We start from the raw sequence: 57,671 nt of genomic DNA, 5'->3' as shown, positions 1-57,671 counted from the left end.
CTTTTCCATCGTGGTCTCCTTGGGCGGAAGGAACTTGTGTCGGAGAGCGCACCGGATGGGTAAGAAGCTCGTCTGCCATTTCGTTGGCCATCAGAAGAAAACGGAAAAATCCTGATGTTCTCCAGCGCCATCATGTCCGTTTGACACGGTGGCTCTCCTGCCAAATGAACGTGCCCTTTGGAGAATGGTTCCTAAAAAAATCTGGAGATGTGGGAGGAAGCCGATTAGCTGCCCAGGGCTTCGATCTGCAATATGAGGCGCTCGGCCGACAGAAGCGCGCTACCCGTAGCGGCCACCATTTGCGGAAGGACCAACCATTCCAGCATCCACGCCGCACCGGATCTTTCCTGCTCGTGGACCATGGCTTGATGTATTGCAGAAACCTGCACCGCGTTGAAGCGAGCAAGCGCCACCAGGGTTTCGGCCACAACGGGATTTTGCTTGTGCGGCATGGCCGACGAACCACCACCGCCCGAAAGGCGAATGCCGGAGCCGGTTTGAGCAAGAAGCGCAATGTCCTGACCGAACTTGCCAAGCGTGCCGGTAACAAGCGTCAGAAAATGGGCGAAATCAGCGATGCCATCGCGCTGGCTATGCCACTGGACGCTTTCTGCCAGGTCAAGCCTTCTGGCGAGTTCCGCGCGAACATCTGCGGCTTTATCACCCAGGGAATCCAGTGTTCCTGCAGCGCCACCCAGCTGGATTGCGAAGTTCTTTTCCAGGAGCAGATGCAGCCGCTCTTCATGTCGGCACAGCGGCGCCTGCCAGCTGACGACCCTGTCCGCAACCGTAATCGGTATTGCTGCCTGCATTCTTGTATAGCCCATCAAGGGCTTGGAGCCGTCGCGTTTGATCAGCCCCTCCATGCCGGCGATGCAGGACGACAGCCGTGTGCCGAGGATGAACGCGGCAGCCTTGAGGCGCAGCATCAGGCTCGTATCGATGACATCCTGACTGGTTGCGCCGAAATGCACCTTTGGTGCGACAGTTTTTTCGACGGCTGCCCGCAATTGGCGAACAAGCTCGGGAATGACGACACCATCTTTCGCTACGCCGTTTCGCAACGCGGCGTAATCGATATCAACCTTGGCCAGTCCTTGAGAAATACTGGCCGCCTCCCCTTCTGAAATGATGCCGGCTGACGCCTGCGCGGCGGCAAGTGCGGTTTCAAACCGCAGCATTGCCGCAACGTCGGCCTCTGCAGAGAACAGTTCTGCGATCTCCACATCACCGAAAAGGCCGCCCAGCACCGGATGTTCAAAAGGGGAAAAGCTCATTTTGATCTCAAATATCGAAGAAGACTGTCTCGGCATCACCCTGAAGATGGATGTCGAAGCGATAGATGTTTCCTTCTTCCTTCTTCGCGATCAAGGTTGCAAGCCTTGGTTTATGCTCCACCCGGGCCAGAACCGGATCGACAGCATTTGCGTCCGCCTCTTCCGGAAAATACATGCGGGTCTGAAGGCCGATATTGATGCCACGTGCCACGACCCAGAAGGTGATGTGCGGAGCCATCCACTCGCCATTATTGAACGGCACTTTTCCAGGCTTGATCGTCTCGAAGATGAACTCACCGGTATCCATGTTGCCCGGCGAGCGGCCCCAGCCCCTGAAATTTGGATCGGCAGCGCCACGCGTTTCGCTAGGGCTGTTATAGAGACCCTGCGCGTCCGCTTGCCAGATTTCGATCAAAGCGTCCTTGAGAGGATTGCCGCCCCCATCGTAAACGGTGCCACGGATGGAGATCCGCTCGCCCTTTGCATTGGCATTGTAGAGCGCGCCGGAACCCAGATCCTCCGAGAAGATGCCTTCGATACCCACAAAATTCGGCGTGCAACCGATGTGGACATAGGGACCAGCGGTCTGGGAAGCGCTTTCCTTAAGGTAGTGAAGCGGTTGAACCATCTCAGTTGCCCTCCATGCGATTTTCAAACAGGGTGGAACGGCGTCCCCTCAGAACAATGTCGAATTTGTAGGCGCGCATGTCCATCGGAAGGGCCGCGTTCATGTCAAGAGCAGCGACCAGCCGCTCAATGGCCGCCTTGTCCGGGATCGTTTTCACAATTAGACACTGCCAGATCATCGGGTCACCCTCGAAATACATCTGCGTGATCAAACGCTGGGCAAAACCGTGACCGAAAATGGAAAAGTGAATATGCGCCGGGCGCCAGTCATTGACACCATTGGGCCATGGATAGGCACCAGGCAAAATCGTCTTGAACCAGTAATTGCCATCGGCATCGGTGATCGTTCGACCTACGCCACCGAAATTCGGATCGACGGCAGCCAGATAGGTTTCCTTTTTGTGACGGTAGCGTCCGCCGGCATTCGCCTGCCAGAACTCAACCAGCGCCCCATCGACACCCCTGCCCCGTTCGTCCAGAACACGTCCGTGTACGAGGATTCTGGGTCCGATAGGCATTTCACCCGGACGGGCGTAATTGAGGATAAGGTCGTTATCCAAGGGATTGAGCATATTGTGGCCGAAGACTGGGCCGGTAATTTCGCTCTTCGTTCCTTCCAGCGAGATCAGCGCCCGCTGCGGCGACCGCAGGATCGAGGTTTTATACGCCGGGGCATAGGCTGGCGGGTGAATGCTGCGATCTCTGGCAAAAAATGGTCCGGTTTCTGGCGGTCTGTTGGTCATTTCTTCTCCTCCTCACGCGGAGAGGCGGCTCGCATCTCGGCGAGTGCGTTCTTCGCAATCTTGAAAGCGTGGTTGGCTGCGGGAACACCCGCATATATCGCGACATGCATCAAAGCTTCGCGAATATCTTCTTCGGTCGCGCCGGTGTTTGCGGTGGCACGAACATGCATGGCCACCTCCTCATCATGTCCGAGCGCGGCAAGCAGTGCGATGGTGACCATCGAACGCTCTCGCTTGGTCCAGTGGCTCCCTGCCCAGACTGTACCCCATGCGGACTCGGTGATCAGCGTTTGAAACGGTTGGTCGAAGGGTGTCGAGGCAGCCTGCGCGCGATCCACATGGGCATTTCCAAGGACCTCACGACGGGTCTTCATCCCGCCCTCGAACCTGTTTGTCTTGTTGGCATCGGCCATGGGTCAAAGCTCCGGCAATGATTTCAGGAATGTATGGACGGCAGCCGCATAGGCGCAAGGCTGCTCGACACAGGGAATGTGACCGCAGCCCTCGATGATCTCCAACCGACTGCCGGGAATGAGCGAGGAAAGCGTTGCAACAAGCTCCGGGGGCGTAGACCCGTCGCCATCACCGGCAACGCAAAGGGTCGGCACATCGAATGCCGCGACGACCTGAGTATAATCGGCGTCGCGAATGGCAGCACAGCTTCCCGCATAGCCCCGGGCATCCTGACGGGCGAGCATGTTTTTCGCGCCCAGATAGGCGGCATTGTCTGGCGAGCGGAAAGCCGGAGTGAACCACCGCTCCATGACACCGTCGACCATGGCGAAGAGTCCGTCCTGCTCAACCTTGGCGATACGGTCATTCCACATCGCAGGAGTGCCAATCTTGTGCGCGGTATTGCTGAGCACGAGCGCGCTTACCAGGTCGGATCGACGGTCGCATAGCCGCTGCGCGATCAACCCTCCGATGGACAGGCCCCATATAATGGCACGTCGCACGGACAGATGCGCCAGCAAGGCTTCGATATCATCAACGTAATCATCGATGCTGTAAGGCGTATTTCCGGTATCCGACAGGCCATGCCCGCGCTTGTCGTGCAGGACATAGGCGTATGAATCGCCAAGTTCCGCCATCACCTGCTCCCAGATGCGGAAATCCGTACCGAGAGAATTGATGAAGACAATGACGGGTCTTTTGCCATCAAGGCCGACTGTCTTGTAATGAATAGTCTGAGAGCCAGACATCAGAAATTGCATGGCGCTTCCTCCTGACAACGATATTGCAATGTCGATCCGGTTAAGTAAAATGAGATTATTGCAATCATCCATAACTCACAGATTATAAAATATGGTCGATACCCGGGTCAAATTTCGTCATATCCAGACTTTCGTCGAGATCGCGCGACAGAAAAGCGTCGTCAGGGCCGCTGCATCCTTGCATATAAGCCAACCGGCTGTGACGAAGACCATCAGGGAACTGGAAGACGTGCTTGGAGTGGCACTTTTCGAGCGCGACGGCCGGAGTATCAAGCTGAGCCGTTACGGCGAAATCTTTCTCAAGCACGCCGGTGCGACGATGACCGCCTTGAGACAGGCGGTCGATTCCGTGTCGCAAGATGCTGCAAATACCGGGACACCCGTCCGGATAGGCGCGCTCCCGACCGTATCCGTCAGGATCATGCCTGACGTGATGAGCACTTTCCTGCGGGAAGATACGGGCAGCACGGTCAAGATTGTCACGGGCGAAAACGCGGTTTTGCTCGAACAATTGCGGGTGGGAGAACTCGACCTCGTTGTTGGACGTCTGGCCGCGCCTGAAAAAATGACCGGCTTTTCCTTCGAACATCTCTATTCCGAAAAAGTACGCTTCGTCGTCCGCGCCAACCATCCACTGTTGCGCGAAGGAACAGCTATCTACGAAAGGCTGAGCGAGTTTCCGATTTTGACGCCGACGCGCAACTCCGTCATCGGCCCGGTCGTCGAGCAATTTCTGATCGCCCGCGGGGTGGGCGCCTTGCCGAAACGCATTGAAACCGTATCCGATGCGTTTGGCAGGGCGTTCTTGCGAAACAGCGACGCCATCTGGATTATTTCAGAAGGCGTCGTGGCTGCAGATATTGCCGATGGCACGCTCGTGGTTCTACCGCTCGACACGGGCGACACAAGCGGCCCAGTCGGCCTGACCATGCGCGCCGATACGCAACCATCGCTTCCGCTTCTTCTGTTGATGCAAACGATCCGCGAAACCGCGGAATCGCTTGCATCCGCAAAAACCTAGTAGGGCAGACCCACATAGTTTTCGGCCAGCGACGTCGCTGCGGCACGGGAATGCACGAGGTAATCGAGTTCGGCTTCCTGGATCTTCTGGCCGAAGTCGCCCGTATCCGGGAAACGGTGCATCATCGTCGTCATCCACCAGGAGAAGCGAACCGCTTTCCACACTCTGTCCAATGCCCGTCCCGAATAGGCATCAAGTCCGGCCTGCGAGCCTTCATTGTAATATTCGATCAAGCCCTGGCTGAGATAGTGAACGTCACTGGCGGCGAGGTTGAGACCCTTTGCACCGGTGGGCGGTACGATATGCGCTGCATCTCCGGCAAGGAACAGGCTTCCGAACCGCATGGGTTCTGCAACGAAGGAACGCAGAGGCGCGATCGACTTTTCGAAGGATGGCGCGGTCTTCATTGCCTCTGCATGATGCGCTGGCAGGCGACGCCGGATCTCGTCCCAGAAGCGGTCGTCGCTCCAGTCCTCGATCTTGTCATCCAGAGGGCACTGCACGTAATAGCGGCTGCGCGTGTTGGAGCGCATGGAACACAGAGCAAATCCGCGCGGATGGTTCGCATAGATCAGTTCATGATTGACCGGCGGCACCTCTGCCAGAATACCCAGCCAACCGAAGGGATAGACACGCTCATATTCACGAATGGCACCCTGTGGGACAGCTTTCCGGCTGACACCGTGGAAGCCATCGCAACCCGCGATGAAATCACAATCGATGCGATGCGTTACGCCGTCCTTCTGATAGGTGACATAGGACTTCTTGCCGGAAAAATCATGCGGCTGAACGTTTTCCGCATCATAAATGGTCAATGAGCCATCACGCTCACGGGCGTCCATCAGGTCGTGGGTCACTTCCGTCTGGCCGTACACCATGACACGCTGTCCGCCTGTCAGATCAAAGAGATCAATGCGGTGATCGCGACCGTCAAAGGCCAGCGAGAAGCCGTCATGCGGCAGGCCTTCCTTATGGAGCCTGTCTGCGACGCCGGCATTTTCAAGAAGCTTGACCAGCCCCTCTTCCAGCACCCCGGCGCGAACTCTCCCGAGAATGTATTCCTTGCCGACGCGATCAATGATGACGTTGCTGACTCCAGCGCGGGTCAGGATCTGACCCAACAGCAGACCCGACGGGCCGGAACCGATGATAACGACTTTCGTGCGCATTAAACCCTCCTGCACAACACTCCCGGGAGCAGAAATGACGGCCACGGAGCGTGGTTTCAATGGACATTTCAGAGCAGAAATTGCACTATCCGACCATGATTTGAAGTGCAGGGTAGCGCAAATGTCCAGAGACAAGCTCTATGGTGAGAGTACCGGACCACAGAGCCTGTTCCGTTTTCACTGCGAAACCCTGTTCTCACGCAGCAGTCTGCACCGCTTCGAAATTGGCCTGCACAGGCATGAGAGCTTCCTCCAGATACTCTATATTTCGGGTGGAGATGGTGATGCCACTCTGGAAGGCGCAGTAACGCCCATTCAGCCGCCAGCCGTCATCATCGTGCCGCCGGGCTTCGAACATGGGTTCCGCTTTTCCCGGGACATAGCGGGCCTCATCATCACGCTTATCCCCTCTGCGCTATCGACCCTGTTGCAGACGGTCACGCGCCAGCATCTGGCGCGCCCGGTTCTCATCCCGCTTGAAGGCCATGATGCACTTGGAGATGTCGTCAAGGCTTGTGAACTGATCTCCCAGGAATTTGCGGGCAATCGTCTGGCCCGGGACGCCATGATTGAGGGACAGATTGCAAGCCTCATCGCGCATCTCTGTCGGATCGACAGGGCGTCCGCTCAACAAACGGGAACGGACCGAAACGGCAATCGGTTCGAGATGCTGCTCAACCTCATCGAGCGTCATATTCGGGACCACAAGAGTGCTGCCTTTTACGCGCAGCAACTCGGCATGTCTCAGACGCACCTCAACCGCCTCGTCAGGCAGCAATGCGGAACAAGCCTCCAACGCCTCATCGCCCGAAGACAGCTGGAAATCGCCCAGCAAGAGCTGCTTTTCACGGTCTCGACGGTGCAGATGGTGGCAACAGGTCTGGGATTTGTCGACCCGTCCTATTTCTCAAGGTTTTTTGTCAGGGAAACAGGCATGACGCCGGGTGCATGGCGCAGCGCGGAGCAATCGAAGTTCGCTGCCACGCCTTCGCCCGAGGCTTAAACCAGCATTCTGCGCAGATCCGCCTGAACGGCCAGAAGCGGCGGCAGATAGGTGTTCACCAGATCTTCCATGCTGGCCGAGGTCACCGACAGACCAACATTCAACGCTGCAACGGTTTGCCCACGCAGGTTTTGCAACGGCACGGCGATCGAACGCAGGCCGATCTCGACTTCCTGATCGATAATGGCGTAGCCCCGTGCGCTCGTCGCCTCAAGCTCGGCCATCAGCGCATCGATGTCCGTGATCGTTCTTTCCGTTCGCGCTTCCAGATGAGACTTTTCCAGCAAGGCTCTGCGTTTTTCAGCATCCAGCGCGGCAAGCGCCACACGGCCCATGGAGGTACAATAGGCAGGAAGGCGGGAGCCGGGCATGAGGGCAATGGACATGACCCTGCGCTGCGCCGCTCGGGCGACATAGACTATTTCCGTTTCGTCTAGGATGGATACCGAGGTGCTTTGTTCGATCCGTATCGACAAATCGTCCAGCAGGGGCTGGACGATGCGCGGCAGTGGCATGGTTGCCAGGCAGCCTGTTCCAAGCCGCAGCACCTTGGGCGTGACGGTGAAATATTTGCCGTCGTAAGCGGCATAGCCAAGCTCCGCCAAGGTTAAAAGACATCGGCGGGTGGTGGCCCGATCAAGGCCTGCAATCTCTGCAGCCTGTGAAATCGAAAGGCGCGGATGTTCGGCACTGAACGCTTCGATCACTTTCAGCCCCTTGGCAAGTCCACCCATCAGGTCGCGTTCACTCACCATTTCAGCCTCTCAGATGTGCGATATACGAACAAAGTTTATATAACGCACAAACCAGTTGCAGTCGAGCGCTGTTCCGCTTTACCTCTTTGCCAATGCTGAGCAGACAGAGGGCCGTCGAGGAGGGCTTCATGGACAAGACAATCAAGAGCGCAGCGGATGCTGTCTCTGCGATCGGTGACGGCGCAACGGTGATGATTGGTGGCTTCGGGGGCTCCGGTGCACCAATCGAACTCATTCATGCGCTGATCGACAAGGGATCAAAGAACCTCACCGTCATCAACAACAATGCAGGCAACGGTCGTATCGGCATTGCCGCGATGATCGATGCCGGCATGGTCGCCAAGATGATTTGCTCCTTCCCGCGTTCATCCGATCCACGTGCCTTTACCGACCGCTATCTCGCTGGCCAGATCGAACTGGAACTGGTGCCGCAGGGCACTCTGGCAGAGCGGATCCGTGCAGGCGGCGCTGGAATTCCCGCTTTCTACACGCCAACCGCCTATGGTACCGAGCTTGCCGAAGGCAAGCCGATTGCCGAATTCGATGGTCGGCCTTACGTGCAGGAGCGCTGGCTCAAAGCGGATTTTGCGATCGTGAAGGCGCATTTGGGCGACACTCACGGCAACCTGACCTACCGAAAGGCCGGTCGCAACTTCAATCCGCTGATGTGCATGGCCGCCAAGACCACGATAGCGCAGGTTTCCCGGCTTCAGCCCGCCGGCGAAATCGATCCGGAACAGGTGGTTACGCCCGGCATATTCGTCGATGGCGTCGTCGAGATAGCAGATCCACAGCAGGAAGAAGTCCTGATCCGCGCAGGAGTGGCCTACGTATGACCGATACAATCGCTCTCAACACCTTTGAAGACATCAAGCTTTCCAACGCACAGATCGCATGGCGTGCAGCGCAGGACATTGCCGATGGTGCCTATGTCAATCTGGGGATCGGCTTTCCGGAAATGGTTGCCCGCTATCAGCCACCCGGCCGCGAAGCGATTTTCCATACCGAAAACGGCGTTCTGAATTTTGGAGAAGCGCCGCCGGAAGGCGAGGAAGACTGGGACCTCATCAATGCCGGCAAGAAAGCCGTTACCCTGAAACCCGGTGCAGCTTTCTTCCATCATGCCGACAGTTTCGCGATGGTTCGCGGCGGTCATCTGGATGTTGCCATCCTCGGCGCCTATCAGGTTGCGCAGAATGGCGATCTCGCCAATTGGCGCGTCGGATCGAAAGGAGTGCCCGCCGTTGGCGGCGCAATGGATCTGGTTCACGGCGCCAAGCAGGTCTTCGTCATTACCGAGCATGTGACGAAGAAGGGCGAGCCGAAGCTGGTTGAAAAATGCGCCTTCCCTCTGACCGGTGTTGCCTGCATCACGCGGATCTACACCAGCCATGCCGTGGTTGATGTAAAAGACGGACACTTCGTGCTGAGGGAGAAATTGCCGGGCATGACATTTGAGGATTTGCAGGCAATGACGGGTGCAAAGCTCCGCACCGATGGCGCTGTCGCCGATCTTATCGCTCCCGAACTCTGAGGCGTAAATACATGACCGACGTTTTTATCTGCGACTATATTCGCACTCCCATCGGCCGTTTCGGCGGTGCCCTCTCCTCCGTTCGGGCGGATGACCTGGGCGCTGTTCCGCTAAAGGCGCTGATGGAACGCAACGCCTCCATCGACTGGGACGCCATCGACGATGTCATCTTCGGTTGCGCCAACCAGGCGGGAGAGGACAATCGAAATGTGGCCCGCATGTCCCTTCTGCTCGCCGGGCTTCCCGTCGGCATCACCGGCACAACGATGAACCGGCTTTGCGGCTCTGGAATGGACGCCGTCATCACCGCCGCCCGCGCCATCAAGTCCGGCGAAGCCGAGCTTATGATTGCCGGGGGCGTGGAAAGCATGAGCCGGGCACCCTTCGTCATGCCGAAGGCAGAAACGGCCTTTTCCCGGAATGCCGAAATTTACGACACCACGATCGGTTGGCGCTTCGTCAATCCGGCCATGAAGGCCCTCTACGGCGTAGATTCCATGCCGGAAACGGGTGACAATGTTGCAATTGACTACGCAGTCTCCCGTGAAGATCAGGATGCCTTTGCGGTCAGGAGTCAGCAGAAGGCAGCCGCAGCGCAGGCCAATGGACGACTGGCAAAGGAAATCACCACTGTCACCATTCCGCAGCGCAAGGGCGAGCCGGTCATTGTTTCAAAGGATGAGCATCCGCGCGAAACCAGCGTCGAGGCGTTGGCCAAATTGAAACCCGTGAACCGCATGGATGGAGCCACCGTTACGGCGGGTAATGCATCCGGTGTAAACGACGGCGCCGCCGCCCTGATCATTGCGTCCGCAGCAGCGGTGAAGAAATATGGCCTAACGCCGCTTGCCAGAATTTCCGGCGGCGCGACGGCTGGCGTACCACCGCGCGTCATGGGCATCGGTCCTGCTCCGGCTTCACAGAAACTTCTGGACCGTCTGGGTTGGACCGCAGACGCACTCGACATCATCGAGTTGAACGAAGCTTTTGCCTCGCAAGGGTTGGCGACGCTTCGCCAGCTCGGTATTGCCGACGACGACGCACGCGCCAACATCAATGGCGGTGCGATCGCGCTTGGTCATCCGCTTGGCATGAGCGGGGCCCGCATAGCAGGCACCGCAGCTCTGGAGCTGTCTTTGACCGGCAAAAGCAAGGCTCTGGCCACCATGTGCATTGGCGTTGGTCAAGGCATCGCCATTGCACTTGAAAAGGCCTGAGTTTCACACCGCCGCATTTGGGAGGCCGCTTCGGCTGCTTCCCAAATGCATCACCATGTAAAACCCGCCCTTACTCAATTGGCTTTGGATCTGCCAATGCCTGCTTGAGAACGTCGCTCATTGGAATTCCAAGCTTTACTCCGAGCGCTGGAACAGGTTGCTCGAACCACTTGTTGTAGATATCGACCATCTCCGGGCTTCTGTAGATCTCACCGAGGGCTTCGTTTACCGCGGCCGCAAATTCGGTATCACCCAGCCGCATCATAAAACCAATGGGCTGCAGCTCTGTCACGAATTCATCCGAGATAGCGTAGTCGTCCGGATGTGCTGATCGCGCGATCATTGTGCTCAGCAGGACTTCATCCATCGCAAAGGCAGACACCTGCCCATCAGCCACCATGTCAAAGGCCGCCTGTAGCGATTCTACCGGCACGACCGAGATATTGAGCCTTTTGGAACGATTTGCTTCGTTGATCTCACTGACATTGACAGTTCCAAGAGCCACACTGACAGAACGGCCCTTCAAGTCTGCAAGCGTTTTGAGATTGTTCTTCGCAAGCGAGACATAGCGGGTGGCACCGTAGAAGTGGCTGACGGCAAAGATGACGCTTTTGCGCCGCTCGGCAGTATTTGTGCTGGAATTGCACTCGATGTCGATCGTGCCCTCTTTCAACAATTGTATGCGATTGCTGGGGGTTCTTGGTAGAAACTCGATCTCGATCGAATCCATGTTCAACCGCGCACGCAGTTTCTCCGCAACGCGACGACACAGATCAATCGAATAACCCATCACCTCGCCATTGCCTGAGGGAAAGGAGAATGGCGCGGTCTGTCCATATCCGATCCTGATTTTCCCCGTTTCCTTGATGCGTTGCAAGGTTGGCGTCGTGAAATCCGCAGCGATGGCCTCAACTGAGACAGCCAGGCCCAAGGCGCAGACCATAAGAAATATGGAGAGTGCCTGTCTCATTGTAGATACTCCGCAGGCTCGCGAAAGGCAGCCTTGAGTTCTGCCGACATCGGCAAATTGAAGTTGCGACCATCCTGCGGCAAGGGCGACATGAACCATTTTTCATAGATCTGATCGATCTGCCCGCTCACGAATATGGTCTTCAATGCGTCATTGACGATTGATTTGAACGCAGCATCGTCCTTGCGCATCAGAATTCCATATGGCTCTGGAGGCCCGAATGTATCTGCTGAAATGACGTAAGCATCCGGTGCTTTGGAGAAGGCCACCTGTGCCGCCAGGAGGACGCCGTCCATCACGAATGCAGATGCCTTGTCATTCTCCACGAAAGCAAAACCATCCGAATTCTGGCGTGCAAGCAAAACGGAAATATTGAGCTTGTCCGCCCGATTGAGATCCTGCAGTTGCTCGACATTAACAGTGCCTGTCGTTGATGCCACGGTTCTGCCTGCAAGATCCTTGATGCTTTGCAGGCCGCTTGCCTTTTTCGCGACGAAACGTGTGGCCGTGATGAAATGTGGGTAGGAAAAGGACACCTGCTCACGTCGCTCGGCGTTGTTGGTGGTAGCGCTGCATTCCAGATCGATCTTTCCGGACTTCACAAGCAGAAAACGGGTCGCTGGCGTGGCGACGGCATAGTTGATGTTCAACGTATCGAGCTTGAGTTGCGCGCGCACGTGCTCCGCTATCAGATTGCACAGGTCTACCGAGTAGCCGACAGCCGAACCGTCAGACGATTTGTAAGCGAAGGGAACTTCGTCTTCCCGATATCCAATGGTTATCGTTTTGGTGCGGGCGATCTTGGCCAACGTGTCCGTATCTTGGGCAGATGAGGCCGTCGTAAAAGCGGTGAGAAAAAAAGCGGACAGCAAGCTGCCATATGCGAGACTTGAACAAATCGATTTAAGACGCCTAAGTGGAAGATAATGCACGTTAAATGCTCCTCGTTATGACACCTTCCGGGGATAAAGATTGCTATAAGTATTCTGAATGTCTTCTATTTTGGACGGACGACCGAGGAGATAACCCTGAGCCAACCCGCAACCTGATTCCTTCAGGAATTCGAGCTGGTTTTCAGTTTCGATACCCTCAGCAGTGGTCTTCAGGCCTAGACCGTTCGCAAGCCTCAGAAGATTTTGGATCACGATCCGGCTGTCGGCTCGATATTCCACATCCATGACGAAGCTGCGATCAATCTTGATTTTGGTAACGGGCAGTGAAAGCAGGTAACTGATGCCCGAATAGCCCGTCCCGAAATCATCCAGTGCGAAGCCGACACCCATGGAATAAAGCGCTTCAAGGGTTTCTTCGCATTCGCCAGCGCAAATTCTCTCGCTTTCGGTCAGTTCCAGTTCAAGGCGGCTTGGCGGCACCCCATGAGTGGCCAAAAGGGATTTTAATTTCCTGGGAAAATCGCCCTGCTGCAGTTGGAGGGGGGAAACATTGACCGCCAGAAACGTATCTGTCGGTAGCCGCGCAATATCTGAGCAGGCTTTGTTCAAAACCCATTCGCCAATCTGAACGATCTGTCCGGTTTTTTCGGCGACAGGAACGAAGTCTGCCGGAGAAACCCAGCCAAGTTGCGGGTGACGCCATCTCAACAGCGCTTCAAAACCCGCAGGTTCGAGGCTATCAACCGAGAAGATCGGTTGATAGTGCAGTTCGAATTGCCCATCTCGCAAGGCTGCGTCCAGATCATGCTGCAAAACATGGCCGCGCTCGCCGGACATCTCCATGCCCTGTTTGAAAAACCGGAATGTTCCCCGCCCTTCGGACTTTGCCGCGTAAAGCGCAATATCCGCCCGTTTCAACGGTTCCGAAATATCCAGATCAAATGATGTTTCCGTGCAGATGCCAAGACTTGTTCCGACAGTGACCTCGCGTCCCAGCAAGATGAAAGGTCTGCCGACGGATCGGATAATCGCCGAAGCAAGCTTGCTTGCTTCAACCAGCGAATCCTTGCGAACGATCTGCAGAATCGCGAATTCATCCCCGCCCAATCGCGCCGCGATATCGCCCGGCTTCATCAGCAAAAGCAGACGTTCCGCAAAGGAAACGAGCAGTGCATCTCCACTCGCGTGCCCTAGGCCATCATTGATGGATTTGAAACGGTCTAGATCCAGGACCATGAGATTGAAGCGAAAGCTGGTTTCCCGAGATTTCGCTATCATTTCCTCAAGCTTCTTGTTGAAGAAGGTCCTGTTTGGCAATCCGGTCAGGGCATCGTGATGCGCCAGGTGTTCCATATGCTTTGCAACGTCCCGCACCTGACGCAGATGCTCGCGCTCCACAACAGCCTCTCGCAGCGTCTCAATGGCGACTGCAAAATGACCGATTTCATCATGGCGATCCTGAAATGGCGTGACCGAGCGCGTATCATCACGCGCAATACGGCTCAACGCACCAATGAGATCGGGAACCGGCCTGAAGACCTTGCGCATGATGAGCGTGACCGTAACACCCGTGAGGATGAGGATTGTCAGCAGCAGCAAAAAGGAATTCCGCAGAAGCTTGTTTTGGCTCTCCTGCAAGGCATCCGCCTCACCAATTGTCGTGACCAAGGCCCCTTGCAGTTCACCGATAAGATTGATCACCGGAACATAGGCGACGAAATGTGTGACGTCACCGACATCAGCAAATCCAACGAAGAAGAGAGACGGATCTGCGCTGGCGGGAAGCGACAGTGCAAGTCCATTGCTTGAACCGAACGCTTCTGCAGAGCTTGTGAAGGCCTCAGGGCCGGGCGTTTTCTGGAACAGCCAGATGTTGTTCTTGGTCTGCGAAGCCGCAAGGCCCAGCACATCAGATGGGTTGAAACCCGTGTCCAGAATAGACGCATCGTCGCCGATGGGCCTCTCGCTGATGATCTTGGTGATCTGGCCATCATCGGCGCTGTCGATCGCTATGAAGGTGTAAATGGAACGAATGGCAGAGCTGGTGACCTGAGCATTCTGTGCCGCCTGCCTGCGCCACTGCTCAAGAGAATCGCGCTCGACCATGACCCAGCCGATCGTTGCGCCCACGACATAGGCAAGCACGACACTGGAAACGAGAAAGACATTTATTTTCCAGAAAAGGGAATGATACCAAACAAGACGACCCTGACCGGCAATTTGCTCGCCAGCCTCCCTCTCAAACCTGTCCGCATCATCGACCATCTTTGGCCTGCAACCTTTTTCCGTAGTTGCAAGACCATAGAAGTCGATGCCTTAACTGACACTTTAAAAGCTTCAGTTAAAGCGCACAGCGGCCCAACCAATAGTCGACATAGAAAACAAAGTCTAAAACATCCCGAATTTGACCAAGTGCAAAAAACAAATTGGGAGCTGCACAACCTAAAAGGCCGAACAACTCCCAAAGTCATCTTTTCACTTCAGCAAATCTTTTCAGGCGACCTGCAACCGGGCAGACGATGAATTGGCGCCTTCTGCCGGCATGTCTGCATGGGCGCTGTTGAGACAACGCGCGACAACGTCATGGTTGAGCCATTGCACCGGAGTCTGAGGATTGGACGAGGCACCGAAGATAAGCCGACCTGTCGCCTCAACCACCAACGCACTCAAATGGTCGCTGATCATGGCCTTGTTGTCGCGATGCATGGCTGTGATCTCATTGGACGTGCCAATGGTGAGATCAGCCTGCGCCTGGCTGTTCGGCATTGGCCATGCTGAGAAATCATAGAACGGAACCATGACATCGCTGGCCTGCAGCGTGCTGATCTTCTTCATGACCTCATCCAGCGTATGGCCTTCGCCAAGCAAAGCCTCGCAAGACTTCCACTGAGCATCGGCCCAGGCACCGCCGCCTTCCTTTTTCAAGGCAAGCAGGAGTGGGATGAGTGGAAGCTCGATGCCTGTGAAGACATCGGAAGAGTTCGTACGGATTTCAGGGCAGTTATAGACGCTCGCCTTCACGCCCTTCGACCATGCGTCCTCGGCAATCCCCTCCAGCCGCATCTTGGCATAGCCCTGCGTATAGTTGGTGTAAGTCTGCCAGCGGTATTCACCGCCAATGAGGATGCCCGTGCCGTGGTAGCCATAGGCCGTATAGCGCACCTGACCACCAGCGGCTTCCACGCGTTCACGAATACCGGCACTCAAATCGATGAGGTGGCGGAACGTGTTTGCAGAGACCTCATCGAAGTTGCGAAGAATGAGTTTCCCCATATCGCTATCGATGAGCGCCTGTGATGACATGTGGCGTGCGCCGGTGCCCTTGTAGATGCGATTTGCAACGACGAGGAAAACCTTCGCTTTGGGAATGCCACCCGCCATCGTGTGGGCGAAGAAGACATTGCGACCGCCTTCAATCATCCCGTCCAGAACGGACACGACCTTGGTGACAGAGGAAGTGAACCGGTCCGTTGCGACAGCCTGACACTGATCGATGTAATCCCAATCGAACTTCTCGCGTTCCCAGCTTTCCAGCGTCAGACCTGCAAGAAGATCCGTCGGCGTGGGTCCACCGGCTGGCGCATCGAGATCAAAGCCGGCCATCACGGGAATATTGATGATGGTTCCGCCCAGTCTCTGCTCTGCCTCGGAGAGTTCATCGGCAGTCAGCGGACGAAGCGCGTTGTTTTCATCACGACGTCCGACCGTGATTCCCACGATCTGCATTCCGGCTTTCCGTGCCTGGTCGAGAAGACCGGTTGCGTAGCCGCGACCGAACAATTCGCCAAACAGAACAAAGACATCGCCTTTTCGAAACACTGTGTTTTCGGAGATATTCTCCAGCGCGATCGGTTTTTTCATGTGCTCAGTTCTTCAGATAAGTTGGCATCGGGCAGGTACCCGACATTTGCTGAGTACTTCATGAACGCTGGAGCGACGAATGGAAAGTCATTTAAAATGACGAAATATATCGAAACGTGAAGAGAAGGCCATTTGCGGCGCTTGGCGTTGCAGCGCAAGCCGCCCAGTCATTCAAACGGTCGCGATTGGGCGTGAGCGCCTGAGAGCACTGACGCGTCGGCATCATGGCTGATGACAAATGCCGTTCACCCGGCATTTGCCGTTCCAAGGTAGCTTTCCATGAGTGCCGGATTATTGGCCAAATCGGACGCGGTGCCCGACAGCTTTACTTCACCCAACTCCATGAGGTAGCCGAAGTCGGCAATCTCCAGTGCAGCGCGGGCATTCTGCTCCACGAGCAAGATTGAAACGCCGCTGTCGCGCAATTCGGAGACAATCCTGAGGATATCGGCAACGATCCTCGGCGCGAGTCCTAGGCTAGGCTCATCCAGCAGGAGCAATCTCGGCCTGCTCATCAGGGCACGGGCCAGCGCCAGCATCTGCCGCTCCCCGCCAGAAAGCGTTCCGGCGAGCTGTTTGCGGCGTTCGGCAAGCCTTGGAAAACGCTCGTAAAGTTCGGCACTCGTCTCGGCACGCTCGGCCCGGCTGCGCAGAAAGCCGCCCAGTTCGATATTGTCCTCCACAGTCATTGTGGAAAAAAGTTCGCGACGCTCCGGCACCAGACAAAAACCCGATGCGACGCGTGCCTCGACCGACCCAGGAACCGGCTTTCCGTCATAAAGGATGGTGCCGCTGCTGGGGATTACGCCCATGGCGGCGTTGAGCAGGGTCGTCTTTCCTGCGCCATTGGCGCCGATCACCGTGACGATACTCCCGCTCGTCATCGTCAGTGAAACGCCCTGTACAACCTCGGCGTGACCATAGGATACGCGGATGTCTTTCATGTCCAACAGAGAACTGGTCATGCCGAACCTCCAAGATAGGCAGCGATGACGGCCGGGTGATTTCTCACGTCCTGCGGTTTTCCATCTGCAATCAGTGTGCCGAAATCCAGAACCACAAGTTGATCGACCAGTCCCATCACAAAACCCATATCGTGTTCAACGAGCAAGACGCTTACGCCCTCCTCGCGCAGTTTCGACAGCAGTGCGGAAAGCTCCTGTTTTTCAGCGTGTCGCAAGCCGGCTGCGGGCTCGTCGAGCAGAACCAGAGCCGGATCGGCAGCAAGCGCTCTCGCAATTTCCAGAATGCGTATCTGACCAAGGGCAAGATCCCCGGCGGGTCTGTGCAGCAGCGGGCCTAAACCCACCCGCTCGACCTGTCTTGCGGCCTCGGCAAGCAGCGTGGCCTCTTCAGCCCGCTCCAGCCGCAGCATGCTGCGCACCACGCCTGCCGACCCACGCAGATGCGCGCCGAGAGCCACGTTTTCCAGCACGGACATGTCAGGCAGGATTTTCGCATGCTGGAAGGTACGGGCAATGCCGAAACGTGCGATGTCGCGCGGGTTCAACCCCGAAATCGCCTGCCCCTGATAGGTCACAGCGCCCTTCGTCAAGCCGAGAAGTCCGGTGATCAGGTTGAATGTCGTGCTTTTCCCGGCTCCGTTGGGGCCGATCAGGCCGACGACCTCACCCGCCCTGACACGAAAACTGACATCATTGACGGCGACCAATCCGCCAAATTCTTTCCTTGCAGTCTCGACGGAAAGCAGAGGACCTCCTCGCTGCGGCAAGGCGCGGCGATCCAGAGCACGCGCGTTTTTCGATATTTGACGCTCGCGAACCTTGACGCCGACCCAGCGGGTCAAAAGCGGCCACAAACCCTCACGCGCCACCTGGAGGATGACGACAAGCAGGATGCCGAAAACGACCATCTCGACATTGGTTGTCGTACCGACGAGATCGGGCAGGAAACGCTGCAAAACTTCCTTTAGAACAAGCAGCACCGCTGAGCCAAAGACAGCGCCCCAGACGTGACCCGCGCCGCCGACAACGGCCATCAGCAGATATTCGATGCCCATGCTCAAGCCGAATGGTGTTGGATTGACGGATCGCTGCATGTGAGCATAGAGCCAACCGGAGAGGGCTGCGAGAACACCGGCAAAAACGAAAACGGTCAGTTTTGCACGGACAATATTGACGCCGAAGGCTTCTGCCGCCTGGGCACCGCCTCGCAGCGCCCGGATGGCGCGTCCCACGCGAGAGTCCAGGAGGTTCGTCGCGCCGATGGCTGTGAGAATGACAAAGCCCCAGATGACGTAAAATATGGATTGGCTGCTGATAAAGGCATATCCGGCCACCGACAGTGGCGGGATGGCGGTGATGCCGTCATACTGTCCCAGAATTTCGATCTTTCCGAACAGGTAGTATAGCGCCAAACCCCAGGCGATGGTGCCGAGCGGCAGGAAATGGCCTGAAAGGCGCACGGTGATGAAGCCAAGCAGCAGCGCCATGACCGCGCCCATGAGAAGGGACAGCGGCAGGGTAAGCCACGGAGACACGCCATAGGCCGTCGTCAAGACCGCAGTTGTATAGGCCCCGAAACCGCAAAATGCGGCCTGACCGAAAGAGGTGAGCCCGCCGACACCGGTCAGCAGCACAAGGCCGATAGCCACCAGCGACGCAAGCCCGATGTTGTTGACCAGGGTGAGCCAGAACGGTGGCACCGGCAAAAGCGGAAAGGCTGCCACGACAAGCAGGCCAATGATTGGGAGTATAGGGAGGCGGTTGCTCATTGATCAATCCTCCTCATGGTGGCTGGCACCGAATGAAAGCCACACCAGAACAGGTATAATCAGCCCAAACACGATGACCTCCTTGTAGGCGCTGGCAAAAAACGAGGCGAATGCCTCGACCAACCCCACGCCGATCGCGGCGATGGCAGTGACAGGAAAATTGCCCAGTCCGCCCAGTATTGCCGCGACAAAGCCTTTGAGCCCGATCAGGAACCCTGTGTCGTAATAAATCGTGGTGACCGGTGCGATCAGGACGCCGGAAACAGCGCCGATGATTGCCGCAAGGACAAGTGCGGTGACCCCGGTCAATTGCGTTCGCACTCCAACAAGCCTTGCCCCCAACCGGTTTACGGCGGTTGCCCGCAACGCCTTACCGAGCAGGGTTTTCTCGAAGAAAAGGTAGAGCCCGACAATGATGATGATGGTAACGGCGTAAATCCACAGGCTTTGTATCGTTACGTTCAACGGGCCCAGCATGAAGCTGTCTTCCGACAGCGGGCGCGCGCGCAGTCCCTCCGGTCCGAAGAACACAAGTCCAAGCCCCATCATCACGAGATGGACACCCAGCGAGGCAATCAAAAGAACCAGCACAGACGCGTCGACGAGAGGACGGTAGACGATGCGGTAGATATAATAACCCATGGGCGCAATAAGCAGAACGGCAAGCGCGGCACGAAGCAGGGATGGCAATTCCAACGGCGCAGTCAGCGCCAAAAGTGCATAGATCGCAACGGGGACAGCGACATTGGCCGCTAGAGCCCGAACCAGCGATGACAGTTGGAAATCACGACGCATCTGCCACAGGTCAAGCAACAACGCTGCCGCGCCGAAGGCCACCAACATTGGCGCGGTTCCCGGGACCTTGCCCTCGTCCAGAAGCGCCAGAGAGAGAGCGCCATAGGCAACAAATTCTCCCTGCGGGATGAAAATGATGCGCGTCACCGCAAAAACCAGAACAAGCGCCAGTCCCAAAAGCGCATAGATCGCGCCGTTGGTCACGCCGTCCTGAATTAGAAAAGTTGCAATCGTGGCGTCCACACCATTTCCCCGGTTGAATGCATGATCTGGCAAGACAAGAAAAAGGCCGCGTTTCTTGCGCGAAACGCAGCCTTTTTGTCAGCTCGACTATTTAATCAAATTGAACTTGCCGTCCTTGGCGGTCAGAAGCACAATGCCCCTGTCGTCAAGGCCGTAGTGATCGGATGGTGAGAATTGGAAAACGCCATGGGTTGCCGGGAACGGTCCGCCATTCTCGATGGCATCGCGCAGCGCATCCCTGAACTCCTTGGTGCCAGGTTTTGCCTTTGCCAGTGCCACGGGAACAGACTTCTTGAGGATGATCATAGCATCCTGCATGTGTGAGCCGAACTGTGTCCGGGTGCCGGCGCCATATTTGCCTTCATAGGCGGTTACATAGGCAAGGCCCTCAGCCTTGGTTTCCGATGTGTCCGGCTGGTCTTCTGCCACCATTACCGGGCCCGAAGCAAAAACGGTGTTGTTGGCGCTTTTTCCGGCGATGCGCAGGAAATCGAAGGTGACGGCGCCGATGGTCTGATAGATGGGGCCTGTAAAGCCACGCTCGCGCAGACCCAGTTGCGGCAGCGCTGCACCTGTGCCGGAAGCACCGATGAATACCGCGTCCGGCCTGGCAGCAACCACTTTCAGCACCTGCCCGGCAACGGATGTATCAGGCCGCGCAAATCGCTCCTCGGCCACCATTTTCAGGCCGTATTCGGCCCCCAGCTTCTTGAACTGATCGACCCATTGATTGCCGTAGGAGTCAGAAAAGCCGATATAGCCCAGCGTTCTAACGCCATCTGCCTGCATCTTCGCAAACAGATGGCGAGACACGAGTTCGGCATTTTGCGGCAAGACAAAGCTCCAGCCCTTGGCCACAGGTGGCGGCAGCGGCGATGGGGCAAGGTGCGGAACACCCACCTCGGCCGCGACGCCAGCAACCGCGATGGCCCCGGGCACGAGTGCGGTACCGACAATCACATCCGCCTTGTCGTCATTGGCGAACCGTCGCGCATTCGTGGTGGCCAAAGAAGGATCACCCGCATCATCAAGCACGATGACCTTCACTTTTTCGCCGGCAATTTCAGTCGGCCAGAGGTCTACCGAGTTTTTCAATGGGATACCCAGCGCGGCACCCGGTCCGGTGGTGGGTATCGTCACACCAATCGTGATATCGGCGAAGGCAGGAAAAGCGGCAAGCGTGAGCGCCACACTGGCAAGCGCACCGAGCCTAATCATTGAATTCTTCATGTCGTCCTCCCGTTAATTTGCAAAGCATGCCATCCGGGGCGCTGCAGCCGCGCCCTCGAACTGGCCATGTTCCGTTTCGGCGTCGCCCCTCGGCAAACGCAGTGAAAGCCACGCTGCAACCGCCTCCCAGCCGCAGCGCATGTAATCGTCTGCCTTGAACAAGGCCGCCTCAGTCTGGGCTGACAAAAGGCGCATTTGCTCACTTGCATCCTGAAAGGATCTGAGTGCGCTCAACGCCCGCTCATTCTCAGCTGCGTTTTGAGAGGCGGCAATGTCGCGCATCACAAGTGTTTCGAACGCCGCCAGACCACGACCTTCGTCTCGCCAAAGCCGTCGCGTCAGAAAGTCCAGCGCCTGCATTCCAGTCGTGCCTTCATAGATCGACATCACCCGGCTATCGCGCAGATATTGCTCAAGAGGCCATTCGCGCGTGTAACCGGCACCGCCGAGCACCTGGATCGCCCGGTTTGCCGTATCGAAACCGATTTCTGCTCCGAAGTTCTTGACCAGTGGCAGCATCCAGGCCGCTAAATCCTGATGGAAGGAACGGTCGTCCTCATCGGTGGAGAGGGACGCCAGATCAAGCGTTGCCGCCAGTTCCAGCGTGGCGGCACGCAGAACTTCCGTCTGCCGCCGCAAGATGCGTAGCTGTCGCTTCACATCGGGATGCGTAGAGATCGGCACGGGTCTCGCGCTGGGTGAGCCACCCTGTCGCCTGTCCTGCGCATAGGCTTCGGCCACATCTGCAGACGCAGAGGCAACCCCAAGCCCCTGGCAACCCGTCACAAGCCGCATCCGCTCTATCATTGTAAACAGGTGCTGGAGCCCTCGCCCCTCCTGCCCAAGCAGAATTGCCCGCGACTTTTCAAAACGCAGAACGCATGTCGGCGAGCCGTGCAGTCCAAGCTTTTCTTCGATGCGCTCAACCAAGACACCATTTCGATGTCCGTCAATGTGATCCGGCACAAGAAACAGGCTAAGCCCTCTGGTCCCTGCTTCGTCGCTGGTCCGGGCAAGCAGACAATGACCAATGCGGTCCGTGATGTCGTGATCGCCGAAGGAAATCCAGCACTTGGTGCCGTCAACGCGCCACTCGCCGCCTTCTGTCATCGCGCGGGTGCGAATGCGCCCCACATCGGAGCCTGCATCGGGCTCTGAAATGCAAATGGTCGCAGACCAGTCTCCGGCAAGGAGTTTGGCGATCCACTCTTCCGCGACATTCGCTTGCGCAGACTCTGCCAGCAGAAAGGTCGCCGCTCTTGAAGAGCCGGCCAGCATCATGAGGGCGACACATCCGCGCTCGAATAACGCAGCGCAAGCCGCCTGCAACGTGTGGGGAAGCCCCTGCCCGCCAAACCGCTCTGGCACATCCAGCGCCAGCCAGCCCGCCTGGCAAAAACGTCTGTAAGCGTCACCGAATCCCGCCGGTGTGATGACGCGACCGTCAACAACGCGACAGCCCTGCCGATCGCCAATCGCGTTGAGCGGTGCGAGGACGGTTTCGGCGAAGGTTGCCGCTTCGGAAACAATGGAATTGACAGTGAAGTCATCAAGATCGGGATTGGCGGCGCATATTTCCTGCCAGCCGGGAGTGTTGCGCAAGAGCGCCAGCGTTGTCTCGACTTGATGGTCAAAGCCACTCATTGCGCCAGAACCTCGGCGCAGAAAAGGGAATGTGCGACCCGTCGTGACGCCGAGGCGCAGTTCACCTCGTCAGAGACGGACAAATGACCGCCGGGCGACGGAAAAACGCCAAGTCGACTTTCGCTTTCGTTCATGACTCCTCCCAGACGTCAATCGCGCGATATCAAGGAGGACGAATGTCAGCCTCCTCTAAATTTTGTTTACAAGGAAACAATCTCTAAGTAAACAATCATTACGAGGCGCGCGACATCACACTTGCGTTTCCCACGAGAAGGCCTCGCCACAGCGCAACCGCCGCAGAAAAACGCAGGGCTCAGCGGAAACGTGAAAGCGAATTGAACAAGTATCGGCGCGCAGATACGCGACTGCCGCTCTTCCATTCCTTCAAACGCATCAGATAAGAGTGCTACAACGGACGCTTGATGTGTTGGGACGTGGCTGGAAAATCTGCAGCGCACCGATATTTAGGATGAGACATGGATATGCTGGTTCACGGCAATGAAAAGGTGGATCTGGGCGGCCTCAACGAAGCGCCGGGTTTCATGCTGAGACTGGCCCAGTTGAAGGTGTTCGAGAACTTCTTTTCAGAGGTGGGAGGGCGCGGCCTCAAGCCGGGGGAGTTCTCAGTCCTCTGGGTTATTCGCAACAATCCGGGCATCCGCCAAAGCATTCTGGGCCAAAGCCTCATGATAAAGCGGGCGCATATGACGAAACTCATCCGCGCGCTTGAGGACCGGAACCTGCTCTCGCGCAACATACCGGACGAAGACAGACGCGCGGTCGAACTGACCCTGACCAGCATGGGCAAGACCGAAGCGGAAGCCGCTTCGGAATGGTTCTTTGCCTATGAGCAAGGCGTGGGAGCAGCGCTATCGGAAGCCGAAAGGGAGCAACTGCTGGCTCTTTTGCGAAAATTCATCGGCATCTGACCGCACCGTCAACAGGCCACGGTGCGATCTTTCGGCATGACGATCGACGCTCGAAGCGTCAGGCATCACATCTGCGAAGGCTGCGGGCCGACATAGCGCGACTGTGGACGGATGAGCTTGCCGAGACGCTCCTGCTCCAGAACATGTGCCGTCCAGCCGCCCATCCGGCCAGCAGCAAAGACATTGGTAAAGCTCTCTCGCGGGAAACCGACAGCTTCCAGCACAAGCGCCGTGTAGAACTCGACATTGGTCTGCAAGGGACGCAGCGGCTTCTTTTCGGCCAGCAGCGCCAGTGCTTCGGCTTCGACAGCCTCCGCAAAACCAATACGGCCACCGCCATGGCGCAGGAGGCCGACCGCCTGTTTCAAGACATCGGCGCGCGGGTCACGAACCCGGTAGATGCGGTGGCCGAAACCCATCAGCCGCTCACCACGGGCAAGCGAGGCGGATAGCCAGGCATTGATGTTATCTTCGCTGCCGATTGCATCGAGCATATCCAGAACCGGGCCCGGTGCACCGCCGTGGAGCGGTCCTTTGAGTGCGCATAATGCGCCGATGATGGATGAAAACATGCCCGCCTTGGTGGATGCAATGACACGCGCGGCAAATGTGGAGGCATTCAGACCATGGTCCGCCACTGTGACGAGGTACGTGTTCAGCGCCCTCACATTTTCTTCCGAAGGACGCGTGCCGTGGAGCATGAATAGAAAGTCCTCGGCATGACCCAGTGAAGCATCGGGGCCTACAGGTGCAGAACCCGCTGCATTTCGTGCAATGGCTGCCGCAAAGACCGGCACGGCAGCAACGGCCATGACATGATGTGGAACCGTTTGTGAGTCTGCCAGCGCCGCCAGCAGGAAGCGGAGGGCTTCTACCTGTGAAAGGTGAGGTAGGGTCGGCAGCAGACGTTCAACGAGATGGAACGCTGCAGCGCGGGCCTGCCCCAATGCAGTTTGCACATCGGCTTCGGTGACTTGGCCGGGCGCAAGATCTTTCCAAAGCAGGGCAAGGAGTGCCTCGAAGCTCCAGCTTGAAATCTGGTCGAGATCATATCCCCGGACGATCAGCCGGCCCGCTGCGCCATCGACATGGCTGAGAATCGTTTCGGCAGCAATGGTGTTTTCCAAGCCTGGGCTCGTGGTTTCGGTAGCAGGAGCAATGTGTGATGAAATGGTCATGGTGAGCCTCATGGGTTGACACCCACAGACATCATGATTGAATCAATATAATCAATCTTGATTCAACCAATCAATGTAGAGAAAATTCCGTGCAGGACCCTTTCATCGATGCCGCGATGGCATCCGAATTACTCGGCATCAACCGCGCCAGCCTTTATGCCTATGTCAGCCGTGGCCTCATTCGAACAATGGGGGCGCCTGACGATCCAAGACGCCGCTTGTACAACAGTCACGACATCGACCAGTTGAAGAAGAACAAGTTGCTTGGCAAAAGACCGAAAGACGTCGCCGCATCGACACTCGACTGGGGTCTGCCGGTGCTGTCCTCCAACCTGACCCTGATCCATAACGGCCACCTGTTCTATCGCGGCCACGATGCAGTGACGCTTGCCGAGAGCAAGACGCTTGAGGATGTCGCACGACTGCTCTGGAACTGTGGCGACGAAAATCCCTTCGCGGACGCAGCAGAGCCGGCGTGGGACGCGTCCCTGCTTGGCTTGGCAGCGGATCTGCCGATGACGGAACGGTGCAAGGCGCTGCTCTGCTTTGTCGACGCTGGCCGGATGACGGCCTGGCAAAGGAACAAGCGCAGGCTATGGCCGGGTGCAGCCACGCTTTTACGCAGCATGACGGCAGCGGCGAGCAATAGCCAGCCCAGCAGCCTGCCCACTCACCTCCACCTCGCCAGAGCCTGGAAAATTGATGAAGCCAGAGCAGATATTCTGAGGTCTGCGCTGGTATTGCTGGCCGATCATGAATTAAATGCATCCGCCTTTGCCACCCGCGTCGTCGCGTCAACCGGCGCTTCCCTTGGGGCCTGTATCGACGCCGGACTGTCTGCGCTGAGCGGACCTTTGCATGGTGGCATGACCAGTCTCGTTGAACTTCTGTTCGATGAAATTGAAGCAGCAGCCGACCCTGAAACGGTGGTGGAAACCCGGCTGCGCCGGGGAGACGGTTTGCCTGGCTTCGACCATCCGCTTTATCCTGAGGGCGACCCCAGGGCCGCGATACTTCTGGCTCTCCTTAAACCCCATCCCACACGTCAGGCACTGATCGACACCGTCGCCGATACGACCGGAAAATTGCCAACAATAGACGTGGCGCTGGTCAGCCTGCGGCGTGAACTCAACCTTCCGCCGGGCGCAGCCCTCAGCCTTTTTGCCATCGGCCGGACTGTTGGCTGGCTTGCGCACGCTTTCGAACAGTTTTCAGAAAACAGGCTCATTCGCCCGCGCGCCCGTTACGAAGGACCAGAGCCGATAAACAGGTGAATGAGATCGGCATCGATGAATATGTGTTGAAGACCATGTATTTCCACAAGTGCAATATGCGCTTCACTTGCCAGCATCGTAAATGACTGTAATGAAATTGGAAGGACGTGACGTTACGGGAGGCTTTACATGACGACGATGACAGAGGCGAATATAAGACTTGGCGCTGTTCTCGCCCAGGCTGAAAATCGGCAGTCATCGCTTGGCGTCTCCCAGCTTGAGAATGCTGGCCTGCTTCCATCCAGCATTGAAACCGGCATGGCCGTGCAGGCAATTGCTGCCGCTTCTATCGGCAAGGAAGTCGCGGGCTGGAAGCTTGGTATCAACAACGGACGTGCCATCGCGGCTCCTCTTCTGGATCTTTACGACATGAAGACGGAAACCTCCTTCGAGATTCCCAAGCCGGGGGCCGTGGCCATCGAAATCGAGGTCTGCTTTGTGCTGTCCGATGATCTGCCTGCACCGGAAACGGGAAGGGAGTACACGGTGGAAGATGTCCTGCCACATGTGGCGTCGGTCCATCTGGGCGCAGAACTGTGCAGCTACCGCCTCGTCGAAGAAAACAAATCGCCGCTGCCGCTGTTTCTGGCAGACCGCCTCGGCAATCACTCCTTTGTCCTGGGACCAGAAATCGATATTGCGCTCGCCCAGCGCCTGACCAACGAAGACCCAACGCTTGCTGCGCTTGTTGTTGAAGGTGATGGCGAGGTTCTTTTTGCTGCCACGCCGAAACATCCGCAGAGCAACCCGCTCACTCCGCTGGTTGCCTATGCCAACCTGCCTATCGACCATCTTGGCGGATTGAAGCGCGGGCAGGTCGTGACAACCGGCAGCCTGTGCGGCCTGATCCGCCTGTCACGTCAATCCGTGGTGAAGGCAAGATGGGGCGATCTGCCGGAAATGACGATAAGGCTGCCTGTCTGAGCCGATCAGACGATTCCAACATAGGCTTTGACGAGATCCGGATCGACGCGCAGAGCGTCCGTCGCCATGGTGGCTTTCGTTTCACCGTTTTCTACGAAACACACCCTGTCGGCAACGGACAAAACAGCCTCCATGCGCTGCTCCACCAGCAATACCGCCTTGCCACGCGCCCTCAGCTCCAGGATGACGTCCCGTATCGTTGCGATCATCGATGGCATGAGGCCTTCGGTGGGTTCATCCATCAGGATCAATGCCGGATCGAGGCAAAGGGCGCGGGCCATTGCCAGCATCTGCTGCTCGCCACCGGACAGCGTGCCCGAGACCTGCTGAAGTCGCGATTTCAGAACGGGGAAAAGCGAAAAGATGCTGTCCAGAATGGCGCGATCCGTATTGCGCGCCATCAAACCTATCTCAAGATTCTCCCGCACCGTCATCTCTGCAAACAGGCGTCTGCCCTGCGGCACGTATCCAATACCTGTTTTTGGAATTGCATGAGGCGGCAGAGACGTCAGTTCGACACCATCGAAAACAACCGACCCGCTGCGAACCGGCGCAAGCCCCATGATTGCACGCAAACTCGTCGTCTTGCCCGCTCCGTTCCGCCCCAGAAGGCAAAGCACTTCTCCGGGCGAAATGTCGAACGAGACATCCTTCAAGCTACGGACATCGCCGTGATAGACCTCAAGATTGCGAACGGAAAGCATTTCAGCTTCCTCCCAGATAGGCGGCCTGGACCTGCGCGTTGGCGCGAATATCCTCGGGCGCACCCGTCGCCAAAAGCCGCCCACCGTTCAGCACCGTGATGCGTTGCGCGAGCCGCATGACAACAGCCATATTGTGTTCGATCAGCAAGATCGTCGTATCCTTCGATATGGCTTCGACAAGATGGCAGAAGCGATCGATCTCGCCGTCAGAAAGCCCTTGGGTCGGCTCGTCAAGGATCATGAGTTTCGGCGCAAGCGCCAGACCCATCGCAACCTCAAGCAGCCTTTGGTGGCCATAGGCCAGCGTGCCCGCCTTGGCATCCGCCCGGTCCGCCAGGCCAACCTTCTCCAGCGCCGACAGGGCATGACGGGCGAGATCAACAGACTTCCAACCGAGCCAGCCCGCCCGTCGTTGCAAGGTATTCTGGGCCGCAAGCGCGACGTTATCGAACACGCTGAGCCGCGGAAATATACTGGTGATCTGAAACGTATAGGCGATGCCCTTGCGCACACGCTGATAGGCGGCATCGCCGGTGATGTCCTCTCCCATGAAGCTGATGCTTCCGGCGGTCGGCTCTATCCGACCGGACAGAAGTGAGACGAATGTTGTCTTGCCCGCACCATTGGGGCCGATCAGAGCATGAATTTCCCCGGCGGATATCTCGAAGTGCACGTCATCGACCGCTCTCAGCCCGCCAAAATGGCGGCTCAAGCCCTTTGTGGACAGCAGCGTCACGGAAGCCATGGCAGCCACCTTTCGCGGATCGAGCCGAGAATACCTTTCGGAAAGAAAAGAACAAGCAAGACCAGGGCAACACCCGCGACCAGCATGTAGGCGGAGGTGAGCTCACTTGCGATATCGATGATGTAGAACATCGACACGGTGCCGAGAATGGGCCCGAGCAACGTTCCCGCACCGCCCAGAAGGGTGAAGAGCAGCGCTTCGATCGAGTATTGGATCGAGCCGAAAGACGATCCGACATAGGCAAACAGCAGCGCGTAAGTCGCGCCTGCCATGGCGCAAAGCGTGCCGGACATTGTCAACGCGATGAGTTTCAGCCGGAATGTGTTGTAACCCAGCATGATCGCACGTGGCTCGTTCTCGCGCACCGCAATCAGCACCCGGCCCGCCGGGCTCGAAACAACGAGATATGTCATCAACAGGGTCAGGGACATGAGCGCAAATGCGATGTTGTAGCGCGTAATAGCATCGGTGAGATCGACGACATATCCGAAAAGCTCGAAGCCGCGCGCAGCCTGTGGCAACATCAGCCCCTCCTCACCACGCGTCCATTCCGAGAAATAGAGGCTGCCGAGATAGGCCACCTGCGAGAACATCAACGTCACGATCATGAAGGCGACACCGGTCGTTCGCAGGCAGATCAGTCCAATGACCAGCGAAACGAAGAAGCCGACACCAATCCCGGCAGCAAAGGCGGCAGGAACGCTCCAGTCGAGATGATAGGCTGCCAGGCCTGCGCCATAGAGGCCGCTTGAGAAAAACAGGGCGTGGCCGAGGCTTAAGAGTCCGGTGTAGCCGAACAGCAAATTGTATCCCATGGCAAAAATCGCAAGCACCATGATGCGCGTCATGGCGAGCTGATGATAATCAGGAAGCAAATATTTCAGGCTGAAGATCAGGGCGAGCACGAGGCAGTGCAAGGCGAAGATACGGGAGCGCGTTGCAGTTTTCATCGCTCTCTCGCTCCAAACAGGCCTTCGGGTTTGAACACCAGAACGAGTGCGACGAGGAGCGTCGAGATCATCTTTGCAAGGGTAGGCGAGAAGAAAACGGAGATGATGCCGTCGCTCAAACCAATAACCAGAGCGGCCACCACAGTTCCGCGTATACTGCCAAGCCCGCCAATGATGACGACGATGAATGAGAGCAGCAGCGGATCGAGCCCCATGAGATAATGGGCCTGACGGATCGGCACGATAAGCACCGCTGCGATGGCTGCAAGCATGGCACCTGCGGCAAAGACAAAGCCATAGACCCGATCGATTGGAATGCCGAAGCTCTGCGCCGTTTCCCGGTCATATTGGGTGGCGCGCATGATGAGGCCGATGCGTGTCCGGGTCAGAACATACCATACGGCAGTCAGCAGAACGCCCGCAGCGACAATGACGAAGAGATTATAGGCAGAGTAGCCGAACCAGGGCAGTTGCAGACGGTAATAGAAGGGTGCGGCAACCGGCCTTGCGTCCGGCCCATAGGTCAGAAGAACGGTTTGCTGGATGATGTAAAGCATGCCGATTGTGGCAACGATGGTCGACTCCGGATCATAGGAGAGCCTGCGCAGCACCAGCCGCTCTGCCGCAAAAGCAACAACACCGACGATGAGCGGGCTGAACAGCAATGCGAGAAAGAAACCGGCGGCGGGATGAAGGCCAATCATGGTGGTAATCCACCATGCCATAACCGCACCCAGCATATAGAATTCGCCATGCGCGACGTTGACGACACGCATCACGCCGAAAACCAGGGACAGGCCGAGCGCGGTCAAGGTCAGGACCGCCGCCTGCAAGAGCCCTTCCAGCGTGGCAAGTAACAGGAACGGGCCAAATGCCACGCGTTTTCCCTTCAATATTCTCAGGCGCTGGGATCAGACCCCCGCGCCTCATGCGTCGTCAGGTCAAAGCGACATCTTCGTATAATCCGCGGTGACCTCATATGCACCATCCTCGATGGATGTCTTGTGGACAACGCCCAGCTTTCCATCGGTGACCTTGGAAATATACTGGTGGCCATAGCATTGGTGGTTCTTGCCGTTGAACCGCTTGTCGCCTTGCGGATGATCGCGGCCTTCCGCAAATGTTTCAAGGGATTCCATGGCCTCGATGAAGGCTGGCGTGTCCTGCTGACCTCGATAACCGGCCTTTTCCATTGCCTGTTTGATGACGAACAGGCTCTCCCAAACGCCGAACATATGCGAATAGGTCGAGATGTCCTTGGGATCGGCAGCACTGGCGCCGTTCTCGTCAATTCCAACGGCGGCGCGATAGATCTTGTCCCACTGGCTCTGATCTTTCTGGGCGTAGCGCGGCATTCCTTCCCAGAAATATGTCCCGTCAAGGTAGGAAAGCTGTGGCGTCGCAAGATCAACGGCCTCGAGACTATCGATGAACCCGAAAATCTGCGGGCGCTGCGAGCCGTAGAACTGACCCAGCTCCGTAACAAAAGTCAGGACTGATGGTCCGACCATCACGTGATAGAGAACCTCCGTGTCGGAGGGAATGCGCGGCAGATAACGGGTAAAGGATGTTTCTGTCGGTGGAATGGCTATGAGTTCCAGAACCTCACCGCCGTGGGCTTTCAAGGCCGCAGAAAAGTAATCGCGGTGGTCATGCCCGAATGCGTAATCCGGGAATATCATCGTCGCCTTCTTGCCGAGATTTTGCGAAATCCATGGCGCCATGGCGGTGACCTGGCTGCGTACATCGGTGATGCAGGGCTGGAAGCAATAGCGGTTCAACTTCCCCGAGGCCACATGGAAGCCTTCGGAAACAACCACATAGGGCATTTTCAGCTCTCCCGCGCGTGGGGCAGACCCAATGACGACATGCGAAAAAAGCGTACCGAAGATGGCATCTACCTTGTGCTGTGCAGCGAATTTCTCCACCACCTCTGCACCGCGCTTGGCATCGGTCCCATCGTCTTCCACGATGATTTCCAGCGGACGGCCATTGATGCCGCCTTCGTCATTGATGATCTTGGCGGCGGCCTTGGCGACGCGCTCGTACCAGCGTCCGTAAGAAGCACCGATGCCGGTCCTGTGCAGTTGCAGTCCAAGCTTGACAGGTTGCGATGTCTGGGCCTGAGAGTAGCGCACGAAGCCCGGCGCCACACTGCTTGCAATCCCCGCCCCCGCAGCCGCTCCCAACGTCAGAAGCGTCGATCGGCGCGTGAGCCCAGTCTTGCGTGTCATCGTCTCATCAGCCATTTCATCCCCCACTCATGGACATCATGCCCAAATATGCTGCACAGCACCCTTGACACCAACTGCGCCAGCCAGAATCCAGAGGGCGTTTTATGCCGTGCATTGATCTTTGCGTAAATACGTGAACAACAGAAAACGAAAAAATAGTGGGGACAGATCAACGGGCTAAATCTTTGACCATGTGATTTAAAATCGAGATCGCGTAGATGTCTCGAGATTACAATTATAGAATTTTCAATATAGAGAGATTTTTGATCTGATTTCTTTGTTCAATTTTGGAGGGCACAGGCAAAAATGGGAGAGAAAACGTCGCAAACGCCACTAATTTTTCGCATAAAAGCGACATTTCAGCGACTTTGCTTCGCGCCTCGCAATTTTGGATACTTGACGTTGCTTATCGCAACATCTGCAGGTAGCACGCAGGCCTTTGCCCACGGCGCAGAGCGTGGATTGATCATGCTCCTTCCGACACAGTTCTATCTCGCCGGTGGAGGACTTGCGGTCCTCCTCTCCTTCCTGCTTTTGACGGTCGCTCCGACACGCTGGTTTGCCGAGCTGCCGCGAAAGACATTCTCGGTGGCACAATCCCTCAGTGTCCCAAAGGCGCCTCTCAGCCTTTTATCATTCGCCATTCTTGGGGTGAGCGTGGTGGCCGGATTTCTCTCGGTCGATGATCCCTTGAGCAACCCGTTGCCGCTTTTGATCTGGACGGTGGGCTGGGTAGGGTTGACGATGCTGCAGGCAATCCTCGGCAATCTCTGGCCATGGCTCAACCCGTGGACCGGTGTCCTTTCGGCACTCCGCAGGGTGTCGGGAACAGCGGTGGGCCGCGAGCCGATCATGGCGTTGCCATCGGCCATCGGCTACGTTCCCGCCATTCTCCAGTTCTCGGGTTTTGCATGGTTCGAGCTCGTCTCGATTGCGCCGGAGGACCCGACCCGGCTGGCAATGGCGGTTTCGAGCTACTGGGCGATCAACTTTGCAGCGATGATCGTTTTCGGTGAGCGGGCATGGATGCGCGTCGGCGAGCCGTTTTCCATCTTCTTTCGGATGATTGGCTTGTTCTCAGTCTTCAGCATCACGACTGATGGGCACCGCAAAAGCTTTTCAATCGGCTGGCCCGGAGCCAGATGTCTCAGTGCCGAAACGCTTCCGCTGTCCGGCACAATTTTCATTCTGCTCACACTTGGCACCGCAACATTCGACGGATTTTCCGAGACATTCACCTGGCTCGGTTTCATCGATGTCAACCCGCTTGAATTCCCCGGAAGAAGCGGCGTGATGATTGCCAATTCATTTGGCCTGCTCATCACTCCCATCGTGTTAATGCTGGTCTTCTACCTCAGCGTCGCCGCCGGCTTGTACCTTGCGGGCAAGGGTTGGAGTGAGCTCCAGGACCTTGCCGGTCGCCTTGTCTATTCGATCGTGCCTATTTCGATTGCGTTCCACTGCGCGCATTATCTCACGCAACTCCTGATCAACGGCCAGTATCTGATGGTCGTGATCTCAGATCCCTTTGCCCTTGGCTGGGACCTCTTCGGCACCGTCGACATGCATGTGACCGCGTCCTTCCTGCAGAATCTGGAAGGTGTTCGCATCATCTGGGCTGCACAAACACTCATTATCGTGATGGGACATGTCGCAGGCATTGTCGTCGCACACGCGATCGCCGCGGACGCCTTTCGCAGCTCAAAAGTGGCCGCACGGTCACAGATATTTCTTGCAGTCGCGATGGTCATCTACACGGTTTTCGGCCTGTGGTTACTGTCCACACCATCCGTTGGCTAATGTTTGACCACGGCTCTAACCCTTGATTTTTCACAGGTGCCGCGACCCCATTTATCTCATTTTCGACACAAACATCACGGGCTTCGCTGGTACAGTATTGGCACCAGCAAATGTCTTGGATGGCAGTGTCAACGGGGGAAATTCGATGGCCAGATCAATCTTGAATGCACTCGGCAAACCGCTTTATTACAGCGATACGTCCACCGGGTTTTTCTCCGCAACAGGCTCCGGACCAACCCTCTATGGTACCGCCAAAAACGACTCCATGTGGGGTGACAGCAGCGTCAATGTCACCATGCGCGGCGGCACCGGAGATGACATTTACTACCTCTATTCCACCATCAATCGCGCGGCCGAGTCGGCTGGCGAAGGTGTCGATACCATCAACACATGGATGGGCTACACGCTTCCCGACAATTTTGAGAACCTCATCGTCACCGGTGACGGGCGAAACGCCTTCGGAAATTCCATCGACAACATCATCAGCGGCGGGTCCGGCAAGCAGACGATAGACGGCGGCGCGGGCAATGACGTGCTGACGGGCGCGGGCGGGGCAGATACTTTTGTCTTCGCCAAGGGTAACGGTACGGATCTCGTCACGGATTTCGGTTCCGACGACATCATTCGGCTCGATGGTTACGGCGTCACGTCGTTCGACAATCTGATATCTGCGTCCACCCAGAAGGGCGCTGATCTGTGGCTGAACTTCGACAATGGCGAAAGTGTCGTGCTGGCAAACACGACGGCGGACGACCTGAACGCTGATCAGTTTCGGCTATCCCTCGATCGGTCTCAACTCACCTCAACTTTTTCGGATGAGTTCAACTCCCTGTCGCTGCGCAACGGCCAGACGGGCGTATGGGAACCGAAGTTCTGGTGGGCCGGAAACGAGGGCGGCAGCCTTCATTCCAACTCCGAACAACAGTGGTACATAAACCCTGCCTATCAGCCCACCTCGTCAGTCAATCCGTTCTCCGTCCAGAACGGCGTTCTGACCATCAAGGCCGCCCCTACCCCGGATTCAATCTCGGACGCAGTCAACGGCTATGACTATACGTCCGGTATGCTGACTACGCATGCATCCTTTTCCCAGACCTATGGCTACTTTGAAATTCGCGCCGATATGCCCAGCGACCAGGGCACCTGGCCAGCCTTCTGGCTGCTGCCGACGGATGGAACATGGCCGCCGGAGCTCGATGTCATCGAGATGCGTGGTCAGAATCCAAACTCGCTGATCCTTTCGGCGCACTCGAACGCAACCGGCCAGCAAACCTCCAGCATCAACAACGTCAACGTCTCAAGCACCGAGGGATTCCACAAATACGGGCTTCTCTGGGAGGCAGACCATATTACCTGGTATTTCGACGACGTCGCGATAGCTCAGATAGACACGCCTGCCGACATGCATGATCCCATGTATATGATCGTCAACCTTGCCGTAGGCGGCATAGCGGGGACGCCTGCAAATGGGCTGCCAAATGGTTCCGAAATGAAGATCGATTACATCCATGCCTACTCGATCAACGACCCGGATGTCGCGGCATTAAGCCAGCAAGTTCCTGCGGATAACCTGCTCGTCTGACAATTACGCAGGGCTTTTCCCCGCTTCTCAGGTGCCCACCTAACCGGTGGGCATCGCTTTTAAAGAAGCTTCGGCATAGTGCGCCTTTTTCACCTCATACATGCTCATGTCCGCCCTGCGCACCATCGCCTCTAGTGTTTCTCCCGGCTCACTGGTTGCCACACCGATAGAAATCCCGAGTGGCGACGCTGAATAGAACTGGTTGTTGATCTTCAACAGTTCGTAGATGGTTTCCACCAGATTGGCGGCCACCTGTTTGTCAGCGCCAGGCATTAAAATAGCAAATTCATCGCCGCCGATCCGCGCCGCGCTGTTGGGCGAGGCTACCACGCCGTTGAGAACCTCTCCAAGCCGCCGCAACAACTTGTCGCCCGCATCGTGGCCAAGCGTATCGTTGGCAACCTTCAGGCCATTCAAATCGATGATGATCGCGGAGACGGGTCGCAGGCTCTTGCGCTCAAGCCGGTTCAACTCGTCGGTGTAGAATGCCCTGTTATAAAGCTTGGTCAAAACATCATGCTTGCCCAGATATTCGAGATATGCCTCGGCCTTCTTGCGCGCCGTGATGTCCGTTAGCGCGACCTGCACAAGCGACCAGTCCTGCTCGTGGCCCGGAAAGACGGAGAATTGCAAAAGGACGTGACGTTCCGTCCCGTCGAGCGCGTAGTTGATGACCTCACGCTGATGGAAAAGATTTCCGTTCCAGAGATCGATCAGTTGTTCGCGAAATGGCTTGTCCATTTCATCGCGGAAGACATCACGCAACCGACGCAGCAAGGTTTGCTCATCGGGAGCACAAAAGAGATCGAGGGTCGCCTTGTTGACTTCGATCACCCGGATTTCGCTCATGCATTGAAGCACGAATTCGGGGTGAACATCCATGAAGACCCGGAAGTCGACGATGCCACCGTCCTTCAGGTCATCGATCATCCGTTTGATACGGCTAAAGTCCTCGACCCATAGCGACACCGGGGAATGTTTGAACATGCTCTCGGCATATCGGCGGTTGCTCTGCTCAAGCCTTCTCGCCTCTTCGCGCTCCGTGACATCTTCAGTGGTAATGAGGATACGCTCAAAGGTCTCCTCATGGCCGGGCAGGATGACGCCGCGCAGCTGAATGTCGAGGCGCTGGCCACTTAGGGAATAGTTGACCGCATGGCTGGAAAAGCGCGCCTTACCCTCCCACAGTGCTTCCAGTTCGGTGATATGGCCTTCCAGCATATCATCACGAAATATGCGATCCATATTCGAGAGCAGATGGTCAAAATCCCGGGCAGCGAAGAGTTCGAGGGTTTTTTCGTTTACGCTGAGCACTCGTATCTTCTGCGAACATTCCTGCACACGGGAAAGGTCTTCGCGCAGGTAACTTCGGATATCGGTAATGCCCTGTCCGCGCCAGATATCGAACTGCCGCTTCACGCCGGAAAAATCTTCGATCCACATTGCCACGGGCGCGAGGTTGAAAACATCTGCTTCGAAAGTTTCAGGCATAGTGTCGATCTCCGCTAAGCGGTCCTGGAAGATTGTTTGCGCGCGGTTATTCGCGCAAAACTTTGGCCGACAACCTCACTCCCCGAATTAAAGATTTCGCTAATTTCCGCCCGGAGTGGAAAGCAATATGGGGCGTCTAGAGGCCTGGTCACCACAATTTCACATGACGATTTACATCCTTGTAAAGCAGATACCGGAAGCGGCCGGGCCCACCTGCGTAACATGCCTGCGGGCAGAAGGCGCGAAGCCACATGAAGTCACCCGCTTCAACTTCAACCCAATCATTGTTCAAACGATAGACCGCTTTGCCTTCCAACACAAAAAGCCCGTGCTCCATCACGTGGGTTTCCATGAAAGGGATTGTCGCGCCCGGCTCAAAGGTGACGATATTGAGATGCATGTCATAGCGTCCATCCGCCGGGTCTATGAAACGCGTCGTCGCCCATTTTCCGCCTGTGTCGGGCATGGCCGACAATTCATGCTCATCCTCATGCGTGAAGATCGCCGGGGGCAACTCAAGGCCGTCAACGACATCGAAAACCTTCCGCACCCAATGAAACTTGGCCGGCACCGTACCTTCGCCGCGAAGGCTCCAGGCCTCGCCCGCAGGAATATAGGCAAATGAACCGGCCCGCAGCGCATGGCGCTTGCCCGCGTGTTCGATACTCATCTCGCCGTCGACGACGAAAATAGCGGCTTGCGCACGCGCGTCCGGTTCGGGCCTGTCACTTCCTCCGCCTGGCAGAACTTCCATGACATATTGGGCAAATGTCTCGGAAAAGCCGGTCATCGGGCGCGAAATGATCCAGGCTCGCGTTTCGCGCCAGTGCGGCAGAACACTGGTCACGATGTCGGACATGACCCGCTTTGGTATAACGGCATAGGCGGTCGTAAAGGTCGCCTTGCTGGATAGAAGTTCAGTTTGGCCAGGAAGGCCGCCGAAGTCAGAATAATAACGCTTGTTTTCCATGTCCGCGCTCCAAAGCCATGCTATCTCCCAAGTTTCCTTAGAGTGTTTCGAGCGTCATGGGAATCGCGATTTAAGCGGGCGCCGTCACGCCGCCATCAAAGGCGGCGTGACGTCTGGGTAAAGGACGTCACGCCTTTTTGCGAATGACGCCATAGACGATGTTGCGGTTCTCGCCGAAGAAGACCTCGGCCTCGAACGCTTCCGGATCGATGCTGGCATTGATGATGCGCCACATGTCTTCCTCGGTGCGCAGCAACAGAGCCCAGTTCATGAAGGATTCCATGTAGCCGTCAACGCCGATATCCTGCGAGAAATTGGCAAAGAGGAAAGTACCGCCGGGCTTGAGCATGTCCAGGCAACGCTGGGTCAGCTTGATCGAGACCTTGTCGACCAGATAGTCATACAGACCTGCAGCATAGACAAAATCGAACGTGCCAAGCTGCTGGCGACCAGACAGAATGCCACGCACCGAGCCATCGACGGCCTCGATGCAGGTGCCGGCAAAGTCGCGTGTGATGGCGCCGACGCTCAGAGGGTCCTGATCAAGAGCAACCCAACGCCTGATCTTGCCCTTGGCCAGCGCAACAGAACGATTTGCCTCGCGCAGATGCCCGGCTGCGATGGTCAGAATTTCTGCGTCATTCCCGACGGAAGCTGCGATCTGATCGACATATTTCGTCAATATGTCGCGGCGCTCCCGCACGGCCACCGAGGATGAAGCATCTTTCGTGTATTCATACAGTGCCATACCAAGTGGCGATGCGGCAGCGATACGATCCTGAACACTCTCGTGACCATAGATGAAATCTAGCAATTGCGCATCGCCCGAGTATCCGCGAGGCTTCTCGAAAGACCACAGCGTGAAGGGGTCCTGCAGGAAGTAGTCCGAGACCTCATGGTCCTGAATGATAGGAATGATCTCCCGCCACACTCCTGAGTGGTATTTCTCTCTGAGAAAATGGAGCTGGCCAGCAACGTTATGGATGATATCCTGCGGCGCCCTGCCGTTTACGAATTGCTGATGTGCCAAATTGAGAACCAGCGAGACGTCTGCCTGCGCAAGCAAAAATTTCTCTTCAAAATTGCTCGCTCTTGTGTCGAATATTTCGTCCGAGATAGTCTCTGGGGTAATGAGACTTTCACCATCAAAGTTTGCAGTAGCAAGTTGGGACATATATCGCTCCTGATTAACACTATGTTAACTTTGTGTTAATTCATCTGCGACCAGTGCAGGAGTCAATCTACGAAAAGCCGTGAAAACATGCTTTTTTCGAAAACCTTTTATTAAGGTAAATCTAAAGTCAGTTGTAGTTTTTTGGCGATTTAAAGAAACTTAATAGGAATGCTTATATTGTTACCATGATTGCAACCTGAACTTGAGTCTGACAGATGAGAGAACCGGAAGTAAAACAGCAGAATTTAGCAATAACTTCTGCAAGTCTCGATCCGATAAACTTGCAACATTATTGCAACCTATGGAAAAGTGCATGACGCACACTTTAGCAGATACGGCAGGACTTGACTTGCATCAGGAAGCGTCGCCGCAGCGATCCAAGGACGCTTTGCGGACTCTTTTCCTGGAAGAGGCTGACGTCCAGCGACGCAAAGCCATAAGGCAAGGCTTATGGCTGGCGGTCCCCATCTACCTGATGTTTTCGCTGATGGATATTTTGCTGGTGCCAGATGTTGCACCACACACGATGTTCGCGCGGTTTGTCGTCAGTATCTGCGCCCTTCTGACACTGGAAATGCAAATCCGGGCTGGTGCCAAAACGAACCAGTTGGACATTGCCTGTGCCACGGCATTGATATGCAGTTATGTCGGTTGGCTCATGCCGGCGATGATGACATCCTATGCCACCAACATGTCCTATTACATGGTGTTCGGCGCGATGTTCATGATGGGCGCCAACCTGTTTTTTACCTTCAATTTCAGCCTGTCCATATTTACGTCCAGCCTGGTCTTGCTGACTTATTTCGTGGCGCTCAGCTATTTCCATCAGGACATCTATTATCAGATCGCCTTCGGCACCTTCTATTTCTCGTGCTTTGTCTTCACCAGCTATGTGAACTTTAGACTGAACCGTGAACGCTATCACGTGTTCCTCAACGCGATCGAGGCTAAGGTGCAACAACGCCAGGCGGAAGAGCGCGGCGTGGCCTTGCTGCGGCTGTCCAACACCGATCCTTTGACCGGCCTTGAAAATCGAAGGGCAATCGACGGACGCCTGCGGCATTTGTGGGACGAATGGACCGAGAAAGAGCGGAACTTCGCAGTCTTCCTCATCGATGTCGATTTCTTCAAAAAGTATAACGACTTCTATGGCCATCAGGAAGGCGACCGCTGCCTGGTGCAGGTGGCGCAAACGCTTCAGGACAGTATGAGCCGTTTCGACGCGGTCATCGGTCGCTACGGTGGCGAGGAGTTCATAGCCCTGGCGCGGTTCACCACCGCCCGAGACATTGAAGAAATCGCCGAAACGATGCGGCAGACAGTCCAAGACCTTTCACTGACACATGAAAGGCGAAGAGATGGGACGTCTGTCATAACCGTCAGCGTCGGCGTCTCCTATACGCGTCCGCACCCGGATGCGAAGCTGGAACGCCTCATCAATGAAGCGGACCGCGCGCTTTATCTTGCCAAGGCAAATGGCCGGAACACTGTCAAACTATTCGACCCGAACGACCCGAATAACAGCGACGACACCGAGAATGTCGCGGCGCTGCTGAATATAGCAATCGCCCAGAACCTCGTATCTCTGGTTTATCAGCCGATAAAGACACTTTCGACCGACAGGGCCACAGGGCTAGAGGCACTCATGCGGTTGCGACTTCTGGACGGCACACTTGTTCCTCCCAGCATCTTCATTCCCATCGCCGAACGGACCGGGGTGATCACCGATCTTGGCCTGTGGGCAATCCGCACGGTGTGCCAACAGGTTCTAAGCTGCGAAGAAACCTCCGTCGTCAGCGTCAACGTTTCCCCAATTCAACTGAAATGCCCCGGCTTCGCTACATCGGTCGCCGCCATTCTCGGTGAAATGGGAGTGGCTGGAGGACGACTGGCCCTTGAGATCACCGAGGGCCTTGAGGTCGACATGAACTCCGACGTTCTTCGCTGCATCAGCGATCTGAAAACACTGGGCGTCAAAATCTGGCTCGACGATTTCGGCACCGGCTTTGCCGGGCTGTCCTGGCTGCGGCTGGTTGAGTTCGATACCGTCAAGATCGACAAGTCGTTCCTGCATGATGCCTGCACACCTCGCGGCAAGGCGATGTTGAGCGATATTGTCGACCTGATCCGCAACCGCGGCCACAAGATCCTCGTTGAAGGTGTCGAAACCGCGGAGCAGATGGAATTGCTTAAGGAACTTCGCATCGATCAGGTTCAGGGCTATTACGTAGGTCGTCCTGCCGCCATCGAAAAGTTGAAACGCAACAGGGTGCCCTATCTGCCGCGCACGGGTCTCATCCGCCCGATCTGATCCGGCAAGAGAGTGCCAGATGCACAAAACCCGGCGATGACCTCGCCGGGTTTTTGAATTTCTGCAGGCAACTTGAACGACAGGGTGTTGCTATAGCGTGTCCAAATAACGAGGAGACACCCTAGTCGACAGCGCCCGGTACCTCACACACATCACGTTCACCCATGATGATCGATCGTTTGCCGACGTGATTGGCAGGGCCCACAATGCCTTCCTGTTCCATGCGCTCAACCAGCGAGGCAGCGCGGTTATAGCCGATCGAAAGGCGACGCTGGATATAGGAGGTCGAGCACTTCTTGTCGCGCAGCACAACCTTGACCGCCTTCTCGTACAGGTCAGCGGTATCGTCCTCACCCATGGCTGATTTGTCGAAGACAGCTGTGTCCTCTTCTTCAGCATCATCGGCTTCATCTGCGTCTTCCGTGACGGTGCCGAGATATTCAGGACGGCCTTGCGTCTTCAGATGTGCAACGACCTTCTCGACCTCTTCGTCCGATACGAACGGTCCATGCACACGCGCTATGCGGCCGCCTCCAACCATGTGGAGCATGTCGCCCTGGCCCAGAAGATGCTCGGCACCCTGTTCGCCAAGGATGGTTCGGCTGTCGATCTTCGACGTGACCTGAAACGAAATGCGCGTCGGGAAGTTGGCCTTGATGGTGCCGGTGATGACATCCACCGATGGGCGCTGTGTGGCCATGATGAGGTGAATACCCGCAGCACGCGCCATTTGAGCCAGGCGCTGGATTGCGCCCTCGATCTCCTTGCCCGCGACCATCATAAGGTCGGCCATCTCGTCGACGATCACGACGATATATGGCATCGCCGTCAGGTCCATTTCTTCCTGCTCGTAGACCGCCTCTCCCGTTGCACGATCAAAGCCGGTCTGGACGTTGCACATGACGGTTTCGCCCTTGGCGCGCGCCGATGCTGCACGGGCATTGTAGCCATCGATATTGCGCACACCCAGACGCGACATCTTGCGATAGCGGTCTTCCATCTCGCGAACCGCCCATTTCAGCGCCATGACGGCCTTCTTGGGATCGGTCACGACTGGCGTCAGCAGATGCGGAATTCCATCATAGACAGACAGTTCCAGCATCTTAGGATCAACCATGATGAGCCGGCACTCTTCCGGCTTCAGCCGGTAAAGCAAAGACAGGATCATCGTGTTGATCGCGACGGATTTGCCGGAGCCGGTGGTACCGGCAACAAGAAGGTGCGGCATCTTTGCCAGCTCGGCGACAACGGGCTCGCCACCAATTGTCTTGCCGAGGCAAAGCGCAAGCTTCATCCGCGTTTCCGCGTAATCGGGCGACTCGATCAGTTCACGGAAATAAACCGTTTCCCGAACCGGGTTCGGCAGTTCGATGCCGATGACGTTGCGGCCCGGCACGACAGCCACGCGGGCAGAAAGTGCAGACATCGAGCGGGCAATATCGTCCGACAGGCCGATAACGCGGGACGACTTGACGCCGGGGGCAGGCTCGAACTCGTAAAGCGTCACGACAGGGCCAGGGCGAACATCGATGATCTCGCCCTTGATGCCAAAGTCTTCCAGAACACTTTCCAGCAGACCTGCGCTCTGCTCCAGTGCTTCCGGCGTCATTGTTGTCGTCTGCAGAACCTGCGGCTGTTGCAGAAGATCGATTGGTGGATATTCGTATTCGCCGTCGCTGAACACCGGCGCATCCAGAAACATCGGCTGATTGTTGTTGCGCGCGACCGTGCGCATTTCCCGTCGCGGCTCTATTACGGCAGCGGGTTGAACCACTGGCACGACAGGCTGCTCGGCTGGGACGGCCACGACCTGGGCCGGTTCTTCCACAGAGGTTTCGACATGGTGCGCTTCAGGCTGGGCGCTATCCGCCTCGGGAACGGCGCGGACCTCTACCTGCCGGTAGAGCGAAACGGGTGAATCAACTGATCTCGCAAAGACCGGCTTTTCGATGGTTGGTGGCAACTGGCGAATGACCTGGACCGGTTGCGGCCGGGGGGTGACTTTCGCCTGGGCGGGAGCTGGCTGTACTGGAGCGGCAGCCGCCACGCTGCTGGCCTTGATGCGGGCCAGTTCGGCAAGCCGCATCGGGCGCGAAGGCGGCAAAATGGCGTCGCCCATATCGAGGCTCATGGCCTCCCAGAACATTTCATCCGACAATGCATCGGCAAAGGCGGGAACATCAAGCCTGGCCTGAACCGAAGCGCCTTGAGTATCGGGGAAGCAGGCAACATCGATCTGTTCGTCAGACGACGCGGCAGAGGATGGAGAGTCTTCAACAGTCGTCACCGCGTCAGCCGGAGCGGAGGCTTCCTGCTGTTGCTTCAAGGCAAGTTCGCGCCGCAAACGATATGTAAGCGCAAGCGCACCCGTCGCTCCTGGAGGTTGGGGAAGCACGGCTGGTTTTGCAATGCGGCGCTCTTCCTCTGTCAGCTTGGGCGCGGCAGGGCGATCGCTCTCCGGCCTGGCAGCGTGCGAGGGAGCGAATACCGCCTCATCCCCATCCGGTTTGGGGGAGGTCGCAGCTGTCGCCTGTTTTCCGGCAACGATATTTTGCGGAGTACGCGTAAACCGCACATTGGGGCCGAGAACAAAGGCGTTCTGCCACAGGGGCATCTCGTCGCGACCCTCGATAGCATTCGCAGCAATCTGATCAGCGTTACGACCCATAACGGCACGCTGGTCTGGCGTTAACGGAATCATTCCGCTGGCCCCATTTTGCGTTGCCTGCGGCTCCGCATCGGGCTGCTTCTGTCCCCTCTCTTCTATCGTATTGACGGAATTATTTAAATTCGAACGGGGAAAACGCATCACAGCCTGTACACTCATCATAAACGGACATTTGGCACAGCAAATGAGATAGAAAATAAAGGTTAATCACATATTGCCAAGAGCCTCCCAAAAGCCAATTTTAACAATCTTAATCTTCGCTGTGTCCCGTCAGACACGCTTTTCTAAAATGAGCTGAATCGGGAAAAACCCCTTTAAAGCCAGTGTTTTCCCAACTTAGAACTCGTTTTCCACGCAGACCCCGCGCCATTTTGTCCGAGGATCAAATTCTTTCCACAGGACTGAGCACTGCAGGCTTTACAACTAACATGTTAATGTCGTATCAAGCGTTTGTCAGTTTTGGAGGAGCAGGCAATTGACTGGTAAATTCGGCCTATCGGCAGCACTTACGACACCATTTTCGCAGGATGGAGCGGTCGAGATTCCGACCATGATCGCTCAGGCCAAGCGTTCGCTGGCCGCGGGCTGCGATAGCGTTACCCTTTTCGGCACCACTGGCGAAGGCAGTTCGATTGGCTCGAGAGAGCGGACCGAGATCCTTTCAGCTTTTCTGAATGCGGGTATTGCTGCCAACAAGCTGGTCACAGGCGTGCTGGTGGATTCGGCACAGGATGCGGCAGACCAGGCGGGCGAAGCTCTCAAAGCCGGGGCGCGCAACATCCTTCTTGCACCTCCGTCCTATTTTAAGAACGTTAGTGATGAAGGGCTGTTTCAGTGGTTCTCATCCGTATTCCATCAGCTTGGCGATACCGGCCGGGACATTCTGGTTTATAATATTCCGTCCGTTACGGCGGTGGGACTTTCGGTAGAACTCATCGGCCGCCTGCGCCACGCCTTTCCGGGCGTCGTCACAGGCGTAAAGGACTCCTCAGGCGATTGGCCCTATACGCAGCGCCTGCTTTCCGAGCATCGGGATCTCGTCATTCTGATTGGCGATGAACGGCATCTGGCACAGGGCGTTCGCCTTGGCGGACAGGGCGCGATTTCCGGCTGCGCCAACTTCCTGCCACAGGAGGTTCGGGCCATGGCGGTGGATGGCCTGGATGACAATCGGATCGTGGATCTGGTTGCAGAGCTCCTCAAGAACCCCGTGACACCGGCGGTCAAGGTTCTGGTTTCGCACGTCACGGGGGAAACAATCTGGCACACGGTGCGCCCTCCCCTGGTTTCCATTTCCGCTGAAAATTGTAAGAAGCTTCAGGCCGCATTCGATACTTTATTCAACAGGCAGGCGGCCTGAAAAGGGTTTTTCATGGACGAGACTGGCGAGCAGACGACATTGCGGGAAAAGGCGTATGAGAGTTTTACGCATCACCTGCTTGCGCGCGATGTTCGCCCCGGCCAGTTCATATCCCAACGTCGTCTGGTGGAATTGACCGGGCTCCCGCTAGGGGCAATTCGTGAGGCCATACCACGGCTGGAAGCGGATGGGTTGATCAAGACCGTTCCCCAGCGCGGTCTTCAGGTCGCCCATATCGATATCAACCTGATCCGCGAAGCGTTTCAGTTTCGTATTTTCCTGGAAAAGGAAGCCGTTGCGATTTTTACCCGCACGGCTTCCGATGACACGATTGCAGAGATGATCTCCAATCACCGCAACATTGCCGAGGCCGCGCAAAGCGGAACGACATCGCCGGAACTGGATGCAAGAGCGCAGGCTATCGATTGGGGAATGCATGATGCCTTTATCGATTCACTTGGAAATTCCATCATTTCGAATGCCTACCGGGTAAATTCCATCAAAATGCGGCTGATCAACCAGGAGCGGTTTCGAATTGCAGGTCACGTCAAGTCGGTCATGGCCGAGCATCTGACCATTCTGGAAGCCATCGAGCAACGCTTGCCCGAGGAGGCGGCCGAAAGGCTGGTCGCCCATATCAGAAATGCGAGGGACAGGGCTCTCGCGGTCTAAAAAACAATCGGCCGGGGGTGAGGAGATTTTCGGCCACACAAGAGGAGGAAAACATGACATACTCTCTGCTTAATCCTACACGTCGTGCCTTCATGGCCGGAACGGCAGCCATTGCCGGTACGGCTGCATTCGGCATTCGTCCCGCCTCGGCAGCGGTTGACTGGAAGAAACACGCCGGGACCACGCTCGAGGTCAATCTCGTCAAAAGCCCGCGCAGCGAAACACTGCTGAAATACATCAAGGAATTCGAGGAACTGACCGGCATCAAGGTCAATGCCGAGGCGACGCCTGAACAGCAGCAACGGCAGAAGGTCGTGATCGAGCTGTCTTCCGGCAGACCGAGCTTCGATGTGGTCCACCTGAGCTACCACGTGCAGAAGCGCCAGTTCGAAAAAGGCAAATGGCTGGCCGATATCAGTGGCTTCCTGAAAGATCCGACACTCACCGACCCTTCGCTGGTAGAGAGTGATTTTGCCGAAGCGGGAATGCAGTTTGCCAAGGATAGCGATGGCGTCCTTCGCTCGCTGCCCTTCTCCGTGGATTACTGGATCCTCTACTGGAACAAGGAACTGTTCGAAGCCAAGGGCCTGAAGTATCCACAGACCTTCGATGAACTTGTTGCCGCCGCAGAAGCGATCACCGACCCGTCGACCAATACCTACGGCTTCGTGGCGCGCGGATTGAAGAACGCCAACACGCCCGTCTGGACATCTCTGATGCTGGGCTATGGCGCAGCTCCCATCGTAAACGGCAAGATCGACACCACGACGCGTGAAGCTGTCGAGGCCGCAAAGCTTTACCAGCGGCTGATGACGAAGTCGGCCCCTCCGGGTGTTTCCGGCTTCAACTGGGCAGAAGCGCAATCTGCCTTCCTTCAGGGCAAGATTGGCATGTGGTTTGATGGTGTCGGCTTTGCTCCGCCCATCGAAAACCCGGAAAAGTCCCGCGTCGTCGGCAAGGCCGGTTACGGTGTCATGCCAAAGGGTCCGGCCCAGCAGGCTGCAGGCACCTTCGGGGATGGTCTTGGCGTCGTTGAAGCCTCCACCAAAAAGGAAGCTGCTTACCTGTTCTGCCAATGGGCCATTTCGCATGAAATGGGTGCGCGTCTGTTGCAGGCGGGTGCGGGCGTCCCGTTCCGCCAGTCCATTCTGGAAGACGCGAAGGTTCGGCAAGGCGTCAAGATGCCTGCCGAATGGCTGGACGCCGTCGTCGGTTCCGGCAAGGTGTCCAGGCTTGCCCTTCCCGTCATCATTCCCGTCACCGAGTTCCGCGATATCTATGGCGTCGGTCTCACCAACATGATCGGCGGGGCAGACCCGGAAACCGAACTCAAGAAGGCGACCGAGCAGTTCGCACCTGTTCTGGCACGCAGCGAGGGATAATGGTGTCCGTCAGCATAGAAACTGCCGCGTCGGCAAAAACAATCAGCAGAAGGAGCAAGCCCACGCGGCTTGCTCCCAACTACTGGCCTTTCGTCATTCCCGCACTCGTCGTCATTGCAGCGGTCATCGTGTTTCCGTGGGTGTTCACACTCTGGATGAGCGCGCAGCGCTGGACGCTGGGTCAGGAGCAGAGCTTCATCGGCTTGGACAACTATATTCGTCTGGCCAGCGATGCTCGGTTCTGGGAATCACTCTGGCACACGCTGGTCTATACGACGCTGTCAGTTGTCGCGCCTCTGTTTCTCGGTACGCTGGCAGCCCTTCTGTTCGATGCGCAATTCCCATTGCGCGGCTTCCTGCGCGGCGTCTTCGTCATGCCCATGATGGCAACTCCGGTGGCCATCGCGCTGGTCTGGACCATGATGTTCCACCCGCAGTTGGGTGTGCTGAATTATCTGCTCTCGCTCATCGGCATAGGGCCCCTCGAGTGGATCTACAACCAGTCCACAGTGATCCCGTCTCTCGTCCTCGTGGAAACCTGGCAGTGGACGCCGCTTGTGATGCTCATCGTCCTTGGCGGCCTTGCCGCTGTGCCCCGTGAACCCTACGAAAGCGCTGAAATCGACGGCGCCAATGCCTGGCAGAAATTCCGCTACCTGACCATGCCCATGATTGCGCCGTTTCTGATGATTGCGGTCATCATCCGCTCCATCGATGCCGTCAAAAGCTTTGATATCATTTACGCGATGACGCAGGGCGGGCCCGGCACGGCCTCGGAAACCATCAACATCTATCTCTACAACACAGCCTTCGCCTATTACGATATTGGCTACGGCTCAGCCATGGCCGTCGTTTTCTTCATCGTCATCATTGCCCTGTCCTTCGTGCTTCTGATGGTGCGCGCAAGAACACAGTGGAACGAGATGGAGTCCCGCTGATGAAACGCAAGACCCTCGACCGTATCGGCCTGTTTTTTGTGGCACTGGTCATGATCTCGCCGGTCATTCTTTTCTTCATCTGGATGATTTCGCTGTCCTTGAAATACGAGATCGACAACGGTGCTTATCCACCCATCCTCATCCCGGAACGCTTCGCATGGTCGAATTACGTGAAGGTCTTCGAGGAGAACAACTTCTTCCTCTATTTCTGGAATTCCGTTCTGGTCACGGGGGCAGCAACCTTTCTTGCGCTCGTCATCGGCGTTCCCGCAGGTTACGGCATTGCGCGATTGAAGGCCGAAAAGGCAGCCATCGTCATCATGATTGCACGCATGACGCCCGGTCTCTCCTTCCTCATTCCGCTGTTTCTTCTGTTCCAATGGCTGAACCTGCTCGGCACGCTCTGGCCACAGATCATCATCCATCTCGTCGTCACTGTTCCGATCGTCGTCTGGATCATGATCGGCTATTTCGAGACGACGCCGAAGGAGCTCGAAGAAGCAGCCAGCATGGATGGTGCCTCTTCGTGGCAGGTTTTCCGGCTCGTGGCACTGCCCATCGCAAAGCCCGGCATCGTCGTGTCATTCATTCTCGCGGTCATCTTCTCCTGGAACAACTTTGTCTTCGGCATCGTGCTGGCAAGTCGTGAAACGCGCACCCTGCCCGTCGCCGTCTACAACATGCTGTCCTTCGAGCAGGTCAGCTGGGGGCCGCTTGCGGCGGCGGCTCTGATCGTCACCCTGCCGGTTCTGTTGCTGACGATGTTTGCGCAAAAACAGATCGTTGCGGGCCTTACCGCTGGCGCCGTCAAGGGCGGCTGAACCACCTCTTTTGCTTAACGCAACTCCGAACGCAAAACCGCTTGGCATCTTTGCTGGAATTGCTTTCATCACGGGATCAAAACCATGGCACCGGTCAATATTCAAAATGTTCAAAAGCGCTTCGGCGCAGTCAACGTCATCCACGGCATCGACATCGATATTGCAGATGGCGAATTCGTGGTCCTCGTCGGACCATCGGGATGCGGAAAATCGACCCTGTTGCGCATGATCGCGGGGCTGGAAGAGGTCAGCGATGGCGAAATCCACATCGGGGCGCGCGAGGTCAGCAACCTGCCTGCGCGAGATCGCGACATCGCAATGGTGTTCCAGAATTATGCGCTTTATCCGCATATGACGGTCAAGGACAATATGGGCTTTGCCTTAAAGCTCAAGAAGGTCAGCGCCGATGAGACCGCCGCCAAGGTCAACAAGGCGGCTGGCATTCTGGGTCTGGACAAGTTGCTGGACCGATACCCGCGCCAGCTTTCCGGCGGCCAACGCCAGCGCGTTGCCATGGGCCGCGCTCTGGTGCGCGATCCGCAGGTCTTCCTCTTCGATGAACCGCTATCCAACCTCGACGCCAAGCTGCGTGTGCAGATGCGCGGCGAGATCAAGGCACTGCACCAGCGCATCGGCACCACAACAATCTACGTCACGCATGACCAGGTGGAAGCCATGACCATGGCCGACAAGATTGTCGTGCTGCATGATGGCGTCATTGAGCAGATCGGCGCACCGCTGGAGCTCTATGACCGGCCCGCAAACCTGTTTGTAGCAGGCTTCATCGGCTCCCCCGCCATGAACTTTATCAGGGGCCGTGTCGAAGAGGGCGTGTTCCGTACGACCAAGGGGCTGACCCTGCCCATGCCACAGACTGCAAACCCCGCAGAACTTGGCGGTCGTGACCTTGTCTACGGCATCCGCCCGGAACATATCCGCGTTGCCGAAAACGGCATCTCCGGGCGCGTCGAACTGGTGGAGGGGACCGGTTCCGAAATCTACGCCAAGCTGGACTGCATGGGCGAAGATATTGCCTGCCTGTTCCGGGAGCGGCTGGATATCCGTTTCGGCGATACGGTCAGCATTGCCGTCGATCCAGCTTCGGTGCATCTGTTTGACAGGGAAACAGGCAAGCGCATCTGACAAAGCTGAGTGAAACAAAAGGCGGATAGCATGTGCTGCAACGAGCACGGCCATGCTGCCTGCGCGACCTTGGGTCCGCAAACACCAACACTTGCGCTTCGCCAAACAAACTCTGCGGCAGCTTACGCGAAGTTTAGTGATTTTTTGGCCAGACACCTGTAATGACCACCCATGGGTATGAATCATACAGGGGCCTGCGCGGGGCGAATGGCGAGATCATTCATACTGCTCCTAATTCTGTGTCTCAACGCGACGCTTGCCAACGCAACCGTCGTTGATGGTGCGCGGCCGCAGCAAACGCCCAAAGTTGGAAGTCTGAAATCCGGAAGACTGCTTGGTGCACGACCAGCAACCCGTTTCGATGAGAATAGGTGTCGTGGCCTTGCTGATCTGGGTGCTGGAGAACGGCCAGCCTTCCTGGCACGAGAAAGCGGCGAATGGGAGTGCAGCTACCTCATCGATTATCCGGAAACCTCGCACCAGCCCTCCGTTTTCGTGGTGATCCGTGGTGTGAAGGCCGAAGTGTGGAGTAATTTCAGGCTCAAGCTGAATTTCGGCTCTGTCCTGTCGCGTCAGGAACTGGCGTCTCAGGCCGCACAGCTGGTTCAGGCAATTGTCGGGGAGCGCATCCACGTCAAGGATCTAGCCGCGATGCTGGCCGCTCAAAAAGACTTCACCATCGCGTTCGGCAATATCGAGTTCGTATACAAGCGTGAGCGGATGGACGAAACGCGTTTCAATCTGACGGGAACTGTTGCGAACTAAGACCAATATTGATGGCGCCAACAGGACCGCCGGAAGGCAAGATGCGCCCGAAAAGGCGCATCCATTCTATTCTATTTATTCTATTCTATTCTATTCTATTCCATGTCCGGAAAGAACTGATCAGTTTGGATAGCGTGAGGAATACCAGCTTTTAAACAGCGTGAACTGGTTCTCGATCTGGCGACGCTGCGAGTCGCTGAGCGCATCGCTTTCATTGAAGTGCAGGCTGTATTCGCTCTCACCATTGAGCACCATCAGGTACTTGTAGTGCAAGACGAGGTCTGGGCCTTCATCATAGGTGGACAGGACAGTCAGCGCCTCTTCCAGTTCACGAGCATCGCGGCGAGCGGCTGCATCACCCTTGGCAGCTTTTTCGCAGAGGGAGACGAGATGCAGGACTTCTTTCGGCAAGGCATTGCCGATGCCGGTGATGGCGCCGCCCGCTCCGCAGTTGACAAAGCCGTGGTAAACCCCGGTATCGACGCCCACCATCAAGGTCAGGTCGTCATCACCTGAGGTGATGTTTTCTGCCGCATAGGTCATGTCGGCCTTGCCACCGAATTCCTTGAAGCCAATCAGATTGGAGTAGCGCGAGCGGAGATCGAAGAAGAGGTCGGCGCGCGTGGCAAAGCCATAATAGGGGCTGTTGTAGATAACGGCGGGAAGTCCGTTGGCAGCTTCCAGAATAGCGGAAAAATGTGCTTTCTGCGCAGCGGTTGATGACCCACGAGACAGAACCCGCGGAATGACCATCAAGCCCTTGGCGCCAACCTTGGCCGCATGTGCCGCATGGCTGACAGCGGATTTCGTGTTGATCGCTCCTGTTCCAACGATAACGGGAACACCGGCTTCTGCCAGCCGACGCACGCCCTCCTGCCGTTGCTCATCCGTCAGCAGCGGCCAGTCGCCCATGGAACCGCAGTAGACAACCGCCGACATGCCAGCAGCGATCAGCTCCTTACCCTTTTTAACGAGCGAGTCGAAATCAGGGGTGCGGTCTGCCTTGCAGGGCGTCATAAGCGCTGGAATACAGCCAGTAAAAATGGAATCTGCCATGTTTGTCGCCTTGCTGAAGCTGGGGCCGCGGCCCGATCAATCGTGCAAGGGTCCTAACACGGCATCGCCAACTTGTCGACAAATAAAATACAGAGCGTGCGTCCCAGACGGCTTCACAGGGAAAGGCTGAGACTTTCCCGGCCATCTGCGGCAATATAGGATCGTATTTGCTGGACGATCTGGTCCGCGTGCTCACGCGCAATTCTGTCGGCGCCTTCAATGTCACGTTCGACGATGACCTTGATCATGTCTTCATGCTCGGTGACATATTGGCGCGGCAAGAGGTCATTGAACGAGGAATAATAGAGGCGAAGAATGCGACGCCCCTCGTCCAGCAGGCGCGTGAAAAGCTCCGTGTAATATCGGTTTCCGCCTGCCACGGCGATTGCAATATGGAAATCCCGGTTGGTCGAGATCATCGCGAGCACATCCCTCTGGGTGACGGCCGTTTCGAATGCCTGTTGCAGCGCCCTGATTTTTACAATGTCATCTTCGCTGTGCCGGGCGGCAGCCAGCCTTGTGGTTACCCGGTACAGGAGCGTCAAGGCATCGAAGAACTCTGGCAGGCCCAGAAAATCGATCTGCGAGACGATGGTCGCGCGGTTCGTCAATGTGGTGATCAAACCTTCCGCCGCCAGTTTGACCAGCGCCTCGCGAATGGGTGTTCTGGAAAGCTCGAAACGTTCCGAAAGCTGGACTTCGTCGATCGGGCTGCCTGGAGCAAGTCTCAGTTCGATGATCTCATTGCGAAGCGTTTCATAAACGGTTGAAACCCCAAAACCCCTGCGGTGCGTCTGCTTTTCCTTTTCGTCCAGCTTTTCGCTCGCAGCCATATCGTTCCCGTCTCCGCAATCACATCGATATGTCCATTTACGATATTCCTGCCCAGAACAAAATCCCAACGGGCAGCCACATTCCTTCTTCGCGACCATTTCCAGTGAGTTTCCGTTATTTTCACTGGCGCTAATGTGCATAGCCGTCGAATCGATGAAAAAAGGGTTGCGGCTACTGGATTAAGTGAGCAAAGAGTAACGAGGCGATTCCGGTCGCTTCGTAATTGCGTTCATGGTCAGGGAGGAAATTCCATGAAAGTCGTTCTCGCTTCGGTTACAGCCGCTGCTACTGCTATGCTGATGGCATCAAGTGCCATGGCCGCTACGGAAATCCAGTGGTGGCACGCCATGACTGGCGCGAACAACGAAGTTGTCGAGCAGCTTTCAAAAGAATTCAACGAAAGCCAGTCCAACTACAAGATCATGCCGGTTTTCAAGGGCACCTATGGTGAAACGCTCAATGCGGGCATCGCAGCGTTTCGCGCCAAGCAGCCTCCTGCCATCATTCAGGTCTTCGATGCCGGCAGCGGTGTGATGATGGGCGCGCAGGGCGCAATCGTCCCGGTTGCTGACGTGCTGGAGAAGGGTGGCTACAAATTCAACAAGGCAGACTACCTGCCCGGCATCGTCGCCTATTATTCGAAGCCAGACGGCACCATGCTGTCCTTCCCGTACAACTCATCGTCGCCTATTCTTTATTACAACAAGGACATCTTCACCAAGGCTGGCCTGAACGCCGACAATCCGCCAAAGACATGGCCTGAAGTGTTCGAAGCCGCAAAGAAGATCAAGTCGAGCGGCGCGGCGCCGTGCGGCTTTACCTCTACGTGGCTGACATGGATTCAGACCGAAAACTTTGCAGCCTGGAACAACCTTTCCTATGGCAGCAATGAGAACGGATTGGCCAGCACGGACGTGAAACTGGCATTCAACGCAGAGCCCTTCGTCAAGCATTTCCAGGCGATCGCGGATCTGGCCAAGGACGGAACCTTCCGCTATGGCGGTCGCACATCGGAAGCCAAGCAACTCTTCACGTCGAGCGAATGCGGCATTCTCACGGAATCCTCGGGCGGTCTGGGCGATATCGTGAAGAGCGGCATGAACTACGGCATCGGCCAGCTTCCTTACTACGAAGGCGAAGGCCGTCCGCAGAACACTATTCCCGGCGGCGCGAGCCTTTGGGTCTTCGGCGGAAAGTCCGACGACGAATACAAGGGCACTGCGGAATTCTTCCACTTCCTGTCCCAGACCAAGATCCAAGCGCGCCTGCATCAGGTGTCGGGCTATATGCCTGTCACGCTTGCAGCCTATGAGGACACGAAGTCATCCGGCTTCTACCAGAAGAACCCGGCACGCGAAACGCCGCTTCTGCAGATGATGGGCAAGCCGCCGACAGAAAACTCAAAGGGTGTCCGTCTCGTCAATCTCCCGCAGGTTCGAGACATCATGAACGAAGAGTTTGAAAACATGCTGGCTGGCAAGCAGGACGCCAAGGCCGCCCTGGACAAGGCAGTCGAACGCGGAAACGCAGCCATCAAGCAGGCAATCGGTCGATAAACCAGCCTGATATTGCAGCAGGTACAAGCGTATCTGCGATGAACTGGAACGGTCTGGAATAAATATTCCACACCGTTCCATATGTTCCAAATCTGCCTATGGCGATGTCGTCTTCACCGGTCAAGCGTTCAGATCCTTACGGGATCGAGGTCGCGGCTTTATCGGCTTGCCAGCATCGCCTCAAAGGAGCCCGACGTGCAAAGCGTTGTCTTTCCCAACAAGATTCTTCCCTATTTTCTGGTCGCACCGCAGATTGTGCTCACCGTCATTTTCTTCTTCTGGCCCGCGAGCCAGGCGTTGTACCAATCGGCAATGCGGGAAGATCCTTTCGGCCTTCAAAGCAGCTTTGTCGGCCTTGCCAACTTCTCGGACATCCTTTCCGACCCGAACTATCTGCACGCCCTTCAGGTGACCGTCGTCTTCAGCATCGCAACCGCGCTACTGTCGATGGGCGTGGCACTCCTGCTTGCCACAGCCGCTGATCTTGTCGTGCGAGGAAAGAATTTTTACCGCACCATGATGATCATCCCCTATGCCGTGGCGCCTGCGGTTGCCGGTATGCTCTGGCTGTTCATGTTCAATCCGGCCATGGGCACCCTCGCCTACATCCTGCGCCGCAATGGCATTGCCTGGGATCCGTTGCTGGACGGCAATCAGGCCATGACACTGGTTGTTGCCGCTGCTGCATGGAAACAGATCAGCTATAACTTCCTGTTCTTCGTGGCCGGTCTGCAGGCTATCCCGAAATCACTGCTGGAAGCAGCTGCCATCGACGGTGCGCGCGGTGCCCGCAGATTCTGGACGATCATCTTTCCGCTTCTTGCACCGACGACGTTCTTTCTGCTTGTCGTCAACACCGTCTATGCCTTCTTCGACACGTTCGGCATCATTCATTCGGTCACCGGCGGTGGCCCCGCGAAGGCTACGGAAACGCTCGTCTACAAGGTGTACAACGACGGCTTCGTCAATCTCAATCTCGGCTCGTCTGCGGCTCAATCCGTTGTGTTGATGATCATCGTCATCGCGCTCACGGCCTTCCAGTTCCGCTTTGTCGAGCGACGCGTGCATTACGGTTGAGGGACAGACAATGATTCAGAACCGACCCATAGCAACCTTGATGGCGCATTTGATGCTCATCCTCGGCATCATCATCGTCGCATTTCCGATCTACTACACATTCATCGCGTCTTCGGCGACATCTACCGATATCCTGCGACCACCACTTTCGCTTCTGCCCAGCGGACACCTCGTGGAAAACTATCACGAAGCCATTTCCGGCGGCGTTGAACGGGTGGTTGGGGTCAGTCTGGAACGACTTCTCTTCAACAGCTTCGTCGTTGCCATCGCAATTGCGGTTGGCAAGATCGTGATCTCGTTTCTTTCTGCCTTCGCGATCGTATTCTTTCGCTTCCCATTCCGCATGGGCTTCTTCTGGATGATCTTCGTCACCCTCATGTTGCCGGTGGAAGTCCGTATTCTGCCGACCTACAAGGTGATCGTCGATCTGGGCCTGCTCAATTCCTATGCCGGGCTGACCTTGCCTTTGATGGCATCCGCGACCGCAACATTCCTGTTTCGTCAGTTCTTCCTGACGATCCCCGGGGAGATGGTCGAGGCGGCGCGCATCGACAATGCCGGACCTTTCCGCTTCATGCGCGATATCCTGCTTCCGCTTTCAACGACGAACATAGCGGCTCTTTTCGTGATCCTCTTCATCTACGGCTGGACGCAATATTTGTGGCCGCTTCTGGTTACGGATCGCGCCGAAATGAACACAATCATAATTGGCCTGCGCCGCATGGTGGATTTTGCAGATGCCTCGACACCCTGGAACTACGTGATGGTCACGGCCATCCTTGCGATCATTCCTCCGGTTCTCGTCGTGGTGTTGATGCAGCGCTGGTTTGTAAAAGGCTTGGTGGAGACTGAAAAGTAATGGCAACTATCGAACTCAAGGACGTCCGCAAGGTCTATGGCGGCAATGTCGAGGCGATCAAAGGTGTTTCGCTGAGCATTCAGGATGGCGAAATGATCGTCCTCGTGGGCCCATCCGGCTGCGGAAAATCGACGCTTTTGCGCATGGTTGCCGGGCTGGAAAGCATCAGCGGCGGAGATGTCCATATTGCCGGCAAACGGGTCAACGATCTGGAGCCAGCAGAACGCGACATCGCCATGGTGTTCCAGAACTACGCGCTCTACCCGCATATGACGGTGCGCCAGAACCTGGCCTATGGTTTGAAAAACCGGAACACACCGAAGGACAAGATCGATCGGCGTATCACCGAGGCGGCACGTGCGCTGGAAATCGAGCAGTTCCTTGAACGCAAGCCGCGCCAGCTTTCCGGTGGCCAGCGCCAACGTGTCGCCATGGGGCGTGCGATCGTGCGCAAGCCATCGGCATTCCTGTTCGATGAGCCTCTGTCGAACCTCGATGCAAAGCTTCGCGTCCAGATGCGCGTCGAAATCCGCCGTTTGCAGCGCTCTCTGGCGACAACCAGCATCTATGTGACCCACGACCAGATGGAGGCAATGACGCTTGCAGACCGGCTTGTCGTTCTCAACGCCGGGCGCATCGAGCAGGTTGGAACACCCATTGAACTCTATGAAAAGCCAGCAACCAGTTTTGTGGCAACCTTCATCGGCTCCCCCTCGATGAACCTGTTGCCGCTCGACGGAGCGGCGTGGAAAGCGCCTGATAATGGGATGATCCCGTCGAGTGCAAAGACAATCGGTATCCGCCCGGAAGATATCGTCATTGCCGATGAAACGTCGAGCAGCCCCTTCAAGATCGATGTCGAGGTTGCTGCCGTTGAGTTGGTAGGAGCAGAAAGCTACGTTCACGGGGAGATGGCGGATGGCAGCGCCATCGTTTTCCGCGTACCGGGCCGCTCTGCGATAGAGATCGGGGAAAAGCTGAGAATAACCGCCGACCCGGCGCGTTTCCACCTTTTCGACAGCGAAGGACGGCGTCTCGACTGAGGCGCCATCAACGTCGTTGACCGTCAGGCTGCGGAAACAGGCATTTCGAAGGTAAAGCGGGTTTCCGCGTGGTCGGAATGAACGGTAATCGTGCCCTTATGCGCCTTGGCGATTTCGGAAGCGATATAGAGCCCCAGCCCCAATCCCTGCATAGTGGGGCGCACATCGCCTCGCCGGAATGGTTGGAACAGTTTTTCCATCGTGTCCGGCGGGATCGGCTCGCCCTGATTGCTGACCGACAGACGCAGCAATCCATCCGCCAGAGCTCCCGTGACCGTTATGGGCCCATCTTCAACGCCAT

General features: G+C 56.5%; 51 protein-coding genes and 1 pseudogene (2 of these 52 cut by a window edge). 22 read left to right on the top strand and 30 right to left on the bottom strand.

The window, feature by feature from the left end; translation table 11 throughout:
* From QRN85_RS02225 to pcaD, 6 genes are all read right to left on the bottom strand, one after another.
* On the bottom strand, positions 1 to 9 hold the beginning of the coding sequence (locus QRN85_RS02225) for a hypothetical protein (protein ID WP_062588141.1). The gene continues 213 nt to the left of window position 1, outside the view; only the first 9 of its 222 coding nucleotides appear in the window; the start codon lies at positions 7 to 9; the stop codon falls past the left edge of the window.
* Positions 10 to 224: 215 nt separating this feature from the next.
* A complete protein-coding gene (locus QRN85_RS02220) occupies positions 225 to 1,277 on the bottom strand; it encodes a 3-carboxy-cis,cis-muconate cycloisomerase (RefSeq protein WP_284757088.1) in 1,053 nt (350 codons plus the stop codon).
* Between the two features lie 7 nt (positions 1,278 to 1,284).
* Positions 1,285 to 1,905, bottom strand: coding sequence for a protocatechuate 3,4-dioxygenase subunit alpha (gene pcaG / locus QRN85_RS02215; RefSeq protein ID WP_113091862.1), 621 nt, complete (start codon positions 1,903 to 1,905; stop codon positions 1,285 to 1,287).
* Between the two features lies 1 nt (position 1,906).
* Entirely contained in the window at positions 1,907 to 2,647 is a 741-nt protein-coding gene (gene pcaH / locus QRN85_RS02210) for a protocatechuate 3,4-dioxygenase subunit beta (RefSeq protein WP_284757087.1), read from the bottom strand.
* On the bottom strand, positions 2,644 to 3,060 hold the full coding sequence (pcaC, locus tag QRN85_RS02205; protein WP_284757086.1) for a 4-carboxymuconolactone decarboxylase: 417 nt from the start codon (positions 3,058 to 3,060) through the stop codon (positions 2,644 to 2,646). Before pcaC ends, pcaH begins: the two co-directional genes overlap by 4 nt.
* 3 nt (positions 3,061 to 3,063) lie before the next feature.
* Positions 3,064 to 3,861: a 3-oxoadipate enol-lactonase gene (gene pcaD, locus QRN85_RS02200; protein WP_284757085.1), complete on the bottom strand. Its 798-nt coding sequence runs from the start codon at positions 3,859 to 3,861 to the stop codon at positions 3,064 to 3,066.
* A gap of 91 nt (positions 3,862 to 3,952) precedes the next feature.
* Here pcaD and pcaQ point away from each other — a divergent pair, with 91 nt between their 5' ends.
* The gene (pcaQ, locus tag QRN85_RS02195) at positions 3,953 to 4,882 is read left to right on the top strand and encodes a pca operon transcription factor PcaQ (RefSeq protein WP_284757084.1); all 930 of its coding nucleotides are present in this window, start codon (positions 3,953 to 3,955) and stop codon (positions 4,880 to 4,882) included.
* Here pcaQ and pobA read toward each other — a convergent pair.
* A complete protein-coding gene (pobA, locus tag QRN85_RS02190) occupies positions 4,879 to 6,051 on the bottom strand; it encodes a 4-hydroxybenzoate 3-monooxygenase (RefSeq protein WP_284757083.1) in 1,173 nt (390 codons plus the stop codon). The genes pcaQ and pobA overlap by 4 nt on opposite strands.
* A 121-nt stretch (positions 6,052 to 6,172) precedes the next feature.
* Here pobA and QRN85_RS02185 point away from each other — a divergent pair, with 121 nt between their 5' ends.
* Positions 6,173 to 7,054, top strand: coding sequence for a helix-turn-helix domain-containing protein (locus QRN85_RS02185; RefSeq protein ID WP_284757082.1), 882 nt, complete (start codon positions 6,173 to 6,175; stop codon positions 7,052 to 7,054).
* On the opposite strand, the gene QRN85_RS02180 is transcribed toward QRN85_RS02185, so the two are convergent.
* Positions 7,051 to 7,809, bottom strand: coding sequence for an IclR family transcriptional regulator (locus QRN85_RS02180; protein ID WP_284757081.1), 759 nt, complete (start codon positions 7,807 to 7,809; stop codon positions 7,051 to 7,053). The genes QRN85_RS02185 and QRN85_RS02180 overlap by 4 nt on opposite strands.
* Positions 7,810 to 7,937: 128 nt before the next feature.
* Here QRN85_RS02180 and QRN85_RS02175 point away from each other — a divergent pair, with 128 nt between their 5' ends.
* From QRN85_RS02175 to pcaF, 3 genes are read left to right on the top strand one after another with little or no spacing between them, the layout of a single operon-like run.
* Positions 7,938 to 8,645, top strand: coding sequence for a 3-oxoacid CoA-transferase subunit A (locus QRN85_RS02175; RefSeq protein ID WP_284757080.1), 708 nt, complete (start codon positions 7,938 to 7,940; stop codon positions 8,643 to 8,645).
* Positions 8,642 to 9,343: a CoA transferase subunit B gene (locus QRN85_RS02170; protein ID WP_502870745.1), complete on the top strand. Its 702-nt coding sequence runs from the start codon at positions 8,642 to 8,644 to the stop codon at positions 9,341 to 9,343. Before QRN85_RS02175 ends, QRN85_RS02170 begins: the two co-directional genes overlap by 4 nt.
* Positions 9,344 to 9,354: 11 nt before the next feature.
* Positions 9,355 to 10,560, top strand: a complete 1,206-nt coding sequence (gene pcaF / locus QRN85_RS02165) for a 3-oxoadipyl-CoA thiolase (protein WP_112962183.1) — start codon at positions 9,355 to 9,357, stop codon at positions 10,558 to 10,560.
* 70 nt (positions 10,561 to 10,630) lie between these two features.
* Here pcaF and QRN85_RS02160 read toward each other — a convergent pair whose 3' ends face one another.
* From QRN85_RS02160 to QRN85_RS02120, 9 genes and pseudogenes are all read right to left on the bottom strand, one after another.
* Positions 10,631 to 11,530 (bottom strand): amino acid ABC transporter substrate-binding protein, encoded by a 900-nt coding sequence (locus QRN85_RS02160; RefSeq protein WP_284757079.1) that lies wholly within the window; start codon positions 11,528 to 11,530, stop codon positions 10,631 to 10,633.
* On the bottom strand, positions 11,527 to 12,339 hold the full coding sequence (locus tag QRN85_RS02155) for an amino acid ABC transporter substrate-binding protein (protein WP_284757078.1): 813 nt from the start codon (positions 12,337 to 12,339) through the stop codon (positions 11,527 to 11,529). Before QRN85_RS02155 ends, QRN85_RS02160 begins: the two co-directional genes overlap by 4 nt.
* Before the next feature lie 138 nt (positions 12,340 to 12,477).
* Positions 12,478 to 14,688 carry an EAL domain-containing protein gene (locus QRN85_RS02150; protein ID WP_284757077.1) on the bottom strand — a complete coding sequence of 737 codons (2,211 nt, stop codon included), beginning with the start codon at positions 14,686 to 14,688 and terminating at the stop codon, positions 12,478 to 12,480.
* A 228-nt stretch (positions 14,689 to 14,916) separates the two neighbouring features.
* A complete protein-coding gene (locus tag QRN85_RS02145) occupies positions 14,917 to 16,284 on the bottom strand; it encodes an enoyl ACP reductase FabMG family protein (RefSeq protein WP_284757076.1) in 1,368 nt (455 codons plus the stop codon).
* Positions 16,285 to 16,742: 458 nt separating this feature from the next.
* Positions 16,743 to 17,228: pseudogene (locus QRN85_RS02140) on the bottom strand (ABC transporter ATP-binding protein); the annotation flags it as partial.
* A gap of 17 nt (positions 17,229 to 17,245) precedes the next feature.
* Positions 17,246 to 19,018 carry a branched-chain amino acid ABC transporter ATP-binding protein/permease gene (locus QRN85_RS02135; RefSeq protein WP_112962179.1) on the bottom strand — a complete coding sequence of 591 codons (1,773 nt, stop codon included), beginning with the start codon at positions 19,016 to 19,018 and terminating at the stop codon, positions 17,246 to 17,248.
* A gap of 3 nt (positions 19,019 to 19,021) precedes the next feature.
* On the bottom strand, positions 19,022 to 20,056 hold the full coding sequence (locus tag QRN85_RS02130) for a branched-chain amino acid ABC transporter permease (RefSeq protein WP_113170254.1): 1,035 nt from the start codon (positions 20,054 to 20,056) through the stop codon (positions 19,022 to 19,024).
* An 87-nt stretch (positions 20,057 to 20,143) separates the two neighbouring features.
* Positions 20,144 to 21,286: an ABC transporter substrate-binding protein gene (locus tag QRN85_RS02125; protein WP_284757075.1), complete on the bottom strand. Its 1,143-nt coding sequence runs from the start codon at positions 21,284 to 21,286 to the stop codon at positions 20,144 to 20,146.
* 12 nt (positions 21,287 to 21,298) lie between these two features.
* The gene (locus QRN85_RS02120) at positions 21,299 to 22,930 is read right to left on the bottom strand and encodes an acyl-CoA dehydrogenase family protein (RefSeq protein ID WP_284757074.1); all 1,632 of its coding nucleotides are present in this window, start codon (positions 22,928 to 22,930) and stop codon (positions 21,299 to 21,301) included.
* 476 nt (positions 22,931 to 23,406) lie between these two features.
* On the opposite strand from QRN85_RS02120, the gene QRN85_RS02115 reads away from it, so the two are divergent.
* Positions 23,407 to 23,859: a MarR family winged helix-turn-helix transcriptional regulator gene (locus tag QRN85_RS02115; RefSeq protein ID WP_284757073.1), complete on the top strand. Its 453-nt coding sequence runs from the start codon at positions 23,407 to 23,409 to the stop codon at positions 23,857 to 23,859.
* A 65-nt stretch (positions 23,860 to 23,924) separates the two neighbouring features.
* Here QRN85_RS02115 and QRN85_RS02110 read toward each other — a convergent pair whose 3' ends face one another.
* The gene (locus QRN85_RS02110) at positions 23,925 to 25,037 is read right to left on the bottom strand and encodes a citrate synthase (protein WP_284757072.1); all 1,113 of its coding nucleotides are present in this window, start codon (positions 25,035 to 25,037) and stop codon (positions 23,925 to 23,927) included.
* Between the two features lie 89 nt (positions 25,038 to 25,126).
* Here QRN85_RS02110 and QRN85_RS02105 point away from each other — a divergent pair, with 89 nt between their 5' ends.
* Positions 25,127 to 26,311, top strand: coding sequence for a citrate/2-methylcitrate synthase (locus QRN85_RS02105; protein ID WP_284757071.1), 1,185 nt, complete (start codon positions 25,127 to 25,129; stop codon positions 26,309 to 26,311).
* A gap of 129 nt (positions 26,312 to 26,440) precedes the next feature.
* Positions 26,441 to 27,235: a 2-keto-4-pentenoate hydratase gene (locus tag QRN85_RS02100; protein ID WP_284757070.1), complete on the top strand. Its 795-nt coding sequence runs from the start codon at positions 26,441 to 26,443 to the stop codon at positions 27,233 to 27,235.
* Between the two features lie 5 nt (positions 27,236 to 27,240).
* Here the strand turns inward: QRN85_RS02100 and QRN85_RS02095 are convergent, their stop codons facing one another.
* The 5 genes from QRN85_RS02095 to QRN85_RS02075 form a co-directional block, all read right to left on the bottom strand.
* Positions 27,241 to 27,939 carry an ABC transporter ATP-binding protein gene (locus QRN85_RS02095; RefSeq protein WP_284757069.1) on the bottom strand — a complete coding sequence of 233 codons (699 nt, stop codon included), beginning with the start codon at positions 27,937 to 27,939 and terminating at the stop codon, positions 27,241 to 27,243.
* Between the two features lies 1 nt (position 27,940).
* On the bottom strand, positions 27,941 to 28,684 hold the full coding sequence (locus tag QRN85_RS02090) for an ABC transporter ATP-binding protein (RefSeq protein WP_284757068.1): 744 nt from the start codon (positions 28,682 to 28,684) through the stop codon (positions 27,941 to 27,943).
* Entirely contained in the window at positions 28,672 to 29,634 is a 963-nt protein-coding gene (locus QRN85_RS02085; protein ID WP_284757067.1) for a branched-chain amino acid ABC transporter permease, read from the bottom strand. Before QRN85_RS02085 ends, QRN85_RS02090 begins: the two co-directional genes overlap by 13 nt.
* A complete protein-coding gene (locus QRN85_RS02080) occupies positions 29,631 to 30,512 on the bottom strand; it encodes a branched-chain amino acid ABC transporter permease (protein ID WP_284757066.1) in 882 nt (293 codons plus the stop codon). The genes QRN85_RS02085 and QRN85_RS02080 overlap by 4 nt, the downstream gene beginning before the upstream one ends.
* 63 nt (positions 30,513 to 30,575) lie before the next feature.
* Positions 30,576 to 31,883, bottom strand: coding sequence for an ABC transporter substrate-binding protein (locus tag QRN85_RS02075; RefSeq protein WP_284757065.1), 1,308 nt, complete (start codon positions 31,881 to 31,883; stop codon positions 30,576 to 30,578).
* 453 nt (positions 31,884 to 32,336) lie between these two features.
* On the opposite strand from QRN85_RS02075, the gene QRN85_RS02070 reads away from it, so the two are divergent.
* Both QRN85_RS02070 and eglC read left to right on the top strand, forming a co-directional pair.
* Entirely contained in the window at positions 32,337 to 33,668 is a 1,332-nt protein-coding gene (locus tag QRN85_RS02070; RefSeq protein ID WP_284757064.1) for a hypothetical protein, read from the top strand.
* Positions 33,669 to 33,813: 145 nt separating this feature from the next.
* A complete protein-coding gene (gene eglC / locus QRN85_RS02065; protein WP_284757063.1) occupies positions 33,814 to 35,250 on the top strand; it encodes an endo-1,3-1,4-beta-glycanase EglC in 1,437 nt (478 codons plus the stop codon).
* Positions 35,251 to 35,289: 39 nt separating this feature from the next.
* Here the strand turns inward: eglC and QRN85_RS02060 are convergent, their stop codons facing one another.
* The 3 genes from QRN85_RS02060 to QRN85_RS02050 form a co-directional block, all read right to left on the bottom strand.
* Complete coding sequence (locus tag QRN85_RS02060) at positions 35,290 to 36,741, bottom strand: sensor domain-containing diguanylate cyclase (RefSeq protein WP_284757062.1); 1,452 nt, start codon at positions 36,739 to 36,741, stop codon at positions 35,290 to 35,292.
* A 148-nt stretch (positions 36,742 to 36,889) separates the two neighbouring features.
* Positions 36,890 to 37,711, bottom strand: coding sequence for a bifunctional allantoicase/(S)-ureidoglycine aminohydrolase (locus QRN85_RS02055; protein ID WP_284757061.1), 822 nt, complete (start codon positions 37,709 to 37,711; stop codon positions 36,890 to 36,892).
* Between the two features lie 127 nt (positions 37,712 to 37,838).
* Positions 37,839 to 38,885 (bottom strand): class I SAM-dependent methyltransferase, encoded by a 1,047-nt coding sequence (locus QRN85_RS02050; protein ID WP_284757060.1) that lies wholly within the window; start codon positions 38,883 to 38,885, stop codon positions 37,839 to 37,841.
* Positions 38,886 to 39,198: 313 nt separating this feature from the next.
* Between QRN85_RS02050 and QRN85_RS02045 the strand changes: the two genes are divergently transcribed.
* Positions 39,199 to 41,196: a putative bifunctional diguanylate cyclase/phosphodiesterase gene (locus QRN85_RS02045; RefSeq protein ID WP_284757059.1), complete on the top strand. Its 1,998-nt coding sequence runs from the start codon at positions 39,199 to 39,201 to the stop codon at positions 41,194 to 41,196.
* Positions 41,197 to 41,317: 121 nt separating this feature from the next.
* Here the strand turns inward: QRN85_RS02045 and QRN85_RS02040 are convergent, their stop codons facing one another.
* Complete coding sequence (locus QRN85_RS02040) at positions 41,318 to 43,897, bottom strand: DNA translocase FtsK (protein ID WP_502870744.1); 2,580 nt, start codon at positions 43,895 to 43,897, stop codon at positions 41,318 to 41,320.
* A 442-nt stretch (positions 43,898 to 44,339) separates the two neighbouring features.
* On the opposite strand from QRN85_RS02040, the gene QRN85_RS02035 reads away from it, so the two are divergent.
* The 7 genes from QRN85_RS02035 (at position 44,340) to QRN85_RS02005 (ending at position 50,945) form a co-directional block, all read left to right on the top strand.
* Positions 44,340 to 45,224 carry a dihydrodipicolinate synthase family protein gene (locus QRN85_RS02035; RefSeq protein ID WP_284757057.1) on the top strand — a complete coding sequence of 295 codons (885 nt, stop codon included), beginning with the start codon at positions 44,340 to 44,342 and terminating at the stop codon, positions 45,222 to 45,224.
* Between the two features lie 12 nt (positions 45,225 to 45,236).
* Positions 45,237 to 45,896 carry a GntR family transcriptional regulator gene (locus QRN85_RS02030; RefSeq protein ID WP_062588205.1) on the top strand — a complete coding sequence of 220 codons (660 nt, stop codon included), beginning with the start codon at positions 45,237 to 45,239 and terminating at the stop codon, positions 45,894 to 45,896.
* Positions 45,897 to 45,949: 53 nt separating this feature from the next.
* Positions 45,950 to 47,278: an ABC transporter substrate-binding protein gene (locus QRN85_RS02025; RefSeq protein ID WP_284757056.1), complete on the top strand. Its 1,329-nt coding sequence runs from the start codon at positions 45,950 to 45,952 to the stop codon at positions 47,276 to 47,278.
* Positions 47,278 to 48,216 carry a carbohydrate ABC transporter permease gene (locus tag QRN85_RS02020; protein WP_062588208.1) on the top strand — a complete coding sequence of 313 codons (939 nt, stop codon included), beginning with the start codon at positions 47,278 to 47,280 and terminating at the stop codon, positions 48,214 to 48,216. The genes QRN85_RS02025 and QRN85_RS02020 overlap by 1 nt, the downstream gene beginning before the upstream one ends.
* On the top strand, positions 48,216 to 49,037 hold the full coding sequence (locus QRN85_RS02015; protein WP_062588210.1) for a carbohydrate ABC transporter permease: 822 nt from the start codon (positions 48,216 to 48,218) through the stop codon (positions 49,035 to 49,037). The genes QRN85_RS02020 and QRN85_RS02015 overlap by 1 nt, the downstream gene beginning before the upstream one ends.
* Before the next feature lie 84 nt (positions 49,038 to 49,121).
* Complete coding sequence (locus QRN85_RS02010; RefSeq protein WP_113091890.1) at positions 49,122 to 50,180, top strand: ABC transporter ATP-binding protein; 1,059 nt, start codon at positions 49,122 to 49,124, stop codon at positions 50,178 to 50,180.
* A gap of 207 nt (positions 50,181 to 50,387) precedes the next feature.
* Complete coding sequence (locus QRN85_RS02005; protein WP_062588214.1) at positions 50,388 to 50,945, top strand: DUF6030 family protein; 558 nt, start codon at positions 50,388 to 50,390, stop codon at positions 50,943 to 50,945.
* A gap of 120 nt (positions 50,946 to 51,065) precedes the next feature.
* Here the strand turns inward: QRN85_RS02005 and QRN85_RS02000 are convergent, their stop codons facing one another.
* On the bottom strand, positions 51,066 to 52,001 hold the full coding sequence (locus tag QRN85_RS02000) for a dihydrodipicolinate synthase family protein (protein ID WP_113097919.1): 936 nt from the start codon (positions 51,999 to 52,001) through the stop codon (positions 51,066 to 51,068).
* Positions 52,002 to 52,114: 113 nt separating this feature from the next.
* Positions 52,115 to 52,834: a GntR family transcriptional regulator gene (locus QRN85_RS01995; RefSeq protein WP_113091892.1), complete on the bottom strand. Its 720-nt coding sequence runs from the start codon at positions 52,832 to 52,834 to the stop codon at positions 52,115 to 52,117.
* Between the two features lie 252 nt (positions 52,835 to 53,086).
* Here QRN85_RS01995 and ugpB point away from each other — a divergent pair, with 252 nt between their 5' ends.
* The 4 genes from ugpB (at position 53,087) to QRN85_RS01975 (ending at position 57,370) form a co-directional block, all read left to right on the top strand.
* The gene (ugpB, locus tag QRN85_RS01990; protein WP_113091893.1) at positions 53,087 to 54,391 is read left to right on the top strand and encodes a sn-glycerol-3-phosphate ABC transporter substrate-binding protein UgpB; all 1,305 of its coding nucleotides are present in this window, start codon (positions 53,087 to 53,089) and stop codon (positions 54,389 to 54,391) included.
* Positions 54,392 to 54,586: 195 nt separating this feature from the next.
* Positions 54,587 to 55,468, top strand: coding sequence for a sn-glycerol-3-phosphate ABC transporter permease UgpA (ugpA, locus tag QRN85_RS01985; RefSeq protein WP_062588221.1), 882 nt, complete (start codon positions 54,587 to 54,589; stop codon positions 55,466 to 55,468).
* A 10-nt stretch (positions 55,469 to 55,478) separates the two neighbouring features.
* Entirely contained in the window at positions 55,479 to 56,327 is an 849-nt protein-coding gene (gene ugpE, locus QRN85_RS01980) for a sn-glycerol-3-phosphate ABC transporter permease UgpE (RefSeq protein ID WP_062588223.1), read from the top strand.
* On the top strand, positions 56,327 to 57,370 hold the full coding sequence (locus tag QRN85_RS01975; RefSeq protein ID WP_284757055.1) for a sn-glycerol-3-phosphate import ATP-binding protein UgpC: 1,044 nt from the start codon (positions 56,327 to 56,329) through the stop codon (positions 57,368 to 57,370). The genes ugpE and QRN85_RS01975 overlap by 1 nt, the downstream gene beginning before the upstream one ends.
* 23 nt (positions 57,371 to 57,393) lie before the next feature.
* On the opposite strand, the gene QRN85_RS24460 is transcribed toward QRN85_RS01975, so the two are convergent.
* A protein-coding gene (locus QRN85_RS24460) for an ATP-binding protein (RefSeq protein WP_350225061.1) crosses the window boundary here: on the bottom strand, positions 57,394 to 57,671 show its 3' end. It continues 1,468 nt past the right edge of the window; 278 of the gene's 1,746 nt are visible here — the last part of the coding sequence; the start codon falls outside the window, past its right edge; its stop codon occupies positions 57,394 to 57,396.

It is taken from the genome of Agrobacterium sp. fls2-241-TYG-188a (genome assembly GCF_030209845.1).
This window is presented reverse-complemented; position numbering and strand designations above follow the sequence as displayed.

What these genes read in the sequence shown, in the direction of transcription:
- QRN85_RS02075 (WP_284757065.1), bottom strand. Translation starts at nt 31,883, where the DNA reads ATGGCTGATGAGACGATGACACGCAAGACTGGGCTCACGCGCCGATCG.
- QRN85_RS02000 (WP_113097919.1), bottom strand. Translation starts at nt 52,001, where the DNA reads ATGGCAGATTCCATTTTTACTGGCTGTATTCCAGCGCTTATGACGCCC.
- QRN85_RS02010 (WP_113091890.1), top strand. Translation starts at nt 49,122, where the DNA reads ATGGCACCGGTCAATATTCAAAATGTTCAAAAGCGCTTCGGCGCAGTC.
- QRN85_RS02180 (WP_284757081.1), bottom strand. Translation starts at nt 7,809, where the DNA reads ATGGTGAGTGAACGCGACCTGATGGGTGGACTTGCCAAGGGGCTGAAA.
- pcaC (WP_284757086.1), bottom strand. Translation starts at nt 3,060, where the DNA reads ATGGCCGATGCCAACAAGACAAACAGGTTCGAGGGCGGGATGAAGACC.
- QRN85_RS02055 (WP_284757061.1), bottom strand. Translation starts at nt 37,711, where the DNA reads ATGGAAAACAAGCGTTATTATTCTGACTTCGGCGGCCTTCCTGGCCAA.
- QRN85_RS02085 (WP_284757067.1), bottom strand. Translation starts at nt 29,634, where the DNA reads ATGAAAACTGCAACGCGCTCCCGTATCTTCGCCTTGCACTGCCTCGTG.
- QRN85_RS02150 (WP_284757077.1), bottom strand. Translation starts at nt 14,688, where the DNA reads ATGGTCGATGATGCGGACAGGTTTGAGAGGGAGGCTGGCGAGCAAATT.
- pcaG (WP_113091862.1), bottom strand. Translation starts at nt 1,905, where the DNA reads ATGGTTCAACCGCTTCACTACCTTAAGGAAAGCGCTTCCCAGACCGCT.
- QRN85_RS01975 (WP_284757055.1), top strand. Translation starts at nt 56,327, where the DNA reads ATGGCAACTATCGAACTCAAGGACGTCCGCAAGGTCTATGGCGGCAAT.
- QRN85_RS02170 (WP_502870745.1), top strand. Translation starts at nt 8,642, where the DNA reads ATGACCGATACAATCGCTCTCAACACCTTTGAAGACATCAAGCTTTCC.
- ugpB (WP_113091893.1), top strand. Translation starts at nt 53,087, where the DNA reads ATGAAAGTCGTTCTCGCTTCGGTTACAGCCGCTGCTACTGCTATGCTG.
- QRN85_RS02135 (WP_112962179.1), bottom strand. Translation starts at nt 19,018, where the DNA reads ATGAGCAACCGCCTCCCTATACTCCCAATCATTGGCCTGCTTGTCGTG.
- QRN85_RS02185 (WP_284757082.1), top strand. Translation starts at nt 6,173, where the DNA reads ATGTCCAGAGACAAGCTCTATGGTGAGAGTACCGGACCACAGAGCCTG.
- pcaH (WP_284757087.1), bottom strand. Translation starts at nt 2,647, where the DNA reads ATGACCAACAGACCGCCAGAAACCGGACCATTTTTTGCCAGAGATCGC.
- QRN85_RS02005 (WP_062588214.1), top strand. Translation starts at nt 50,388, where the DNA reads ATGGCGAGATCATTCATACTGCTCCTAATTCTGTGTCTCAACGCGACG.
- QRN85_RS02030 (WP_062588205.1), top strand. Translation starts at nt 45,237, where the DNA reads ATGGACGAGACTGGCGAGCAGACGACATTGCGGGAAAAGGCGTATGAG.
- pcaF (WP_112962183.1), top strand. Translation starts at nt 9,355, where the DNA reads ATGACCGACGTTTTTATCTGCGACTATATTCGCACTCCCATCGGCCGT.
- QRN85_RS02050 (WP_284757060.1), bottom strand. Translation starts at nt 38,885, where the DNA reads ATGTCCCAACTTGCTACTGCAAACTTTGATGGTGAAAGTCTCATTACC.
- QRN85_RS02045 (WP_284757059.1), top strand. Translation starts at nt 39,199, where the DNA reads ATGACGCACACTTTAGCAGATACGGCAGGACTTGACTTGCATCAGGAA.
- ugpE (WP_062588223.1), top strand. Translation starts at nt 55,479, where the DNA reads ATGATTCAGAACCGACCCATAGCAACCTTGATGGCGCATTTGATGCTC.
- QRN85_RS02120 (WP_284757074.1), bottom strand. Translation starts at nt 22,930, where the DNA reads ATGAGTGGCTTTGACCATCAAGTCGAGACAACGCTGGCGCTCTTGCGC.
- QRN85_RS02125 (WP_284757075.1), bottom strand. Translation starts at nt 21,286, where the DNA reads ATGAAGAATTCAATGATTAGGCTCGGTGCGCTTGCCAGTGTGGCGCTC.
- QRN85_RS02145 (WP_284757076.1), bottom strand. Translation starts at nt 16,284, where the DNA reads ATGAAAAAACCGATCGCGCTGGAGAATATCTCCGAAAACACAGTGTTT.
- QRN85_RS02175 (WP_284757080.1), top strand. Translation starts at nt 7,938, where the DNA reads ATGGACAAGACAATCAAGAGCGCAGCGGATGCTGTCTCTGCGATCGGT.
- QRN85_RS02090 (WP_284757068.1), bottom strand. Translation starts at nt 28,684, where the DNA reads ATGGCTTCCGTGACGCTGCTGTCCACAAAGGGCTTGAGCCGCCATTTT.
- QRN85_RS02220 (WP_284757088.1), bottom strand. Translation starts at nt 1,277, where the DNA reads ATGAGCTTTTCCCCTTTTGAACATCCGGTGCTGGGCGGCCTTTTCGGT.
- QRN85_RS02110 (WP_284757072.1), bottom strand. Translation starts at nt 25,037, where the DNA reads ATGACCATTTCATCACACATTGCTCCTGCTACCGAAACCACGAGCCCA.
- QRN85_RS02025 (WP_284757056.1), top strand. Translation starts at nt 45,950, where the DNA reads ATGACATACTCTCTGCTTAATCCTACACGTCGTGCCTTCATGGCCGGA.
- QRN85_RS02015 (WP_062588210.1), top strand. Translation starts at nt 48,216, where the DNA reads ATGAAACGCAAGACCCTCGACCGTATCGGCCTGTTTTTTGTGGCACTG.
- QRN85_RS02160 (WP_284757079.1), bottom strand. Translation starts at nt 11,530, where the DNA reads ATGAGACAGGCACTCTCCATATTTCTTATGGTCTGCGCCTTGGGCCTG.
- QRN85_RS02040 (WP_502870744.1), bottom strand. Translation starts at nt 43,897, where the DNA reads ATGATTCCGTTAACGCCAGACCAGCGTGCCGTTATGGGTCGTAACGCT.
- pobA (WP_284757083.1), bottom strand. Translation starts at nt 6,051, where the DNA reads ATGCGCACGAAAGTCGTTATCATCGGTTCCGGCCCGTCGGGTCTGCTG.
- pcaQ (WP_284757084.1), top strand. Translation starts at nt 3,953, where the DNA reads ATGGTCGATACCCGGGTCAAATTTCGTCATATCCAGACTTTCGTCGAG.
- eglC (WP_284757063.1), top strand. Translation starts at nt 33,814, where the DNA reads ATGGCCAGATCAATCTTGAATGCACTCGGCAAACCGCTTTATTACAGC.
- QRN85_RS02070 (WP_284757064.1), top strand. Translation starts at nt 32,337, where the DNA reads ATGCTCCTTCCGACACAGTTCTATCTCGCCGGTGGAGGACTTGCGGTC.
- QRN85_RS02115 (WP_284757073.1), top strand. Translation starts at nt 23,407, where the DNA reads ATGGATATGCTGGTTCACGGCAATGAAAAGGTGGATCTGGGCGGCCTC.
- QRN85_RS02020 (WP_062588208.1), top strand. Translation starts at nt 47,278, where the DNA reads ATGGTGTCCGTCAGCATAGAAACTGCCGCGTCGGCAAAAACAATCAGC.
- QRN85_RS02100 (WP_284757070.1), top strand. Translation starts at nt 26,441, where the DNA reads ATGACGACGATGACAGAGGCGAATATAAGACTTGGCGCTGTTCTCGCC.
- QRN85_RS02095 (WP_284757069.1), bottom strand. Translation starts at nt 27,939, where the DNA reads ATGCTTTCCGTTCGCAATCTTGAGGTCTATCACGGCGATGTCCGTAGC.
- QRN85_RS02060 (WP_284757062.1), bottom strand. Translation starts at nt 36,741, where the DNA reads ATGCCTGAAACTTTCGAAGCAGATGTTTTCAACCTCGCGCCCGTGGCA.
- pcaD (WP_284757085.1), bottom strand. Translation starts at nt 3,861, where the DNA reads ATGCAATTTCTGATGTCTGGCTCTCAGACTATTCATTACAAGACAGTC.
- QRN85_RS01995 (WP_113091892.1), bottom strand. Translation starts at nt 52,834, where the DNA reads ATGGCTGCGAGCGAAAAGCTGGACGAAAAGGAAAAGCAGACGCACCGC.